We start from the raw sequence: 55,668 nt of genomic DNA on the forward strand, positions 1-55,668 counted from the left end.
TGTTGCCCGGCAGCGTTACGTCTGCCGGGCGCATCAAGAGCGCACAAAGCGCCATGCAGTCCTTCTGAAGCAAGCAATACTTTATCCTGGCTGGCATGTGAGCAATGCCCCTGACTTTATTGTTATCAAGGAGAAAGTAATGACAACGTTACGCCGCGAAAAAGATTCCATGGGCGCGATTGACGTCCCGGCAGATAAACTGTGGGGCGCGCAAACTCAGCGTTCGCTGGAGCATTTTCGTATCTCAACGGAGAAGATGCCGACCGCATTAATCCATGCGCTGGCGCTGACTAAACGCGCGGCGGCAAAAGTGAATCAGGATTTGCACCTGCTGGCCGATGAAAAAGCCGGGGCGATTATCGCTGCCGCGGATGAAGTGCTGGCAGGTAAACATGCCGACGAATTTCCGCTGGCTATCTGGCAGACCGGCTCAGGCACCCAGAGCAACATGAACATGAACGAGGTGCTGGCAAACCGCGCCAGTGAGTTGCTCGGTGGCATTCGTGGTATGGAGCGGAAAATCCACCCTAATGACGACGTCAACAAGAGCCAGAGCTCTAACGACGTTTTCCCGACGGCCATGCACGTGGCAGCGGTGATTGCGCTCAACGAGCAATTGCTGCCTCAACTGAAGGTGCTGAAAAAAACGTTGAGCGAAAAATCCGCCGCGTTTGCTGATATCGTCAAAATTGGCCGTACGCACCTGCAGGATGCCACGCCGCTGACCCTCGGACAGGAGTTTTCCGGCTGGGTGGCGATGCTTGAGCATAATCTGAAACATATCGAACTCAGTCTGCCGCATCTGAGCGAACTGGCGCTGGGCGGCACGGCAGTCGGTACCGGTCTGAATACCCACCCGGAATATGCCGTGCGCGTGGCCGAGGAGCTGGCATCCCTCAGCGGGCAGCCGTTCGTCACTGCGCCGAATAAGTTCGAAGCGCTGGCGACCTGCGATGCGCTGGTGCATGCCCACGGTGCACTGAAAGGGCTGGCGGCATCGCTAATGAAAATCGCCAACGATGTGCGCTGGCTGGCGTCAGGCCCGCGTTGTGGCATCGGGGAAATTGCCATCCCGGAAAATGAGCCAGGTTCGTCAATCATGCCCGGTAAAGTTAACCCGACGCAGTGTGAGGCCATGACAATGCTGTGCTGCCAGGTGATGGGGAACGATGTGGCGGTGAACATGGGCGGCGCGTCCGGTAACTTCGAGCTTAACGTCTACCGCCCGATGATTATCCATAATTTCCTGCAATCTGTCCGTTTGCTGGCCGACGGCATGGAGAGCTTCAACGAGCACTGTGCGGTGGGTATCGAGCCGAACCGTGAGCGCATCAGTCAGTTGCTGAATGAATCACTGATGCTGGTGACGGCACTTAATACCCATATCGGTTACGACAAAGCGGCGGAGATCGCCAAGAAAGCGCATAAAGAGGGGCTGACTCTGAAAGCGTCTGCGCTGGCGCTCGGCTACCTCAGCGCCGACGAATTCGACAGTTGGGTGCGTCCGGAAGAGATGGTTGGCAGCATGGATATTAATCGTTAGCCAGATACAGGTGCAGACGCGGGATCATCAGCGTCAGTGGTTGCGCCTGCGGTTTATAGCGATACTGAATATTCTCTGCATCATAATTCAGCAGTTCACCGATATCCGGCACGCTGACGCCACGCGTGCCGGTCATCAGGGCAATCATCGGGCTCGGGCAGGCATACTGCACCTGCTTTTGCTCGCCTGCATACCAGACGCGGGCGACAGGCTGCACTTTTACCGGCCGCTTAATTTTCAGTTTTTGCGCGCTGCGGCAGGGCGGCGATATCTTTATACTCTTTCTCCAGCTTCGCCTGCCATTGCTCGCGCGTCCACGGCGCCACAGCGCGCGGCGCGCTCAGGCTTTTCTCCAGCTGTTTCAGCACCTCGTCACGGGTCAGATTTTTGATGAAATGTTTATTCGCCCAGCCGAAACGCAGCGTGCTCGGGTCGTTCAATAGCGTTAGCGAGCGATAGGCGCTGAGGGTGAGCAGACCGGGCAAATAACGGTGTACCCACTCGAAACGAGCGGCGGAGGGCAGACCAGATTCCACCGTCACGATTTTTTCAAAGTCTGCTTTCAGCGTATTGATATGCGTGATGCGTGCCGTCAGCTGTTCACGCTGAGCTTCTGTAGTCTGAATACAGAGCACGCCTGGCAGGCGAACGGCGGCCTTGCTGCTGCGCCGCTCTGACTGCTGCTGGATAAACAGATGGCCGAAATGGGTAAGCGCCACGTCACGCGCTTCCTGGCCAATCAGTTGCGTCACCTGAATCTGCGACAGCGGGGCATGCTCGTCTTCTTTACTGATTTCCGGCAACACAAATACCCGCGCCGCCAGCAACCGGCAGTCGGTGAGATCGTCACGGAAGGTCGCCAGTTCGCGTTCTAACTGGCGGAAGGTATCGGTCAGCCGTTCAACAAGATCATATTGCATTGCCACACCTTTTATTAGTTACAACATACTAATTATTGACTGAGTATATGCAAGCAGCAGCATTTGTGCAAACCCTCGTCAGGCAAGGGCGGAAAGGGGAATATGGTGGTAAACCGGCCAGCTAAAACTAAATCGCGCGCCGCCAAGGTGGCTCGCGTCGCAGGCCACATCGCCAGACATCGCCTGGGCAATGGAATGCACAATCGCCAGCCCAAGGCCGCAGCCGCCTGTCGCCCGGTCACGGCTCGGATCAAGACGAACAAACGGTTCGAACACGCGTTCGCGTTCATTTGGCGCAATGCCCGGACCATCGTCTTCAACGCACAGCGTGGCGCGGGAGCCCTGCAATATCAGGCTTACTTCAACGCGTTGATTACTGTAACGCAGCGCATTGTTCACCAGGTTATCAAGCACGCGCTCCATCAGGCGCATATCCAGGGCGCCGTAATCGCCGCGATTCAGTTGCGACAGCGCGACGGCGCGTTGCGGATTTACCGACTGAATATCTTCGATATGCGCGCCGATCCACAGTGGTAAATCGGGGGTGGTTAGCGTCAGCTCGTTCTGCGGGCGATCGAGGCGGGCATACGTCAGCAGCTCTTCAATGAGTCCTTCAAGCTGACTGATATCGCGGTTGAGCGCCAGGGATTCGGCTTCATCCAGATTTTCACTCATTTCAAGGCGATAGCGCAGCCGAACCAGCGGCGTGCGCAGCTCATGGGCAATGCCGTCAATCAGCTGCTTTTTACTGGCGATCAGCGTGTTGATGTTGTCAGCCATCTGGTTAAAGGTCACGCCGAGCCGCTGAAAGCTGGACATATTGTCGAAATGAATGCGTTCGGCGAGATGCCCTTCGCCGAAACGCTGGGCGGCGGCCTCCAGCCGTAGCATGTCCTGCCAGTGCGGACGCATCCAGATGAAAACCGGGAAAGCCAACGACACGGCAATCAGCGCCATCAATGCCATGTCCAGCAGGCGCATTTCATGCAGAAAATAGAGATAGGGCACCGGGCCGACCGCCAGCACATAATGGCTGCGGGGGATGCGCTGAATAAAGGTGTACTGATCATCAAGTGCGACAATATCGCCGCCGCGCAAATGTTTCATGGCGACGTCATTCAACTGAAATTTATTAAGTGGCTCCACGCGTAAATCAAAAGAGAGGTTAAAATCCATCTCCTTCAGGGTCTTGCTCCACTCATGTGGTGGGATTTCGCGTAATTCACTGCGCATCAGGTACAGCGAGCTTTTCATCAGATCGTCCAGCGACTGGCGCCCGGCCCGTTCGGCGGTAAATTTGTAGACCAGCCCGACCAGCATGGTCATCACCAGAAAGCAGACAAACAGCAGAAGGTAAAACTGAACGAACAGTTTTTTCATCGTGCGACCTGCAGAGTTAATGGATCAGTTATCCCAGGCGTGGGGCGCGAAAAGATAGCCTTTGTTGCGAACGGTTTTAATTCGGTACGGCTCCGTTGCGCTGTCGAGCAGTTTCTTACGTAAACGGGAAATCGCCACGTCGACGCTGCGGTCCAGTCCGTCATAGGTGACGCCACGCAAGTTTTTCAGCAACGCGTCACGATCCATAATTTGCCCGGCATGGGTCGCCAGCTCCCAGAGCAGGTCGAAATCGGCGGTCGAAAGCGCGATGTTTTCTCCGCTCAGGATCACCTGCCGGTTCACCGGGTCAATCGACAGTGTACCAAAGCGCAGGGTTTTATGCGGCGTTAACGAGGATGCTGTCGTGGCTGTCGCAGGGGCGACACGTTGACGTAAATGCAACCGCAGACGCGCCAGCAGAACGGCTGGCGGCGTGGTTTTCAAAATATAATCGCTGGCACCCATTTCCAGTGACAGAATATGGTTCATATCACTGTCGAGAGAGGTCAGCAGGACGATCGGCCCTTGCCATTGATTGCGCAGATCGCGGCATAACGTCATGCCATCTTTCCCCGGCAACATGATGTCCAGCAACACGAGGTCGGGCTTCTCGCGGGCGATAATCTCTTCTGCGCGATCCCCGCGCGGCTCAACGATGACATCCATATCATGTTTGCCCAGATAGGCGGCGATCAGCGCGCCAACGTCGGGATCATCTTCGACATAAACGATCTTGTTCATAATCTACATGCGCAACTAAAAAACGTAACATACACCCGCGGACAACCCGCTTCCATTAATCTTTTATAAACACAATGAATTCCGTTATGCTGCCGGTTCTTGTTATTTGAATGTTAAGGCAAAATGATGGGGCTGGTGATTAAGGCGGCGTTGGGTGCGCTGGTGGTGTTATTGATTGGCATCCTGGCGAAAACCAAAAATTATTACATTGCCGGGCTGATCCCGCTGTTCCCGACTTTTGCGCTGATCGCACACTACATTGTCGCCAGTGAGCGGGGCATTGAAGCGCTGCGAGCAACGATTGTCTTTGGCATGTGGTCAATCATTCCGTACTTTCTCTACCTGTTGTCGCTGTGGTATTTCACTGGCTTCTGGCGGCTTTCATGGGCACTGACCGGCGCTGTCGCCTGTTGGGGGCTCAGCGCCTGGGTGTTAATTGCCCTGTGGAGCCGTTTTCATTAACGCAGATGGCGACCGCCATCTACCGCAAAAGCACGTCCGGTGACAAAGCAGCTGACCAGCAGATAATCGACCAGCTCGATGATCTCTTTCTCACCTGGCGCAGTTTTCATCAGTGATTTATTCAATGCCTGTTGCCGGTATTCCGCATCGTCTCCTTCGTTAAACAGAATCAACGAGGGGGCAATGGCGTTCACTTTCACTTCCGGGGCCATTTTACGGGCAAACGAGCGGGTCATGTTATCCAGCGCCGCTTTGCTGGCGGCGTAGGCGATATGTTTGTCGCTGCCACGTTCCACCACGTAATCCGTGAAATGAATAATATCACTGGCAGCGTGACCGTGGCCGCGCAGCAATCCTTCCAGCGCATGATTGAGCAGATAGGGCGCATGAACGTGAATATGCAGCATCGCGCTCAGTACGTCGCTCAGCGGGCCGCCGCTCTTTTCTGCCATCCAGCCGCTGGCGTTGTGCAGGATCGCCCGTAAACCATGAGGGGCGTGACTTTTTACTTCTTCAGCAAACGCCAGAATGCCGTCATCAGTGGAAAAATCTGCCTGAATACAGGTCGCTCCGGCTTCGCATAAGCCCTCTATCGCCGGGTATTCGCTACGGTAGCTGATGATAACGGGCTGTTTTTGATTAAGAAAATGGTGGGCAAGGGCGAGGCCGATACGTCGGCCTCCACCAGTGATGAGGATTGGGCGCTGTCGGGTGGTACCCATCAGTGTCTCCTTAGCGTTCAGCGACGGGGAAACACCGTTACCCCACCAGCATCCACGTTGCCGGGAAGGCGGCAACCAGTATAAAACCAATTAATGCCATTTCACGGCGTCTCAGTACCTGATCGTGCTGATGTGTACGGCGCGCGTAAAGAAAGACCAGTAACCCCGGTGCATACAAAACTACGGACAACAGCAGATGCATCGGGCCGGAAGCATATAATAACCATAAGCCATAAATGCAGGCGCCGATACCTACCGCTTTATGCAGTGGACGGGTGGCAATTTTCAACAGGAATGCACCAACGAGGAAATAGGGCACGAGGATCATCTCTGAGGCGATGGTCAGCAGCGTATTGTAGTCGGAACCAGTCAGCCAGATCAGCACCAGGCAGACCTGCACGCTGATATTGGTCAGCCACAACGAAGCGGACGGCGCGCTGTTGTTGTTCTGACGGGCAAAGACGCGCGGGAACGCTTTATGCGTTGCAGCCAGATAAGGCACTTCGGCTGCCATAATCGTCCAGCTCAGATAGGCGCCACATACGGAGACGATAAGCCCGGCGGCGATAATCACTTCACCCCAGGAGCCCATCATGTTCACCATCAGTCCGGCCATTGACGGATTGCGCATCCCGGCCAGTTCCGGGCGGGCGACCACACCCAGCGACAGCAGCGTTACCAGCAAATAAACGGCAAGCGCAGAAAGTACGGCCAGCAGGGTCGCACGCCCGACATCGTTCTTATTACGCGCACGGGCGGACACCACCACGGCGCCTTCCACGCCGATGAACACCCACAGGGTAATCAGCATGGTGTTTTTCACCTGTTCCCAGACTGGCACGCCGAGCGCGATACCGCTGAAATCCAGGCTAAAAACATCAAGACGAAATGCCATCGCCGCCAGCACCACAAACAGCCCGAGCGGCAACAGTTTCGCCAGTGTCGCGACCAGGTTGATGCCTGCCGCTGTCTGCACGCCGCGCAACACGAGAAAGTGAACGAACCACAGCAGCACGGACGCGCCAACGATCGACTGCCAGGTATTGCCGTCGCCAAAGAGCCGCAGTTGCGGTGTGTCGGTGAAAAAGCTCAGCGCGGAAAAAACGATGACCAGATAGGACACATTGGCGATCACCGCGCACAGCCAGTACCCCCAGGCCGAGCAAAAACCGATCAGTTCGCCAAAACCTTCGCGGGCATAAGTAAAAATGCCGCCATCGAGGTCAGGGCGAATTCGCGTCAGCACCAGCATGGCAAAGGCGAGAAACAGGATCCCGATGCCAGTGATGGCCCAGCCGATGAGCAGCGCTGCCGGGCTGGCAACAGCGGCCATATTCTGAGGCAGACTGAACACGCCAGCGCCCAGCATTGAGCTTAATACCAGAGCGGTCAGCGCGCTTAGACCTAGTTTCTTTTCCATGGGCATCCTGTGGCAGAAAATCGGGATGAAAGAATATTTATCATGTGTAATCGCATAAACATGGTGGATTACGCTAAGGCGCGGGATTTTACGAAGTGTCCAGGCTGCATGCAATGACGTATGCATAAAAAAATGAAAAAAGGCGGTAAAAACCGCCTTTTCGTGAAGGGTATTCGCTTATTTATACAGATCGGCACTGATAGTCATGTTGCCGCCACGCTCCTGCCACTGACGCGTGATGTGATAGTACTTCGCGCCTTTCTTCGCCGCACGTTTGGCGACCTGATAGGAGATTTCGGTCATGTTGCCGTAATTGCCGGTAAATTTGACGCTATCGAAGGGAACCATCTGCGCAGCAGTGATTTTATTCACTTCTTCGATTTTGGTGCCGTCCGGCAGAGTGACAGTGTAACGGCCACCTTTAGAGGATTGTGTTTCGAAGAAGCGACCCACGCCGGTTCCCATGCCGACGGAGGCGGTGCTCGCTACGCCCGGGATTTCCACTTTCTTCGCTTCTTCACCGCCTTTTGCCAGCGCGGCGCGGCCTGCTTCGGAATCCGCCGGGATCGCATCCGGACTTTGCAGAACACGTTTCTTCGCATCGGCTTTATAGATAAACGCCGTTACGCGCTGGTTGCCGCCGTCGTTCGCATCAACCTGGCGAACAATAAAGAAGGACGCGGCACCTTTTGCTTTCGCGGCTTTGGTGATGGCATCGTTCACGTCCGGCTGGCTGCGGAAGAAACCCTGAACAGTGACCGTATCAAAAGGTTCAAGCTCAACAGCCTGGTCTTTCGGTAATTCAGTCACGCCGTTAATGACGCGATTTACCGGTTCGTCAGCTTTGCCTGCATCGCTCTTATAAAGGTCGGCAGTGACGCGCCAGTTGCCGCTGTTGCCAAAATCTGAGGTATCTACAACATAAAAAGAGGCGGCGCCTTCTTTATCCGCTTTGCGGGAAACGGCCTGTACCGCTTCGCCAATAGCATTAAAGCGGCCGGTGATCACGACGCGGTCGTAGGGCTTCAGTGCTGCCGCTTGCTCCGGAGTCAACTCGGTGGCTGCATTGGCTGACAGGGCAGTTGCAGACAGGAGTGCTGACGCCAGGAGTGTATACTTAAGCTTCATAAAAATAATCCTTCGCCTTGCGCAAACCAGATACTGGTAGTGTTGTTGAATAGAAACGTGGCTGATTATTGCATTTAATTCTGCTTGCTGTCTGCGGCATTTTTCATTTCCAGTGCGAAGTCGATAGAAGAGTAAGATAACTTTCATCGATATGTTGAAAAAACAGGCGCTTGAACACTCAAACCGGTTATCGATACCACTTTTATAAGTTAATGTATTGTTAAAACCGCTTATACCCTCAGGCGATTGATCACGTTTTACCGCTTCGTTAGAGCGAATTATCAGGCCTCGTCTTAAAATAAAGGTAAATATTGCTGCTGCGCAGTGCAGCGATGCCTTTTCCGCAATAAATTCACAAATACTTTTTTCAGGATGTAGATCGCAGCCGTTATTTTCAGTAGGTTATAGAAAGTTTGTTACTGTTTTATTTTTCAGGCTGATGAGGGGCTTGCATTGCGATCCGCTTTAGCCGACGACTCAACAAACCATCATTACATACCGATGGAAGGGAAAATTATGCGTATTGGTGTACCAAAAGAGAGGTGGGCCCAGGAAACCCGGGTAGCTGCGACGCCAAAAACGGTGGAACAGTTGCTCAAACTCGGTTTCGAGGTCGCCGTTGAGAGCAGCGCGGGGCATCTGGCCAGTTTCGACGACAGCGCCTTTGCTGCGGCAGGTGCGGAAATCGTTACCGGCAATGCCATCTGGCACTCGGACGTCATTCTTAAGGTGAATGCGCCGACGGACAAAGAGATCGCACTGCTTAATCCTGGGACGACCTTAATCAGCTTTATCTGGCCTGCGCAGAACCCTGAACTGATGGAAAAGCTGGCAGCGCGCAACATTAACGTGATGGCGATGGACTCCGTACCGCGTATTTCACGTGCGCAGTCGCTGGATGCCCTGAGCTCAATGGCGAACATTGCGGGCTATCGTGCGATTGTCGAAGCGGCCCATGAGTTTGGCCGCTTCTTTACCGGTCAGATCACCGCTGCCGGCAAAGTTCCGCCAGCCAAAGTCATGGTGATCGGTGCCGGGGTGGCTGGTCTTGCAGCCATCGGTGCGGCAAACAGCCTCGGCGCGATTGTCCGTGCTTTCGATACCCGCCCGGAAGTTAAAGAGCAAGTACAGAGTATGGGCGCTGAGTTCCTCGAACTGGATTTCGAAGAGGAAGCCGGCAGTGGCGACGGTTACGCCAAAGTAATGTCGGAAGCCTTTATTAAGGCAGAAATGGCGCTTTTCGCCGCTCAGGCGAAAGAGGTGGACATCATCGTCACCACGGCGTTGATCCCCGGCAAACCGGCACCGACGCTCATCACCCGTGAAATGGTCGATTCCATGAATCCGGGCAGCGTGATCGTTGACCTGGCGGCGCAAAACGGCGGTAACTGTGAATATACCGTCGCCAACGAAGTGGTCACCACACCCGGTGGCGTGAAGGTGATTGGCTATACCGATCTACCGGGGCGCCTGCCGACGCAGTCTTCGCAACTGTATGGCACCAACCTGGTTAACCTGATGAAGCTGCTGTGCAAAGAGAAAGACGGCACGGTAACTATCGATTTTGACGATGTCGTGGTGCGCGGTGTGACCGTCGTGCGTGAAGGTGAAGTCACCTGGCCTGCACCGCCGATTCAGGTTTCTGCACAACCGCAGGCGATAAAAGTTGATACCGCGCCGAAAGCGCCGGAAAAACCGGCCTCACCGTGGCGTAAATACGCGCTGATGGCGCTGGTGATCATCCTGTTCGGCTGGCTGGCGGATGTAGCGCCGAAAGAGTTTCTCGGTCACTTCACCGTTTTCGCGCTCTCCTGCGTGGTCGGATATTACGTGGTGTGGAACGTGTCTCATGCACTGCATACGCCATTGATGTCCGTGACCAACGCCATTTCGGGGATTATTGTTGTGGGCGCGCTGTTACAGATTGGGCAGGGTGGCTGGGTCAGCTTCCTCAGTTTTATCGCGGTACTGATCGCCAGTATTAACATTTTTGGTGGTTTCACCGTCACTCAGCGCATGCTGAAAATGTTCCGCAAAGGGTAAGGGGTAACAAATGTCTGGTGGATTAGTTACAGCTGCATACATTGTTGCCGCGATCCTGTTTATTTTCAGTCTGGCGGGGCTTTCTAAGCACGAAACCTCCCAACAGGGCAACTATTACGGTATCGCCGGGATGGCGATTGCTCTGGTCGCAACCATCTTCGGGCCGGATACCGGCAACGTGGCGTGGATCCTCGTCGCGATGATCATCGGTGGCGCTATCGGTATTCGTCTGGCGAAGAAAGTCGAAATGACGGAAATGCCGGAACTGGTGGCTATCCTGCACAGCTTCGTCGGTCTGGCGGCGGTGCTGGTCGGCTTCAACAGCTACCTTTACCACGAACCCGGCCTCGAACCGATTCTGGTGAACATTCACCTCACCGAAGTGTTCCTCGGCATCTTCATCGGTGCGGTCACCTTTACCGGTTCGGTGGTGGCGTTTGGCAAGCTGCGCGGCAAAATCTCCTCTAAACCGCTGATGCTGCCGAACCGTCACAAAATGAACCTGGCGGCGCTGGTTGTTTCATTCCTGCTGCTGATCGTCTTTGTTCGTACCGAAAGCGTCGGGCTGCAGGTGCTGGCGTTGCTGGTGATGACCATTATTGCACTGGCGTTTGGCTGGCATCTGGTGGCTTCCATCGGTGGCGCGGATATGCCGGTGGTGGTTTCCATGCTGAACTCCTACTCCGGTTGGGCGGCGGCGGCGGCAGGCTTTATGCTGAGCAACGACCTGCTGATCGTGACCGGTGCGCTGGTCGGTTCGTCGGGTGCAATCCTCTCCTACATCATGTGTAAGGCGATGAACCGCTCGTTTATCAGTGTGATTGCCGGTGGCTTTGGTACCGATGGCTCGTCAACAGGCAGCGATGAAGAAGCAGGCGAGCACCGCGAAATCAGCGCTGAAGAGACGGCGGATTTACTGAAGAACTCACACTCTGTCATCATCACCCCAGGCTACGGCATGGCGGTGGCGCAGGCGCAATATCCGGTGGCGGAAATCACTGAGAAACTGCGTGCGCGCGGTGTGAAAGTGCGTTTCGGCATCCACCCGGTGGCGGGGCGTCTGCCTGGGCACATGAACGTGCTGCTGGCAGAAGCGAAAGTGCCGTATGACATCGTGCTGGAAATGGACGAAATTAACGACGACTTTGCGGATACCGACACTGTGCTGGTGATCGGCGCTAACGACACCGTGAACCCGGCGGCGCAGGACGATCCGAAGAGTCCGATCGCCGGCATGCCGGTGCTGGAAGTATGGAAAGCGCAAAACGTTATCGTCTTTAAGCGTTCGATGAACACCGGTTATGCCGGGGTACAGAACCCGCTGTTCTTTAAAGAGAACACATCGATGCTGTTTGGCGATGCAAAAGCCAGCGTGGATGCGATTCTGAAAGAACTCTGATCGCCATTCCTGTTGTTAAAGCCGCTTCTCATGAGGCGGCTTTTTTATTCACATAATAATTGCAAATGGTCAAAAAACATCCAGCCTGATGTGTTATACTGGTCAGGATTTAAACACGAATGAGGATGTTATGGATACCGAAATAACCCCGGCGCAGTTGGCCATTGAATACCTTCGTCGCGACACCAGCCTGTTGACGCCCGCGCAGTACCTGAAAAAGCTGAAACAACTGGAACTGGAATTTGCAGACCTGATGGCGTTATCTTCCAGTGAGCTGAAAGAAGAGATTTATTTTGCCTGGCGTTTGGGTATCCATTGATGTGATTCACGATGAGAAAGCCGCTCTGAGAGCGGCTTTTTTTTGTGGTTAATCGTCTTCGTCGTCGTCGAGCTCGACCGGGGTCTGATACTGCTCTGGTTTGAGCGCCAGCAGATCACAGCGCAGATGGTCTATCACCTGTTCTGCGGTATTACCGAGGAACGCCGCCGACAGTCCGGTTCTCCCCACAGTACCCAGCACCACAATCCCCGCCTGCAGATGTTCTGCCAGATCCGGAATAACCTCTTCCGGCAACCCTTTTTCCACGTGCGTCTGCTCTTCGGCAATGGAAAACTTCTGCCGTAGCGCTTTCATCGCCAGCAGATGCTGACCGCGAATCGCGTCGTTATACACACTGGGGTCAAAATCGGGCAGTTCGATAGCAATGTTGATCGGCGTGACCGGGTAGGCGCCCACCAGATGGACTTCGGTATGGTTGATCTGCTCGGCCAACTGTAACGTCTCTTTGATAAGTTTAACGTTCAGTTCATCGTGATACGCTTCTTCGCTGGCGAGGTTAACAGCAACCAGCGCTTTACCGCCTTCCGGCCAGGGCTGATCTTTCACCATCCAGACTGGGCAAGGGCATTTACGCAGCAGGTGCCAGTCGGTCGGCGTAAAGATCACGGCTTCCAGGCGGTCATGCTGGTGCGTCATTTTCAGCAACAGATCATGACCACCGCTGATGACTTCCTGGATAATGGCTTCAAACGGACGATTGTGCCAGACCACTTTGATATCAATCGGAATACCGGCTTCAAGATAATACTTCGCCTGCTCGCGGATCCATGCGGTACGCTGGCTGATCACGCCCTGACGCATTGCAGTGCGTTCGTCGGGCGAAAGCAGGGTCGTCATTTCATACGAAAAGTCGTAGATCGGTAAGAAGGCCTTGATACGGCCTCCAATCCGCTGATGCAGATAAACAGCACGCCGTAACGCCGGTTGGTCGTCCTGGTTCGGATCAATCGCCACCAGCATGTTTTGATACATTGCCATACAGGGTCTCCTTACAGCTGTAACTACATTCATTAACTAAAATGATAACCCATACGCGTAAAATGAAACAGCAAAGAGACGCTGTCAGATCAACAAATCAGAAAAAAGGATGAAATGTTGATGTTCACGCATCTGTCTGTGAAAGAAGACGTTATTCCGGCTCGCAACGCCGATGACATAAAGGAACGCCATACGGACAGTATTCAAACTGGCAATGATCTGTATCGTTGCAGTGACTAAGAAGTTCGTTATTATTACCCGGACAGGCAGTTCTGACTTTATAATATAACCATAAAGAGCGGGTATAGGGAAAACAACTGATAAGTTTAATATCGCGTGGCCGCCCATTCACAAATAAGCCTAAGTCACTGGTGGTCAACGTGTTACCAGGCCGTAAGAAATAAGAACCTTTATACCATACGATGATATCCATGTCCCCTGGCGTCGTGGCGACGGCATATGCTGTGCCGCTTCCTGGGCATACAAGCATTTTTTTTATCTCCCAATGCATCTCACCTCCTTTATTCAAATAAGCCTCCCGTCTCTATTTATAACGATAGAACATCTTTCCTGGAATCGACAACTCATATTGAGACTATCATCCATGACATATACGAGCCATAAGACATTACGCATAGGGATTGATTAATGATAAAAAAGCGGGAGGTTATTTTTGGCGAGTCAATGCATGATAATATTAATTACGTATTTCTACTCTTTCGAAGCGCAGAAATAAAAAAAGCCGGAACAGGGATGTTCCGGCTATCGTATGAGGTAGAGCGTTGTCAGGCGACGTTACGCGCCTGACCTGCCAGCGCGGCCAGCGCATCACTGTTTTCGATAGTGATGTATTTGCCTTTCACCGCCAGCATGCCGCTTTTCTGGAAGCGACCTAACAGACGGCTGATCGTTTCGACGGTCAGACCTAGATAGTTGCCAATGTCGCCACGAGTCATGGTCAGACGGAATTCGCGAGGGGAGAAACCGCGCTGCGCGAAACGGCGGGAGAGGTTGTAAATAAATGCGGCCAGACGCTCTTCGGCATTTTTCTTGGAGAGCAACAGGATCATGTCCTGATCGCCTTTAATCTCACCGCTCATCAGACGCATCATCTGCTGACGCAGGTTTGGCATTTTGCCTGACAGGTCATCCAGCGTTTCGAACGGGATTTCGCAGACCATGGAGGTTTCCAGCGCCTGGGCGAAACTTGGATGATGACCAGTACCAATAGCGTCAAAACCGACTAAGTCACCCGCCAGATGAAAACCGGTGATCTGCTCGTCGCCTTGTTCGGTAATGGTGTAGCTCTTGATAGTGCCAGAACGAATGGCATACAGCGATTTTAGCTCATCACCCGCTTTGAACAGCGTCTGTCCTTTCTGGATCGGCTTCTTACGCTCGATGATATTATCCAGCTGATCAAGCTCATGCTCATTCAGTGTGAACGGGATACAGAGCTGGCTGATGCTGCAGTCCTGACAGTGGATTGCACAACCGCCAGACTGAATGCGTCGTATAATTCGCTTTTCCGGGATCATAAGTCTGCTCAAGCCGTAATTGATATTGGTCAATTTTAACATCTTTTTATGAGGCAAGTAAGTCTGGAGATCCCGTTTCACGCAATATTAGAAAGTGAAAAAGTCTCAAATCCGCAACTTTTTGAAAAAATGGCGTTTATTTTAACGGCTTTGAGTTCTTAACTTACCGAACGGTTCCGAAAAGCACAGAACGCTAAAGCAACAGGTAACCTTCGTGGCGCAACAACCACTCTTTACGCTGCACACCGCCCGCATAGCCGGTCATTGTTCCGTTGCGGCCGATGACGCGGTGGCAGGGAACCACCACGCTGACCGGATTAGAGCCGTTCGCTGCCCCGACAGCGCGTGCGGCACCGGGGCGACCCAGCATGTCAGCCAGTTGGCCGTAATGCATAACCTGCCCACAGGGAATGGTGCGCAGCGCTTGCCAGACTTCACGCTGGAACGGCGTTCCCGCCGTCGCGGAGGGCAGCGTGTCGATAATGGCCAGATCACCGTCAAAATAGTCGCGCAATTTCTGGCTAAGACCGCCGGGATTACTGGCTGCGATGCGTTGATAGCCCTCAGCACGATAATGAATATCGAGCAGTTGCTCCATGCGATCACTGTATTCTTCCCATTCCACGGCGCGCAGGTTAAATAGTTCATCGCACAGGATCCACAATGGCCCCAGCGGGGTCGCGATCTTATCCTCAAGTAATTTCAGCATCGGTATCCCTTTATATCGACGAAAGGGGAAAAAAGGCTGCCGACACGATATCATGTCCTTTGTATCAACAACATACCCCGAATAGAGCAGCAACTGGCGTGGCACAACGGTTATTTAGCGGGCGTCGGACAGGTTAAAAAACCAGGGCCTGCCGACATCCGCCAGGCCCCGAAGTACACACAGCAATTCATCCTTCATTTATACTCGCCCGTTTTTCCGTGTGCGAGTTAATAAAAGTTATAGCGTTTCGAGAAAATATTGCCATCCCTATCTTCATCTTATTTCACACAAAATTAACAAAACTGATAAATATTAATCTGAATACCATTATATTAAGTGCGGTTTAACTGTTAACAAATACCATATTGTGACAGTACGGTAGCACGGCTATAGTACTTCTTCAGACGTTGCTGGAGGATTGATGATGAACCCTGACGACAAATCGCTGTTTCTTGACGCCATGGAGGATGTCCAGCCCCTGAAGCGATGTAATGATGTGCACTGGCAGCCAAACAGAAATACGCGTAAGCCGTACACCCTTGACACCCTGCAGCTCGACAATTTTCTGACGACGGGTTTTCTGGACGTGATCCCGTTGAGTACACCGCTGGAGTTTAAACGCGAAGGGCTACAGACCGGTGTGCTGGACAAACTACGACAGGGGAAATACACCCAGCAGGCCAGCCTGAATCTGCTGCGTCAGCCGGTGGAGCAATGTCGCCAGCAGTTGTTTGCTTTTATCCGTCATGCCTGTGAAAAAGGCTTGCGCAACGTGCTGATTGTTCATGGAAAAGGGCGCGAGGATAAGTCTCACGCCAATATCATCCGCAGCTATCTCGCGCGCTGGCTGACGGAGTTCGACGATGTTCAGGCGTTCTGCTGTGCGTTACCGCATCACGGTGGAAACGGTGCCTGCTATGTGGCGCTGCGCAAATCAGCTGAAGCGCGTCAGGAAAACTGGGAGCGTCATGCCAAGCGCAGTCGCTAGGTCATTTCGCGACCGGAAAACTTTCATAGCGCGTGGTCCAGGCGGGAGAGAGCATCTCCCGCTTCATGGCCCAGGGCTGCTGAATACCCTGACCGGCAAACCAGATCGTTCCCCGGCCTGATTTATTCAGCGAATCAATCACCCCCATCAATGCCGCGCTGTTTGCCTGCGGCTGAACCACATCGAACAGGTTTAACTGCACCACACCCTGACTGTAAAAATCGCTGAGCATCACACCGGCTTTCATGTAGCGACAGCCGTCGCGCCAGATACGACTAAGATTTTCCGTTGCGACACGGACGATGTCCCGCGTGTCGTTAGTGGGGGTGTTTAAACGACCGGAGGTCTGGTTGGCATAGTACACTTCGTTTTCTGCGTGGGGACTGGTGCGCATAAACAGACTGATGATGCAACAATACTGCTTTTCTTCGCGTAGCTTTTCTGCCGCGCGCTCTGCATAAGCGCACACCGCCTGATGCATCTCTTCATATTGCGTAATGCGATGGCTGAAAGAGCGGCTGTTGATGATCTGCTGCTTCGCAGGAGCAAACTCCTCCAGTACCAGACAGGGCTCACCGCGGAGTTCGCGCACGGTACGCTCCAGCACTACATTAAAGTGCTTACGGATCACCCAGGTCGAACAGTTCGCCAGATCCAGCGCGGTTTGAATACCCATCAGGTTTAGTTTTTTCGTGATTCGACGCCCGACACCCCAGACTTCATCTGCAGGAATTTTCGCCATCAGTTTCCGTTGCCGATCGACATTTGATAAATCCACCACGCCGCCGGTCTGTGGCTGCCATCGTTTGGCGGCATAGTTCGCCAGTTTGGCGAGCGTTTTTGTCTGCGCGATGCCGACGCCGACCCAAAGCCCGGTGTGTTTGTAGACGGTCTCCCGTACCTGTCGGCCAAATGTCTCCAGACTGAGGCAATTCTCAATGCCGGAGACATTCAGAAACGCTTCATCGATAGAATAGATTTCCATGGACGGCGCCATTGCATCCAGCGTCAACATGACGCGGTGGCTCATGTCGGCATACAGTTCGTAATTCGAGCTGAACACGCTGACACCAAGGCGCTGCAGATCATTTTTGAGCTTAAAGTACGGCTGCCCCATTTTCAGCCCAAGCCGTCTGGCTTCCGGCGAAAGGGAGATCAGACAGCCGTCGTTATTGGAAACCACGGCAATGGGCTTATCCTTCAGATCCGGGCGAAATACCCGTTCGCAGGAGGCGTAAAAGCTGTTCACATCAACCAGGGCAAACATTAGCGGTTCGCTTTCAGGGTGAAGGTGACGACGCCAAAAATCTCCAGTGTCTCTTCTCGGTGGATGATGATAGGGGAGAAAAGCGGATTGCGCGGCATCAGTTGCAACCGTGGGCGCGTACGCAGCTCTTTCACCGTGAATTCACCGTCGACGGCGGCAATGACAATATCGCCATCCACGGCCGTGAGGGCGCGATCAACAATCAGTAAATCACCGTCGTGGATCCCAGCGTCGATCATCGAATCACCGGTGGCGCGAATAAAATAGGTGGAGGAGGGGTGTCTGATGACAAACTTATTCAGATCAAAGCTGCTTTCAATGTAATCCTGCGCAGGGCTCGGGAAACCACAGGGAACGCGCTCAAGAAAAAGCGGTAACGCGTTGATATTTCCGGTTTCAGACTGGCTGGCTGTTCGCATGATGGTGATCCTTACTACATACTGTATTTATATACAGTATTGCGAATTAACGGAACGAATCAAGCGACTTATCGGGTCTTCAGCCAAAGGTATTGAAGTATGAGGAAATTTAATCTGGCAGAAAAACAAACGGCAGGTTTCCCTGCCGTTGTGGTCTCGTGCGCTTTACAGTGTGCCGGTGCCGCCGTCAGAGCACCACACCTGGCCGGACGCGTAAGAGCAGGCGTCGGAGGCGAGGGTAACATACAGCGGCGCGATTTCAACCGGCTGGCCAGGTCGGCCCAGCGGCGCGTCGGCACCAAATTGCTGCACTTTTTCCTCAGGCTGACCGCCGCTGGACTGCAGTACGGTCCAGTAGGGGCCAGGTGCGACCGCATTCACCCGAATGCCTTTCGGCCCAAGCTGCTTAGCCAGCGCTTTGGTGAAAGCCACCAGACAGGCTTTAGTCTGGGCGTAATCCAGCAGAATGGCGCTGGGTTTAAACGCCTGCACGGAAGAGGTATTGATGATCACGGCATTGGCTTTCAGGTGCCGCAGTGCCGCTTTAGTGATCCAGAACGTCGCATAGACGTTGGTTTTAAAGGTTGCATCAAACGCCTCTGTCGTCAGATCCTCAATGGATTCGCAATATTGCTGACGCCCCGCGTTATTCACCAGAATATCCAGCCCACCCAGTTTCTGCACCGCATTCTCTACCAGCGAACCGCAGAAGGCCTCATCACGAATATCCCCCGGGATCGGGATCGCTTTGCCGCCCTCAGCCTTGATGAGTTCAATAACGGTTTCCGCATCGCTCTCTTCTTCGGGCAGGTAGTTGATGGCGACGTCGGCGCCTTCACGGGCAAACGCGATAGCCACAGCGCGTCCTATCCCGGAGTCACCACCGGTGATCAGCGCTTTTTTACCGAGAAGTCGTCCTGACCCCTTGTAGCTGGTTTCACCATGATCGGGGATCGGTTTCATTTCCGATGCCAGTCCCGGCGGATTCTGTGGCTGTTTGACAAAGGGTGGACGGGGATAGTGCTGCGAGTGGTTTGCGTTGTCACTCATAATTGGCCTCCTTGAACACGTGAGTTTTAAGAATAGACGCTGTTTCGCGGTTCGTGGGATAAATCAGAATAATTAGAGAAGAAGTCTTAAAAATAATTTTACGGCAAAGATTGAATACCTTCTACTCCATTATTTTTAGGGTGTTATTAATATTTTTCCGCCTCGTTTGCAACAACAGTGGATGCTTTTTTATATTTGACTATACGGTAACAGCGACTAGTGTTAAATATCCACGGCGATGATATGCAAATGCATGTCATTACTTTTTCAACAACACAGAAAGGTAACGTTATGGCAGAGCATAGAGGCGGTTCAGGTAATTTCGCAGAAGACCGTGAAAAAGCGTCTGAAGCAGGACGTAAAGGCGGACAGCACAGCGGCGGGAATTTTAAAAATGACCCGGAACGTGCTTCCGAAGCCGGGAAGAAAGGCGGCCAAAGTAGCCACGGCGGTGGCCGTAAATCTGGCGACAAATAAGTTTTATGACTAGTCTTTCATTGCAATTGTGAATGAAATGAGCACGCTGCGGGTCTACGGGCTCGCAGTTTCCGGAAATAATACAGGAGTATACAGCATGAAACTTCAGAGCGTAGAAGATATCTTTATCCATCTATTATCTGATACTTATAGTGCAGAGAAGCAACTCACCCGTGCGTTGTCTAAACTGGCAAGAGAAGCCTCCAGTGAACAATTGAAAACTGCATTCAGCAGCCACCTTGAAGAAACTCAGGGGCAAATTGAGCGTATTGACCAACTCGTTGAGCAGGAAGCCAATGTTCGTATTAAACGAATGAAATGTATTGCGATGGAAGGGCTTATCGAAGAGGCCAATGAAGTCATTGAGTCTACAGAGAAAAATGAAGTCCGCGACGCTGCGTTAATTGCCGCTGCGCAGAAAGTCGAGCACTACGAAATTGCCGCTTACGGTACCCTCTGCACCCTCGCGGAACAGCTCGGTTATAAGAAAGCGGTAAAACTTCTGGCAGAAACGCTGGAAGAGGAAAAAAGCGCCGATTTGAAACTCACCGATATAGCAGTAGGGAAAGTCAATCAGGGCGCGAAAAAAACGGCATAATCGCGTTAACTATTAAAGGCTAACAGGAATGAGTCTGGCGCCTCACATTATTAAACGATGTCATCTCGCAGCCGCTGTTACATGGTGTGCCCTTGCCATACCCTCCGTAATTTGGTGGAAAGACAGCGTGCTGTGGGTAATTATCATCAGTATTTATGCAAATATTGTTGGCCATTTATCTGGTTATAGCGCTGCCAGAGCCGATCAGGCTGCAGAGGATGAGAAATCCAAATCTGAATAGCTGATAAATATCGCGAGGAAGAATGATGACGCATATAGAAAATTATCATGACTGGTTACGTGACGCCCATGCAATGGAAAAACAAGCAGAATCAATGCTTGAATCAATGGCCAGCAGGATAGAAAATTATCCGGATTTAAAAGCCAGAATTGAACAGCATCTTTTTGAAACAAAACGCCAGTTGACCGTTCTTGAAGGTATTATTGATCAGAACGGTATTTCCCGCTCCGTAATTAAAGATTCCATGAGTAAACTGGCGGCACTGGGGCAATCTATTGGCGGCATGCTTCCGTCAGACGAAATTGTCAAAGGCGCTATTAGCGGGTATGTCTTTGAGCAATTTGAAATTGCCTGCTATACCGCGCTACTGATCGCCGCTGAAAAAGCAGGGGACACCGCCTCCATTCCGGCGATTCAGACTATCCTTGCAGAAGAACGCAACATGGCCGACTGGTTGTTGCAACATCTTCCTGAAGTCACGGAACAATTTATTCTGCGCTCAGAAGCAGAAGGCGTTGAAGCCAAAAAATAAATCGTCCGGGTAAATTCAGGAGATAATAATGGCTGAGTTAGATGCCTTTCATCTTGCCAGACTACAATTTGCGTTTACGGTCTCCTTTCATATCATTTTTCCAGCCCTGACCATCGGACTCGCCAGTTATCTGGTGGTTCTCGAAGGCATGTGGCTGAAAACCCGTAACGCGCTCTGGCGCTCGCTTTACCATTTCTGGCTCAGCATTTTCGCCGTCAACTTCGGAATGGGGGTGGTATCGGGTCTGGTGATGGCCTATCAGTTCGGGACCAACTGGAGCGGCTTTTCGCAGTTTGCAGGAAGCATTACCGGGCCATTGCTGACCTACGAAGTGCTCACCGCCTTCTTTCTGGAGGCGGGTTTTCTTGGTGTCATGTTGTTTGGCTGGAATAAGGTCGGTCCGGGACTGCATTTTTTCGCCACCTGCATGGTCGCGCTGGGCACGCTGATGTCCACCTTCTGGATCCTCGCCTCGAACAGTTGGATGCACACCCCGCAAGGCTTTCATATTGCCGACGGGCAGGTGGTGCCGGACAGCTGGATGGCAGTCATCTTTAACCCCTCATTTCCCTGGCGGCTGGTGCATATGTCTACCGCCGCTTTCCTGAGCAGCGCACTGTTTGTGGGCGCGTCGGCCGCGTGGCATCTGCTGCGAGGCAACGATACTCCGGCGATTCGTAAAATGTTTTCTATGGCGCTGTGGATGGCGTTGCTGGTCGCTCCAGTCCAGGCCGTGATTGGCGATATGCACGGACTGAACACGCTTGAACATCAACCCGCCAAAATCGCCGCCATAGAAGGGCACTGGGAAAACAAACCGGGAGAAGCGACGCCACTGCTGCTGTTTGGTCTGCCAGATATGGACGAAGAGCGGACCCGTTATCCGCTGGCCATCCCCGGGTTGGGCAGCTTGATTCTGACCCATAGCCTGGACAAGCAGGTGCCTGCCCTGAAAGATTTCCCCGCCGAAAACAGACCCAACTCGACAATTGTTTTCTGGTCGTTCCGCGTGATGGTCGGTGCCGGTCTGCTAATGATTACGATGGGGCTGGCGGGTCTCTGGCTGCGCTATAAAAAACGCCTTTATCAGTCGCGGCCCTTTTTGTGGTTCGCATTGGGCATGGGGCCGATGGGACTGGTGGCGATCCTCGCCGGGTGGATAACCACGGAAGTGGGCCGTCAGCCGTGGGTGGTGTATGGCCTGTTACGCACCCGGGATGCGGTTTCCGCTCACAGTACCTTGCAGATGAGCATCAGTTTGCTCGCCTTCATTGTGGTCTACTTTGCGGTATTCGGCGTTGGCTATCTGTATCTGATTCGGCTTATCAAAAAAGGCCCGAAACCGGAGCAGGATCTGACCCTGCATACTGACGGTACCCCGGCACGCCCACTCTCTGCGGCGGAAAAATTACCACCACAGGAGAAATTCTGATGGGTATCGATGTTGCGGTGATTTGGTTTGCCATCATTGTCTTTGCCACGCTGATGTACATCATCATGGATGGGTTCGATCTGGGCATCGGCCTCCTGTTCCTGTTTGTCCGCGGAAAAGAAGAACGGGACGCGATGGTGAACAGCGTGGCGCCCGTGTGGGATGGCAACGAAACCTGGCTGGTGCTTGGCGGGGCCGGGTTGTTTGGCGCCTTTCCTCTGGCTTACGCGGTGATCATTGATGCGCTGACCATTCCCCTGACCGCAATGCTGATTGGGCTAATCTTCCGCGGCGTGGCGTTTGAGTTTCGCTTCAAAGCGACGGAAGAACACCGGTCGTTCTGGGACTATGCTTTTATGGGCGGTTCGCTGCTGGCGACCTTCAGCCAGGGCGTGGTGGTGGGTGCCATTATTCACGGTTTTCCGGTTGTTGACCGCCAGTTCGCCGGCGGGGCGCTGGACTGGATCACTCCGTTTAATTTGTTCTGCGGTATCGGACTGATGGTGGCGTATAGCCTGCTGGGCTCGACGTGGCTGATCCTCAAAAGCAGTGATGCGTTACAGGAGCAGATGCGAGCGTTGACGCGGGGATTTCTGCTGGCACTCCTGGTCGCTATCGCTATTGTCAGCCTGTGGACACCGCTGGCGCTACCAAAAATTGCTGAACGCTGGTTCTCATTTCCGAATGTTTTCTACTTTATGCCGGTACCGGCGCTGGTTGTCGTCTTCAGCCTGTGGCTGTGGCGGCAGACCCGGCGCGTCAGCAGCCACGCCTGGCCGTTTGTCCTGACATTAGGGCTCGTTTTTCTCGGTTTCAGTGGGCTGGGTATCAGTGTATGGCCGCATATTATTCCACCGGATATTACCATCTGGCAGGCCGCGGCGCCGCTGGCCAGCCAACTCTTTATGCTGGTCGGCACATTGTTGATCGTGCCGGTGATCCTGGTGTACACCGCATGGAGCTACTACGTCTTTCGCGGCAAAGTGCAGAGCGACGAAGGGTATCACTAATGGTACGAAAAATAGCAACCAGAGCCGGGTGGATGATACTGATATGGCTGGGAAGCGTCCTGGCCTTGCTGGCGGTCAGTTCGTTGTTGCGTTGGTTGATGACGCTGGCCGGTCTGCATACGTAAATCATCAGAAAGGCGCAATCACAGAATGAAAGCAAAAAAGAGCTGGTATAGCCAGGCGGTTATTTACCAGATAGATACTTCGCTTTTTTATGATGCAAATGGTGACGGGTGTGGCGACATAACAGGGATCACCGAAAAGCTGCAGTATATTCGTCGCCTCGGGGCGACCGCAATCTGGATAACACCGTTTTACCTGACGCCGTTTCTGGATGAAGGCTATGACGTGACGGATCACCTGCGACCGGATCCGCGCTTTGGCTCCATTTCGGCGTTTATTGAATTTGTCGGGCAGGCGAAAGCGCTGGGATTGCGCGTCATCATTGAACTGGTTATTCAGCATACCTCGTCGCAGCATCCCTGGTTTCAGCAGGCGAGGCGCGACAAAAATTCGCCCTACAGAGACTATTACCTCTGGGCCGACGAGCCCGATCCTGACGATGATCCGCCGATGTTTCCTGGCGTGGAGAAAAGCGTCTGGAGCTGGGATGACGAGGCAAAGCAGTATTACCGGCATATGTTCTACCACCATGAGCCTGATCTGAATCTGGCCTTACCGGCGGTGCTTGAGGAGATCGACAACATCGTGTTGTTCTGGCTCAGGCTCGGCGTATCGGGATTCCGGCTGGATGCGGCGTCACATCTGACGAAGCAGGCCGGAAAAGGGGATGAAAAAGAGGGATACTGGATCCTCAACCATCTGCGCAAGCTGGTTGCCAGCACGAATCCACAGGCGATTATTCTCGGTGAAGTGGACGTACCGGTAAAAGAGTATCGTCATTATTTTGGCGATGGCGATCGTCTGCATATCACGCTCAATTTCTGGCTGAACAAATATTTCTATGTCAGTCTGGCGCGGAAAAACGCGCGGCCAGTGATCGACGCGCTGGATAAAATGATCACCCCGCCTGACGGGTGCTGTTTTGCCAACTGGTTACGCAACCATGATGAACTGGACCTGGAAGGCATCGGGGAGGCTGACAAAAAAGCGGTGCTAAAGGCGTTCGCGCCGGATAAGACAATGTATGTCTATCAGCGTGGCATCCGGCGGCGGCTGGCACCCATGCTGTCGGGGAATCTTCAGCACCTGGCGGTGGCGCATGCAATCTTGTTGTCGTTGCCTGGCGTGCCGGTGATGCGTTACGGCGATGAAATTGGCATGGGGGACGATCTGCGTCTTGAAGAACGCTATGCAGTACGAACACCCATGCAGTGGTCATCCCGTGAGGCAGCCGGGTTTTCCAGGGCGGCCCCGGAGAAACTAATTCGCGCGCCCATTGCATCCGGCCCCTGGCGCTATCAACAGGTCAACGTTGAAAAGGCGCTACTGAGCCGAAACTCGTTGCTGCACCGGATTATCGATATGGTCAATGCGCGGGCAGTGCTGCCGGAAATCGGTAATGCGCCATTTACCATCATCCGCGTTGAACAGGCCTCGGTGCTGGTGATCCTCTATCAAAGCGAAACCAAAAAGGTACTGACGCTGGCTAATTTCAGTGATCGTCCCGCCAGTGTCATCCTCGAACCACTGGCGGACGGGTATTGGGAAGCTTGCCTCGAAGACAAGCGCTATTCAGCGCCCGACGCTGAAGCGGGCGTTGAACTTGGCGGCTATGGTTACCGGTGGTTCAGTCAACAACGCGACTAGCGCTTTCGCTGCAGCCACCGCGCCAGTACCACCACGCCGGTCACCACTGCGGCGCAGGAAAGCGCTTTGCCGGGCAGATCGGAAGGGATGTTCAGCGCCTGGTTTCTGGCGCCATCGCCGTAACGGCCGTGAGTGTGGTGGTGACACTGTAACGGCGTGAACAGGTTGTCTGGCTGGTTGTCGAAATGTGGTTCGCTGGTCAACTGGCCTGCCCAGGCTTTCTTTACCATGAGCCGGTCGAGAAAGCGCGGGAACAGAAACTGTCCGACAATCGACTGCAATGTACTCTTGCCCACCCATAGTTCACGAACCGGACGCAGGGTAACAGAATAGATCGCCTTGGCGGCGACTTCTGGCTGGTAGACCGGTGGCACCGGTTGCATCGCAAAGCCCATTTTGTTGCGCGCCCAGGCGAACTGCGGCGTGTTCATGCCCGGTAGCTGCACCATAATGAGTTGTATGCCGCTTTGCTCATGCATCAGTTCCGTACGCACCGCATCAGTAAAACCACGAATTGCCGCTTTCGCGCCGCAATAAGCTGACTGCAGCGGAATGGAACGGTAGGCGAGCGCGGAACCCACCTGGATGATAACGCCACGATTGCGCGGTCTCATTACCGCAAGCGCCGCCCGAGTGCCGTTGACGAAACCATAATAGGTCACCTCCGTGACACGCTGAAATTCGTCGTGGCTCATGGTGGTAAAAGGCGAGAGTACCGCGCACATGGCGTTATTGACCCAGACTGCGATCTCACCGAGCTGTTCTTCTATCTGATGTGCCGCCTGCATTACGGCGGCAGCATCGGCAACGTCTGCGCTGATAACCTGCACCCTGACGCCACGACGCTCACAGTCGATGCGGGTGGCTTCCAGTCCCGCGTCGCCTCTGGCGATAACGGCAATATCGTACCCTGCATCGGCGAAACGCAGCGCGGTGGCTTTTCCTGCTCCCGCGCTACCACCGGTAATCACAACGACAGACATACAGACCTCGCTATTTTTTCAGTGAAAAAAGTATGGCAGCCAACCGCCTGTTCAATTTTAAGATGAATCTTAATCCCGGAATGCATTGAAACAGGCGACATTTTTAATAAGGCTATCTGCATTGCTTGTTAACCGCTCACAATGTTCCTACGCTTAAATATCATTGGTAAAAAAGTACTGGTCAGGAGGTAATATGGAAAACAAACTCATCATTGAAAAAGAACAGGATGATCCGGCAAGCGCACCGGAGTCAGGAGATAAACAACCCGAGCGTGATAAATAACCATAACCGGCAGGCGACTATCCGTCTGCCGGAATAATGGAAATTTGCCCGTTACGTTCAAGAATGGCAAATTTAATTTTTTCGATTTGGTAAATGCCATGATTCTGTCTGGCAACCAGCATAATATCATCCGTGGAAACGTTAACCTTTTTTATCTTGTTATCAATGGGAGTGCCATTTTCAATCAGCACAACAGGCGCGCCATCGAGTAATTGTTCGGCACGAGAAAACCGTTTTTTCATAAAACCGAACAGGATATCAACCACAATCAAAGTGACGATGGTCAGCATCGCGCCTGTCACGGAATAATCGGTTCTCAGTAGCGCCTGCTGTGTTGCCTCACTGATAATCAATAATAATATCAGGTCAAAGCTGGTCATCTGCAACAGCGTTCTTCTCCCGGCTATTTTGAATACAATCAACAGGATAAGGTATATCGCTATCGCTCTGAATACCATTTCCATAGCATCTCCTAGGGATAGACAAACTGGCTGAAGGTGATTTCGGGTTCACTGTTGACTTTAACCGTATTGGCGATGTTGCCTGGTTTTTTGGGCGTAACGGAAATCCACAGTGAAAGTGGAGACTGAACGTCGGCGGCGTTATAAATTAAATACAGAGTATTACCTTTACTGTACATACTGTCAGGTTCTGGTCGAATATCACCCAACTGATAATTATTCAGCAAAGAATTACCAATACTGACAATATAACGACTGGCGTGCAAACTCTGAAGGGTGATATTTATTTCAGATTCGCTGGTCAACCTTTCGAAACGGTCATAGTTAATGTCCAGTGTATGCGTGCTATTTTGTTTACTGGCAGAACTCAGCAGACCGTTAGAAAAAAGACCGGCCACAGCAGAAAAAATGATGGCTAACAGAAACAGCACGCCAAAGCGATTAACGTTATATTCAAAGTTGAGGGCGCTGGGGCTTTCCTCAACCCGTGGGTCTTCCTTATCTTGTTGTTTCATACATAAATATCTCGCTGACGGTTATTTATAAAAATTCTTTAATGCCAGTAATACTATTCTGATAGAGACAATTATGTGAATTTACGTTTGTAAAAATTAAAAATAGCAACCAGGCTTAATAAGTCAAGGTAACGGACAACGTGGAGGAATACGTGAAAAAACTATTACTGTTGGGATACTGTTTTCTCATGCTGCAAAACGGCTATGCTGCGCAAGAAGCAGGGGGCTTAAAGAAAGATGCGGCACCGCCTCCACCTCATAAGATAGAAGACGGCTATCGTGGCACCGAAGACGAGCACGTTATGACCGTCAAGTTCGCCAAAACGATGCATGACGGGGCGACGATTTCGCTGCGCGGTAATCTGATTGAGCATCTGGGTGATGATCGCTACGTTTTCCGCGATAAAACCGATCGCATAGAGGCGATTATTCTCGCCGCCGTGTTTGATGGCCGTAAAGTGCAGCCCGATCAGCTGTTAAGCATCAACGGCAGTCTGGATAAAAAAATGTCACCGCCCATCCTGCGCGTCGACCGCCTGCAAAAATAGTCGTTACCTCCTGGCGCATTGCCGTCAGGGGGCATTACGATTTGCAGAAGCAGATTCATGAAGAGGATCACCGTAAGAATAAACTCATTGCGGGTAAATACATTCAGTAAAGAAATGAAAAGGTTTTGAGTAAAATGTGGCGTTATGCTACAAATTAAGCGTGTTTAACTACCGAGGACAATTTTCATCCGCAATGACGAGAAGCAACACCGCGGATAATTGTAATTTTATGGACAATATGTTCAGTACGTTATTTTTTACCCACTCTGTTACGCTTTCCTCCTCCTTTACTCATTCCCTGGGTGAGCAGCACTGGCGCAACGCGCTATAGTCCTTTTTTCTGCCTGAGCTGACGCTTCGCGTCTGCGAAATCCTATAGATTTTTTCGGTTCGCGCTAAATCGCTGGCCGTCAAGGAATATATTCTCAAGCAGGAGAAAAAATATGTTTTACTGGATCTTATTAGCATTAGCTATCATTGCCGAAATTACGGGCACTTTGTCGATGAAATGGGCAAGTGTCAGTGACGGCAATACCGGCTTTATTTTAATGCTGGCAATGATCACCCTTTCCTATATTTTCCTGGCATTTGCGGTGAAAAAAATCGCCCTCGGTGTAGCCTATGCGTTATGGGAAGGGATTGGTATTTTGCTGATCACTTTGTTCAGCGTACTGTTATTTGATGAACCCTTGTCAATGATGAAAATGGCAGGTCTGTCGACACTGGTTGTGGGTATTGTGCTGATTAAATCAGGCACTCGTAAAACGACCGCGCTGAAGAAGGAGCCGACTCATGCCGCAGTTTGAGTGGTTCCACGGCGCCTGGCTGGCACTGGCCATTGTGCTGGAAATTCTGGCTAACGTGTTTTTAAAATTCTCCGACGGTTTTCGTCGCAAAACCTATGGCATCCTGTCGCTGGCCGCTGTGCTGGCGGCGTTCAGCGCACTGTCGCAGGCGGTGAAGGGGATTGATTTGTCTGTCGCCTACGCTCTGTGGGGCGGTTTTGGTATCGCCGCGACGCTGGCTGCTGGTTGGGTGCTGTTTGGTCAGCGTCTGAACGGTAAAGGCTGGGCTGGCGTCATCCTGCTGATCCTTGGCATGGTGATGATAAAACTCGCCTGATGTGATCGCTGTCCGTATTTCCGGGCAGCGAAATTTAATGGCTGTATTACGCTTAACGGAAAGAACAGAAAATTTCTCCGGCCTCTGTCTGTATGAGGGTAGCGAATGCTCAATCCGTTAAAGTGGCGTAATATTCCTACCGCACAGACGCTCTTTGTAATGATCTTGATGGCCGGGACGGGACTTGTCGTTTCTATTGTTGCTGTTACAGGGGTTTTACTTCAGTGAGCCGGTGCCCATCGCCTCGCTAATGCAGTTACGTCAGCAGCAGCACTAAGGCGACTCCTTTGCCAGCGCTTCCAGCTTGTCGTGAAAACCGGTGACGGAGATGGCGCGGTTGTCGGCGCGCCAGCGATCTTTCGCCGCCGGTGCTGAACTTTGTACGCCAATCACCTGCCAGCCGGCATCGGTTTTCAAAAGCAATGGAGAACCACTGTCGCCGGGGAGCGTATCGCACTGGTGGGACATCACGGAAGTTTGCGCCCAGCCCGTCACAATGCAGTCCTGATGGCTGTAGAGATCGTCAATGTGATCAAGAGGATAACCGGACTGCGTCACCTTGCGGTTACTGGCTTTCAGGGCGGCGATCAGCGCCGCTCTGTTGCCTTCAAACAATGGCAGCGGTGTGATGCCTGACGGCGCATAGTTCAGAATAATCAGCCCATAATCCCAGGGGGCGGCGGAAGATGGCACAATCCAGCCTTCACCATCCGCCTTCAGACGGCGACCCAACGAGGGTTCAACGCGTCCTTCAATACCATGAATTTCATAGCGCCAGAGGCCTTTCTGCGACACAAAGCGCAGGGCGATGGCCTTGTCGGGCTTTGCGTCAGGCGGCGTCAACAGACAATGACCGGCAGTGAGCGCGAGACGTGGCGAGATAAGCGTCGCGGTGCAGAGATTGCCACTTTCGGTTTCCAGTTGACCGATGGCGTCCCAGGGGGCGTCTGTTGGATCGGTAACGCGTACTCTGTCATCCTGGCCGAAAAAAAGTGTTTTTACCTCGCTCGCGCTGATGCTGTCATCATCCGGACTGTCGGCGTGGGCGAAAGTACAAAGCAGGCAAAGCGATCCCAGAACAGGTACTACGAATTTGCGCATATCTCACTCTGATGGGGCAATTAGAATTATTAAAAGTGAACCCAATGAAACAACTATAGACGGGACAGCAGAAAAGGGGGAGTAAAATCAGCGTGCTACAATCAGGATAAGAAAAATCTCGTCGCAATAAGCGCGCAAATAATCAGCAGAATAAGGATGAGCTCAAATCGATAGCGCCGCAACATCATTGCTCTCCAGAAAAAAACGGCGCTGAACCAGCGCCGATTTAGTACACAGAAATAGATGACCAGACGAGATTATGCGGCTGGTTTTGCTGCCGGTTTAGTGGCTTCGTGTTTCACATGTTTTTTGTGTTTTTTCGCGGCCTGCGCTTTCTGTTCTACCGGTTTGGTCGCTTCAGCTTTAGCGGCTTTTTTGTGGTGTTTTTTAGCAGCCTGGGCTTTCTGAGCCGGTGCTGCTTTTTTGTGTTTTTTATGATGCATTGTTTTTGCCGGAGCAGCCTGCGTGGTGGTAGAGGCCGTAGCAGCAGGTGCAGCCGGAGCCGCTGTAGAGGTTGCAGTGTCAGCCGCGAATGCAGCGGAAGACAGACCCATAGCAGCGGCAACAACCAGAGCTAATACTTTATTCATTCTGATACCCTCGAAATTAGTTTCTTCATTTCAACCCCACTGCGGGGCCGTTGAAGAAACTATATCCCTGTGTTTAAAGGCTTTCCGTGAGTGATTGGTATCGGCATGTAACCGTATGTACAATGCCGGGAGCAGGCTCCCGGCCGGAAATGTTAATGCAACCGCTTATGCAACGACGCCCCCACCAGCAACGCCACAACCAGCATCAATGCGATAAACCCACCGACGCCATTCCAGCCGTAGTTATGCCAGAAAACGCCGCCGAGGGTACCGGCGATACTGGAGCCCAGATAGTAGCTGAACAGATACAGTGACGATGCCTGCCCACGGGCACGGCGGGCGCGTGGGCCGATCCAGCTGCTGGCGACCGAGTGCGCAGCAAAGAAACCGGCAGAGAACAGCAGCATGCCCGCAAAAATCAGCCACAGGGAGGAAAACAGCGTTACCAGCAAACCGGTAAGCATCACGGCGATACCGAACAGCATCACCGGGCCGCGGCCATAACGCGCGGTCATCGCACCGGCTTTGGGCGAACTCCAGGTACCGGTGAGATAGGCGACCGACAGTAAACCCACCACCGCCTGGCTCAGTGACCACGGTGACATCATCAGGCGATAGCCGATGTAATTAAACAGCGTGACGAATGCCCCCATCAGCAGAAAACCTTCGAGGAACAACAGTGGCAAACCGCGATCACGCCAGTGCAGACGGAGGTTGATAAACAGTGTTTTTGGCCGCAGCGACGTTGGCCTGAAATGGCGCGATTCAGGCAGGATCCGCCAGAACATCAGCGCGGAAGCAAGGGCAAAGCAGCCGATGACGGCCATTGCGATACGCCAGCCCATAAAATCGGTAAACACCCCGGTCAACAGACGTCCGCTCATTCCGCCAATAGAGTTACCGCTGATATACAGCCCCATCGAGAACGCCACAAAGCTGGGGTGGATCTCTTCGCTCAGATAGGTCATCCCGACCGCCGCCACGCCGCTCAGCGACAGGCCAATCAGCGCGCGCATGATCAGAATGCCATGCCAGCTGGTCATCATCGTTGAGAGCAACGTGCAGCAGGAGGCCAGCAGCAGCGCGGTAACCATCACCGGTTTGCGACCAATGGCGTCGGAGAGCGGGCCGGTAAACAACAGGCCAATCGCCAGCATTGCAGTGGAAATCGACAGTGAAATACTGGTACTGGCAGGCGAGATGCCAAATTCATGTGACAGAATCGGCAGGATAGGTTGCACACAATAGAGCAGGGCAAAGGTCGCCAGACCCGCAGAGAAGAGGGCGAGGGTAACGCGCATAAACTGGGGCGTTCCTCGCCGGATAAATTCCGTCGGCTGAGATACAGGTGCTTCGTTGACCTCGCCAGCCGGGGCGGTGTCAACCGTAGTAGTACGACTCACAGTAGATCCTTGCAAAAACGAGCGTTTCATCACACGTCTGGAAGACGCAACACCAGAGTAGGAAATTGTAAATATTCTGTCTAATATATTAATAATCTCAAATGATACATTCTATATATGAATATCGAACTGCGTCATCTCCGTTATTTCGTTGCCGTCGCCGAAGAACTCCATTTCGGCCGTGCCGCGGCGCGTCTGAATATCTCTCAGCCACCACTTAGCCAACAAATTCAGTCGCTTGAACAGCAGATCGGCGCGCGCCTGTTTGCCCGCACCAACCGCAGCGTGAGCCTGACGGCGGCAGGGAAACAGTTTCTGGCGGATAGCCGACAGATCCTGAGCATGGTAGAGGATGCCGCCTCGCGTGCTGAACGGCTTCATCAGGGCGAAACGGGGGAACTGCGGATCGGATTCACGTCTTCAGCGCCGTTTATTAAGGCGGTATCTGACACGCTGTCGATGTTTCGTCAGCATTACCCGGACGTTCATCTGCAGACGCGTGAGATCAACACCCGCGAACAGATAGCACCGCTGAATGAAGGCACGCTGTATTTAGGACTGATGCGTAATACGCAACTACCGGACACCCTGGCATGGCAGATGATCTTGCGCGAACCGCTGCTGGCGATGATTCCGCGCGTCCATCCGTTGGCTCAGCAATCATCAGTGAGTCTGTACGATCTGGCAAAAGAACCCTTTGTTTTTTTCGATCCGCATGTAGGGACCGGGCTGTATGACGACATTCTTGGTTTGATGCGGCGCTTCGGACTGTCGCCAGTGATTACCCAGGAGGTGGGCGAGGCGATGACGATCATCGGACTGGTTGCGGCAGGGCTTGGGGTATCGATTTTACCGGCGTCGTTTAAACGGGTGCAGTTGCATGAAATGTGCTGGTTACCGATTGCCGAAGAAGAAGCGGTGTCGGAAATGTGGCTGGTGTGGTCGAAGCATCGCGAACTCAGTCAGGCTACGGAGCGATTCAGACAACATCTCATTCAGGTTGCGAATACTTAATAATTCTGCTGAATCAGGGGCAAAAAATGTGCGGTTAATCACAAGGCTAAGTAAAAATTTGACGACCACTACTGAAGTGCTTCACCATAGCCCAACGTTTATTTCGAAGCGCGAAAATAAGGAAGACAGTGGTGGTAGCCGATAGTCAGCCAGGGCATATTGATCAAATAAAGCAGACGAACGCAGGAGCGGTATATCGACTGATTGATCAGCTCGGTCCGGTTTCGCGTATCGATCTCTCCCGGCTCGCGCAACTGGCTCCGGCCAGCATCACCAAAATCGTTCGCGAAATGCTCGAAGCGCATCTGGTCCAGGAGACAGAAATCCAGGAGCCGGGCAGCCGTGGCCGACCCGCCGTCGGGCTGATGGTGGAAACGGAAGCCTGGCATTATTTATCGTTGCGTATCAGCCGTGGCGAAATTCATCTGGCGCTTCGCGATCTCAGCAGTAAGCTGGTGGTGGAAGAGCAACTGCCGCTTCCGTTGCAGGATCCCGCGCCGTTTTTGTCCCGTATCATCACCCACATCGACCAGTTTTTTATCCGTCATCAGCACCTTCTGGAACGCCTGACGGCTATTGCAATCACCCTGCCGGGGATCATCGACACGGAAAACGGCATTATCTACCGGATGCCATTTTATGAAGATGTGAAGGAAGTACAGCTCGGCGAAACGCTGTCTGAACATACCGGCGTGCCGGTATATATTCAGCACGATATCAGCGCCTGGACTATGGCCGAATCCCTGTTTGGCGCCTCACGCGGCGCGCGCGACGTGATCCAGGTGGTCATTGACCATAACGTAGGTGCCGGGGTGATCACCGACGGCAGGTTGCTTCACGCCGGCAGCAGCAGCCTGGTGGAGATTGGCCATACGCAGGTCGATCCCTACGGAAAACGCTGCTATTGCGGCAACCATGGCTGTCTGGAAACCATCGCCAGCGTGGAGAGCGTACTGGAACTGGCACAGGTGCGAATGAACCAGTCGATGAGCTCCATGTTGCATCAACAGCCACTAAGTGTGGACTGGCTGTGTCAGGCGGCGCTGAAAGGGGATTTACTGGCGAAAGACATTATCAGCGGTGTCGGTACCAACGTCGGGCGAATCCTCGCGATCATGGTGAATTTGTTTAACCCGCAAAAAATATTGATTGGCTCGCCGTTTAACCAGGCGGCAGATATCCTCTTTCCGGCGATAACCGACTGTATTCGCCAGCAATCCTTACCTGCCTACAGCCGGCATATCGCGGTGGAAAGCACGCAGTTCTCCAACCGCGGCACCATGGCCGGGGCCGCGCTGGTAAAGGACGCCCTCTATAACGGATCTTTGCTTATTCGACTGTTACAGGGTTAACAATTTTTCATAGTTCAAGAAAAATTGCGCTATCTCAATCTGTCCCATTCTGGCATCGCGTAGACTTTCACTACTTGAATAATTACCTTTCTTGATATTTTACCGGCATAACTGTGGAGTTAGTGATGCTTAAGCGTTTCTTTGTAACGGGAACTGATACTGCGGTCGGGAAAACGGTCGTTTCCCGCGCACTGCTGCAGGCGCTGGCTGCCAGTGGCAAAAGCGTCGCAGGGTACAAACCGGTTGCGAAAGGCAGTAAAGAGACGCCAGACGGGCTGCGCAATAAAGATGCGCTGGTGCTGCAAAGCGTATCCACACCGGAGTTGTCTTATGCGGCGGTCAATCCTCTGGCATTTAGTGAAGAGGAAAGCAGTGTTGCGCACAGTTGCCCAATCAATTATTCGCTGCTGTCGAACGGGCTGGCGCAACTGAGCCAGCAGGTCGAACACGTTGTCGTGGAAGGCACCGGCGGCTGGCGCAGTCTGATGAACGATTTGCGACCACTTTCCGAGTGGGTGGTTCAGGAGCAATTGCCGGTTATTCTGGTGGTGGGGATCCAGGAGGGGTGCATCAACCATGCGCTGCTAACGGCGCAGGCGATTGCCAACGATGGTCTGCCGCTGATTGGCTGGGTGGCGAACCGTATCAACCCAGGGTTGGCGCATTACGCTGAAATCATTGACGTATTGAGCAAAAAAACTTCCCGCGCCGCTCATCGGTGAACTGCCATACCTGCCACGCGCGGAACAGCGCGAACTCTCGCACTATGTTGATGTCTCCATTCTTGGCAGCGTGCTGGCGGTAGACCGCGTTTTCGCCTGATGCCGTAACCCACCGGGCAGCGTTCTGCTGACCCGGTAACTTACCTTCGTGTTCAGCTCTCTTATCGCGGAAATGCGTGACGTTGTCACTCTCTATTGTGCGTCACTGGTGCGGGTGTAGAGGATTTTAAAGGTATCGTTAGCGCAGTGTCCTACCACCTGCGAGCCTGCTTTATCAGCCTGGTCGTTGGGGACGATATCAAGGGTGAATCCGGACTCCGGAACGCCATTACTGATGATCTTCTGCGCAATATCCTCTTTCACACGTTCGCAGGAATCGGGGGCTGCCAGCGCAGGCGCGGATGCCGCAACGAGTAAAGCCAGTAACCATTTTGCTGATTTCATGTTCGCCTCCTTGTGTTGGATAGTCTTCAAAGGATAGCAGAGTGAAATCGGCGATCCCAATGCTTCGGCATTCTGAGATGCATCACAGTTACTTCTTTTCAAATTTGTATATATTTTGGCAAATCATCACGGATGTTAATTAAGCAGGAGGCTTTATGCCGTTTTCGCTCAAACCCGCGACCTTACTGGTCTGTGGCCTGACGCTTTTGCTTGCAGGGTGCGCCACACAACCCGCTTCCCATAATGAAACCGCCGCGGCGGCAGAATTATCTGCGCCACAGCCCGCGCCTGCGCAGGAAGAACGGCTGGGCACGGCGTGGGGTGAGAATATCGACTCCAGCGTGGTTTCCGTCGAAGCGAATCGTCAGAGCAGCCGTCCGACGCGTATGGCAACCGTGTATTACCTGGGCGGACGAGTTCCGTCTGATGCCCGAACCTACACCCAGGTGGCATTGGGTGATGTGGAAATGCGCATCCAGGATGACAGCGGCAGGAACATGAAAATCATCCGTAATGCGCGCGGTGATCACCAGCTGTTTGCCTTTGAAGGCGAACGGTATGCCCTGGCCTTCAACAACCACAGCCGCACGGTGACGTATGAAATCGTCTCTACGGTGGATGGTCTGGACGTGCTGACTGGCAAACCGGGTTCCATTGAACAGCGGGGTTATCTGTTGTATCCACGCACATCACTGCGGATTGAAGGATTCCGTAAAAGCGATGACGCCGTCGCCGCGTTTCGTTTTGCTCATCCGGACGCCGCTTATGCCGCAAATTCAGCCTATGGCGATGCCGGTAACGTTGGCGTGATCGGCGTGGCCACTTTTGCCATCGCACCGGAAAAACTGCCGGACTGCAAACCTCAGGCATGGCCGGATAATAACGGGTATGCGCAACCGCCGTGCCGCAAGTAATGGCGCGATGGCTGTTCGGCAGCAGGATTTAATTGCTACTATTGACGGGAAAATTCTCCGAACAGGAAAAAAGCGTGAAGAAATTGCTGATGATGGCGCCAGTGACGCTGATTTTAGCGGGATGTGATAATACCTCGACGCCAGCGGCTTTCACCCCGGAAATGGCGAGCTTTTCCAGCGAGTTTGATTTTGACCCGCTGCGCGGCCCGGTGAAAGATTTCAGCCAGACACTGATGGACGCGCAGGGGAAAGTCGCGAAATACGTGACCGGGAAGATGTCGGAAGAAGGGTGCTTCGACCTGCTGGAGTTTCATGATCTGGAAAACAACACTGGCGCGTCGCTGGTGCTGGATGCCAACTATTATCTCGATGCTATCTCGCAGAAAAAACTGTTGCGATTGCAGGGGAAATGCCAGCTGGCAGCGTTGCCGGCGTCGGGCGTAACGTGGGACACTGATGATAACGGGTTTGTCATTTCTGCGAGGCGGCAAAGATATGCACATCACCTATCGCTACGACAGCGATGGTTATCCGTTGGGCAAAACCACCGAAGCGAAGGACGAGCAATTGTCGGTCATCGCCACGCCGTCAAAAGACAAGCGTAAAAAGATGGATTACACCGCTATCAGCACGTTGAATAACAGGCGGATCGGCAACGTTATGCAGCGTTGCGATTACGATCGTCACGATAACCCCGTCAACTGTGATTTGCAGATTGTTGATGAAAGCGTAAAACCGCCGGTAACGCGGAAGTACACCATCAAAAATAATATTGAATATTACTGAGCCGTCGGTTTCAGCAGCGTGTTACCGGTTTTATGCCCGGCAAGATACTGATGCTGGAAAATACACATCCGAATGGTGTTGCGGTATTCACCATTGATAAAGAACTCATGGATGAGTTCTCCTTCCACCATAAAGCCCAGTTTGCGGTAGATGTGAATGGCTTTCTCGTTTTCTTTATCGACGATTAAATAGAGCTTATAGAGATTCAGAACGGTAAAACCGTAGTCCATCGCCAGCTTCGCCGCTCTCGACGCCAGCCCTTTGCCCTGGTATTCCGGGGAGATGATAATCTGAAATTCGGCGCGGCGGTGAACGTGGTTGATTTCAACCAGTTCAACCAGACCGGCGTTCTCACCATTGCACTCCACCACGAACCGACGTTCGCTCTGATCGTGAATGTGTTTATCGTACAGGTCGGAGAGTTCAACGAAGGCTTCATATGGCTCTTCAAACCAGTAGCGCATGACGCTGGCGTTGTTGTCGAGTTGATGAACAAAGCGCAGGTCTTCGCGCTCAAGCGGGCGTAGCTTGATAGTCCAGGCGTCAGCCATGAAAAATCCTTACTGTGACAACGAGTGAAAAGGGTGCCAGCAAGTGGGCACCCGTCGGGATTATGGGTTGATGGCGCGGCCGGTTGAACGATCAAGGCAGCGAAGGGTATTTGGCTCCCAGTAAGCATTCAGGTTAGCGCTCTGTTCGCATTTGTCGCGGGCGTCAAATGCCACGTCTGCTTTATCAAACTCTTTTTCAGCGCGTTTGTTCACTTTCTGACGTAACGAACGGGTGTCGTTCCACTGTTCTTTTTGCATCGCCGCTTCCTGACGGCTCAGCGCACTGTCACCGGATTCAATAACCAGTTTGCTGGTTTCGGCAAAAGAGGAAGTCGTGTACCCGAGAGCACCCAGCGTCAGCATTGCCGCGAGGCACAGGCGTTTGCTAAGCGTAATTTTCATTGCGGTTTCCTTTGGTGATGAATGCGGTTAATCCCTGTGCAAAGTTTACAACATTCTTGCCAGAAAACGCATTGATTAATGTCAGATGGCGCAGGAGCAGGCGCGGCAGAGAAACTGAAAAATAATCCTGGATGATGTCATTTTTGTGATCAATATACTTGTATGGTAGCAGCCAAATGCATAAAGTTTCGGCATTAACCGCTGAGATGTAAGGATCGAAAAAATGAAAATCGTTGGTGCTGATGTTTTTGTCACCTGCCCGGGGCGTAATTTTGTCACGCTGAAGATCACCACCGAGGATGGCATTGTCGGACTGGGTGATGCCACCCTGAATGGGCGCGAGCTGTCGGTCGCGTCATATCTCAAAGATCACCTCTGCCCGCAACTGATTGGCCGCGATGCGCAGCGCATCGAAGATATCTGGCAGTTCTTTTATAAAGGCGCGTACTGGCGCCGCGGACCGGTCACCATGTCCGCTATCTCGGCAATTGACATGGCGCTATGGGACATCAAAGCGAAAGCTGCCAACATGCCGCTTTACCAGTTGCTGGGCGGGGCTTCGCGCGATGGCGTGATGGTCTATTGCCATACCACTGGTCATACCATCAACGACGTGCTGGAAGATTACGCACGTCATAAGGAAATGGGTTTTAAAGCTATTCGCGTGCAATGCGGCATTCCGGGCATGAAAACCACCTACGGCATGGCGAAAGGGAAAGGGCTGGCATACGAACCGGCAACCAAAGGCGCCTGGCCGGACGAACAACTGTGGTCAACCGAAAAATACCTCGATTTCACGCCGAAACTGTTCGAAGCCGTACGTGAAAAATTTGGCTTCCACGAGCATTTGCTCCATGACATGCATCACCGCCTGACGCCGATTGAAGCGGCCCGTTTTGGTAAGAGCATTGAGGATTACCGCCTGTTCTGGATGGAAGATCCGACCCCGGCGGAAAATCAGGAAAGCTTCCGTTTGATTCGCCAGCATACTGTGACGCCAGTTGCTGTCGGGGAAGTGTTCAACAGCATCTGGGATTGCAAACAGCTTATCGAAGAGCAACTGATTGATTACATTCGCACCACGCTGACTCATGCAGGTGGAATCACCGGTATGCGCCGCATTGCTGATTTTGCCTCACTGTACCAGGTGCGTACAGGCGCGCATGGTCCTTCCGATCTGTCGCCGGTTTGCATGGCCGCTGCGCTCCATTTCGATCTGTGGGTGCCGAACTTTGGCGTCCAGGAATATATGGGCTATTCCGAACAGATGCTGGAAGTCTTCCCGCACAACTGGACTTTCGAAGATGGCTATATGCATCCGGGCAATAAGCCGGGCATCGGCATCGATTTCGATGAAAAACTCGCTGCGAAATATCCCTACGAACCCGCCTGTCTGCCCGTTGCGCGTCTTGAAGACGGCACGTTGTGGAACTGGTAAACCGGAGACGATCATGAGCTTTATTAACGACAGCTTTATGATTAATAACCCGCCAGGTGTGAAACTGTATTGCGATATCGCGCGGACATTGCCGATTATCGATTTCCATTGTCACCTGGATGCGAAAGAGATTTACGAGAATAACGCCTTTGACCATATTACCCGGCTCTGGCTGGCGGGCGATCATTATAAATGGCGCGCGATGCGCGCCAATGGAATCAGTGAAGATTTCATTACCGGCAATGCCAGTGCGGAAGAAAAATTCCGCGCATGGGCGGAAACGGTTGAAGCCTGCTTTGGTAATCCGCTTTATCACTGGACGCATCTGGAACTGAAATTTTATTTCGGCATCGACCAGACGCTGAACCGGAATAACTGGCGCGAGATCATGGCGCAATGTAATCGCCAGTTAGCAGGGGAGGATTTTAAACCAAGAGGCTTAATTACCCGCTCAAATGTAGAAGTGATTTGTACCACCGATTCCCCGCTGGATTCGCTGGAATATCACCGTCTGTTACGTGATGACGCATCATTCCCGGTGAAAGTCCTGCCGACATTCCGCCCGGACGATGTATTCGAAAACGATCCGCAGCGCTTTGGTCAGTTTATTGAAAAATTAAGCGCCATGACCGGGGTAAATATTACTTCACTGGCGGATTTCAGCCAGGCGATAGAAAAACGCATTGACTGGTTTCATGAATCCGGTTGTCGCATTTCCGATCACGGGCCGCTGGCGATGGGCTTTCAGGAGGCTGAACCCGGGGAAGCTGAACGCCTGTTTACCCGCAAACGGTCAGGTGAAGCGCTCGCGCCAGCGGAACAGAATGTCTTCACCAGCGCTGTGTTCCTGATGCTTGCCCGCCATTACAAAGCGCGAAAATGGGCGATGCAAATTCATTTTGGTGCCATTCGTAATAATAACAGCCGGATGCTACAGGCAGTCGGTATTAATAGCGGGTTCGACTCCATTAATGATCAAACAGATCTGGCGGCGAATCTGAATCAATTTATGGATGCACTGGCGAAACGCAACGAGTTACCTAAGACCATTCTGTATAACTTAAACGCCAGCTATAACGATGTGGTTGCCTCGACCATCGCGAATTTTCAGTCTGCGGAAGAGGGCGTGAAATCACCTATTCAGTTTGGCTCGGGGTGGTGGTTTAACGATACGCGTCGTGGAATGGAGAACCAGTTAAATACCCTGGCCGATCAAGGCTTGCTGATGAACTTCATCGGAATGCTGACGGATTCCCGCAGTCTTATTTCCTACACCCGTCATGATTATTTCCGCAGAATATTATGCAACCTGATCGGCGGCTGGGTCGCCCGCGGTGAAATTCCTGACGACCGGGAGATATTAACCCGGATGATAAAAAATATTTGTCACGATAATGCCAGTCATTACTTTAACTTTTAACCTCTTATCCGATGGGGTAGAACAACTATGTCCCGTACAAACAGAAAAATCACCATTCCGGTCAGTATCGGTTATGGGCTGACAGACATAATGGGCGGCGGCGCATTTACGGTCATTGGCGCCTGGCTGTTATATTTTTATACGACCTTTGTTGGTCTTTCTCCGGTTGAAGCGGCATCTATTGTGGCAATTGCACGTATCGTCGATGCCATTGTCAGCCTGTTTATGGGCAGCTTTACCGACCATTTCTATAAAAACTATCTGGGTAAAAAATTCGGCCGCCGTCGTTTCTTTCTGTTGATCGGCGCGCCGTTGATGCTGGTCTACGCTTTGCTGTGGGTGGAAGGGATGAACTATGCCTTTTACCTTGCGGTCTACCTGGCGTTTGAAATCATCGCCGCGATGGTATTGATCCCATGGGAAACGCTGCCGTCAGAGATGACCCGTGATTTCAACTCGCGGACCAAACTTTCCACCTGCCGCATGTTCCTGTCTGCGTCCGGCACTTTTCTGGCGACCTTTATTCCAGGGCTGCTCATTAATTACTTTGGCGAGCACAACGCTAACGCCTATCTGATCAACGGGATCGTGTTTGCCGTGCTGTTCATGCTCTGCGTACTGGTTTCCTGGAAAGTCACCTGGGAGCGCGAATTAACGCCGGAAATGAAAGCGGAGCTGGAAACCACGCGCACCGCCCGTTCGCTGAACGAAAAACTGGTCGCATTTGGCGGATTGTTTAAAGAGTACGCCTCGACGCTGAAAGTCAGAGCGTTCAGGAAACATCTGGCTATCTACCTGTTCTCATTCACCGCAAAAGACGTTTATAACACGGTCTTCGTTTTCTTCTGTGTGTACTGTCTGAACGTCTCGTCGTCGCTTGCCGGTACGCTGCTGTCGATGAGTATCGTTGGTTTACCTGTCACACTCGCGGCAGGGGTCGCCATTATCAAATATGGCCCGTCACGGCTCTACATCTTTGCCTACAGCCTGATGATGCTGTGCCTGGGGGGATTCTTCCTGGTTTACCAGTTCCCGACAGACAATAAAGTCGTGCTGCTGGTGATCCTCGCCGGGGTCTACCAGGTCGGTCGTTGCGTGCTGGAATTTACCCCGTGGAACGTTTTCCCGTTCATTCCTGATATTGATGAAATGATCACCCGCCAGCGCCGTGAAGGGCTGTTCGCGGCTGTGATGACCTTCTCCCGGAAAACCACCGTCGCTATCGCCACGTTCATTGTTGGTCTGCTGTTGCAAAGCGGCGGTTTTGTGAAAGGCAGCCAGGTGCAACCACAGGAAGCCATTAACACCATCGCCATGCTGTTGTTTATTGGTACGGCAGGCCTGTTGTTGATTGCTCTCTGGCAGGCATTGACCTTCCATCTGAACAAACGGACTCACAAGATTTTTGTCGATGAAGTGGAACGTCTTAAAGCGCATGGCCTGAAATCCGACGTTACCGCCGAAACACGCCATATCGTTGAGGATTTAACCGGCTACAACTACGACAAACTGTGGTACAGCGACGCGGTAAAGGCAGGTGCGGAGGTTAAGCAGGCATCCACACTGAGCTGAACCGGTCATTAATTACTGGATTGCCAGATGTACAGGGGGTATTGATGTCACACAACTTTGAAATGATGTTATACCACTTGCCGATAAGTTAACGTAAGTCAAAACACTGACGGCAACACGCGTTAATCTGGTATGGCAACCCGTTTTCTACACTGTGAGTATTAAAATGCAAAACACGTTACTGACGGCTAAGGCAACACTTCCTGGCTACGATCGCAATAAACTGGTGCCGCGCATTGTGCATCTTGGTTTTGGCGCTTTTCATCGCGCGCATCAGGCAGTCTATGCAGATATTCTGGCAGCAGAACATGGCAGTGACTGGGGGTATACCGAAGTGAATCTGATTGGCGGTGAGCAGCAGATTGCCGACCTCAATCATCAGGATAAACTCTATACCGTGGCGGAGATGTCTGCCGATGCCTGGACCGCCCGCGTCGTGGGCGTGGTGAAACAGGCGCTGCATGCTCAAGTTGATGGTCTGGAAACTGTGCTGGAGGCAATGTGCGAGCCGCAGGTGGCGATCATTTCTCTGACCATTACCGAAAAAGGGTACTGCCATTCACCGGCGACCGGGGAACTGATGCTCGACACCCGTTAATTGCTGCCGACCTGCAAAACCCGCATCAGCCAAAATCAGCACCGGGGGTGGTTGTGGAAGCGCTGGCGCGGCGTAAAGCGGCGGGCCTTCCGGCGTTTAGCGTGATGTCCTGCGACAACATGCCGGAAAACGGCCATGTAATGCGTAATGTGGTTTGCGCATATGCCCGCGCCGTTGATAACGATCTCGCGACGTGGATCGAGAAAAACGTCACGTTTCCGTCCACCATGGTTGACCGTATCGTTCCGGCTGTTACCGCCGACACACTCGACAAAATCGAGCATATCACCGGCGTTCGCGATCCGGCCGGTGTGGCCTGTGAACCGTTCCGCCAGTGGGTTATTGAAGATAATTTCGTGGCTGGGCGTCCGGCATGGGAAAAAGCTGGTGCTGAGCTGGTGAAAGATGTTATCCCGTTCGAAGAGATGAAACTGCGCATGCTGAACGGCAGCCACTCTTTCCTCGCGTATCTCGGGTATCTGGCGGGTTATCAACACATCAATGATTGCATGGAAGATGAAAACTACCGTCATGCCGCCCATACCCTGATGCTGAAAGAGCAGGCGCCGACGCTGAAAGTGAAGGGCGTTGATCTCGCGCACTATGCAGATCTCTTGATCGAACGCTACAGCAACCCGGCGCTGCGTCACCGTACCTGGCAGATTGCGATGGACGGCAGCCAGAAATTGCCGCAGCGTATGCTGGATTCCGTACGCTGGCACCTTGCTCATCAGAGCAGTTTTGACTTACTGGCGCTCGGCGTGGCGGGCTGGATGCGTTACGTCGGCGGCGTGGACGAACAAGGGAATGCCATTGAAGTGTGCGATCCGCTACTGCCGGTGATCCAACAAGCGGTGAAACAGAGTCAGGAAGGGGAAGCGCGCGTTCAGACGTTGCTCGGTATCGAGGCTATCTTCGGTAAAGAACTGCCGCTGGAAAGCAACTTCGTCAAAACCGTCACCTCGGCTTATTTGTTGCTGCTGAAAAACGGCGCAAAAGCGACGGTGGCGCAGTTCGCAGGACGCTAAGCGTCAGCCATCAAAAACCCCCTCAACGAGGGGGTTTGTTTTTTTACTCTTCGCTAAACCAGTCGCTGTTTTCTTGTTTTATCAACAACACTGATTCGCTGATTTCATGCAGATGCAATGCCATGGCATTTTCTACGGCGTCAGCATCGCGCTTTTCCAGCGCAGCGAAAATATCATGATGCTGGCGCAGTAGCATTTCCGGCGAGGAGATGTGGTCCAGACTCATGTAGCGCACCCGGTCAATAGTGGCCTTAATGTTTTCGATGGTATCCCACGCCAGCTTGCAGTCGGCAATGGCTGACAGCGTCTGATGAAATTCATCATCGAGCTGGAAAAAATCGTTGATCTGATGGCGATCAATAGCGATGCGCTGCTGCTGCAGGTTTTTCTCCAGTTGGTAACACTGGGCATCGTCAATCATCCCGGCTGCGCGGCGCACGACAGCACGCTCAATCGCCTGACGGACAAAACAGCCGTTACGGACCTGGGAGAGGGAGATTTTATTGACGTAGCTGCCGCGCTGGGGGCGGATCTGAATCAGGCCGTTTTCAGCCAGTTTGATAAACGCTTCCCGCACCGGCTGGCGCGACACATCAAAGCGCACGGAGACGTCCTTTTCTGACAATGGCGTTCCTGGCGGGATCAGACAATGCACAATATCCCGACGCAAAATCCGGTAGATTTGCTGATTCACGGGCTGTGTTGGGTTCAGTTGCGTTTCGACGGCCATCGGCTCTACTTTCTGTAAATAACAGCGCTATTTTACGCTTAATTCATCATCACGCCCATACCCGGCGAGGCACCGGGCAGGGGATTCTATCAGGAACGATGGACGTTCAGACCCGCGAAGGACTGGCTGACAGGCATCATTTCGACCGTGTTGATGTTGACATGTTTCGGCAGCGTCGCTACCCACCAGACGGTTTCCGTGACATCTTCAGCGGAGAGCGCCGTGGTGTTTTCGTAGGTTTTATCCGCTTTCGCGTCGTCGCCTTTGAAGCGTACGTTGGAGAATTCAGTCCCGCCCACGAGGCCCGGTTCAACATCCGTCACGCGGATCGCTGTGCCGTGCAGGTCAGTACGCAGATTCAGGCTGAACTGGCGAACGAACGCTTTCGTCGCGCCATAGACGTTGCCACCCGCGTACGGCCAACTACCGGCGGTCGAACCGATATTAATAATGTGACCGCGATTACGCGCCACCATGCCAGGCAGCACGGCGCGGGTCATATAGACCAGCCCTTTATTGTTGGTGTCGATCATCGTTTCCCAGTCTTCCACGCTGGCCTTATGCGCAGGCTCCATGCCGAGCGCCAGACCAGCGTTATTCACCAGTACGTCGATATCACGCCAGTCGGCGGGAAGGTTAGCGATCATCTCTTCAATGGCGGCGCGGTTGCGCACATCCAGCTGAACGGTCAGCACATTATCGCCCAGCGCCTCTTTTAATTCCTGCAAACGCTCCTGGCGACGGCCCGTGGCAATCACTTTATGCCCGTTAGCGACAAAACGACGAGTAATGCATTCACCAAAACCTGCAGTTGCTCCGGTTACCAGTACAATCATCTCACTGTTCCTCAACGCTTTTTATGTCGTACTACCATAGCACGATCTGGCACTGCGGAAAAAGCGCGCGAGCGGCGAAAGCATTGCGGTTTTTGCAGGTGACGCCTACTCTGGGCAATGTACTGAAATTCCGGGAGAAGATAATGCCTGCAAATAACCCCTTTTTCGAAGCCAGCCTGTTACCGTATCAGGCACCACCATTTGACCGTATTGAGGACAGTCATTATCGTCCTGCCTTTGATGAGGGCGTCCGCCGCAAACGGGCCGAGATTGCGGCGATTGCCAGTAACCCGGAGCCTGCGACCTTTGCCAATACCTTCGAGGCGCTGGAAAAAAGCGGCGAGATGCTGTCCCGCGTGACGCAGGTCTTTTTTGCCATGGCGTCCGCCAATACTAATGACACCCTCCAGCAACTGGATGAAGCGTTTTCGGCAGAGCTTGCCGAACTGGCGAACGATATCTACCTCAATGACGCGCTGTTCAGCCGGGTTGAAACAGTCTGGCGGCAGCGGGACTCACTCGGGCTGGATGCAGAGTCATTACGCCTGACCGAGGTGGTCAGACAGCAGTTTTTACTCGCCGGGGCGACGCTTCCAGCAGAGCAAAAACGCGAGCTGAAAGCGCTTAATACCCAAATCGCCATGCTCAGTAGTCAGTTCAGCCAGCGGCTGTTAGCTGCCGTTAAAGCGGGCGGACTGGTGGTGGATTATGTGCATCAACTTGATGGGCTGTCCGATGACGACATTACCGCTGCCAAAGAGGCCGCGCAGGCGAAAGGGTTGCACGATCGCTGGCTGCTGACGCTGACCAACACCACGCAACAACCGGCGCTGGCGGCACTGACCGACAGGCAGACGCGGGAAAACCTGTTTAATGCCGGAAAAATGCGCAATCTGAAAGGGGATGCCAACGATACGCGCGAACTTGTGCTGAAGATCGTCGCTGTACGCGCCCGTCAGGCGGAACTGCTTGGCTTTGAAGACTATGCGAGCTGGAGTATTGCTGATCAGATGGCGAAAACACCGCAGACGGTGCTGTCCTTTATGCGAAAAATCGCCCCGGCCGCGCGTCAACGCGCCCTGGCGGAACAGGCTGATATACAAAAAGTGATCAACGAGCAGCAGGGCCATTTTACAGTGCAGGCGTGGGACTGGCTGTTTTACAGCGAGCATGTGCGCCGGGCGAAATACGCTCTCGACGAAAGCCAGATTAAACCCTATTTCGAACTCAACCGGGTGTTGCACGACGGCGTATTCTGGGCAGCCTCGCAGTTGTTCGGCCTGCGTTTTGTTGAGCGTGCGGATATTCCGGTCTACCACCCGGACGTCCGGGTCTGGGAAATTTTTGACGCTGACGGTGAAGGTCTGGCACTGTTCTATGGTGATTTCTTTGCCCGCGATTCAAAAGCCGGCGGCGCGTGGATGGATAACTTTGTCCAGCAGTCGACACTGTTCGACGCGCGCCCGGTGATCTACAACGTCTGCAATTATCAGAAGCCCGCCACCGGATGTGCCGCACTGCTCTCATGGGATGACGTCATCACGATGTTTCATGAGTTTGGCCATGCGCTGCACGGACTGTTTGCCGAACAACGTTACCCGGGGTTGTCCGGCACCCGTACGCCGCGTGATTTCGTCGAATTCCCGTCGCAGATCAACGAACACTGGGCCAGCGAACCGCAGGTGTTTGCTCATTACGCCCGTCATTACCAGAACGGGGAGCCAATGCCGGACGCACTGCGCGACAGCATGTTCCGCGCGGCGACCTTCAACAAAGGTTATGACATGACGGAACTGCTGGGCGCGGCACTGCTGGATATGCACTGGCACAGTCTGCAAACACAGGCGTTGCCCACGGATGTGGTGCAGTTTGAAGAGGCGGCGTTGCAGGCGGAAAAACTGTTGCTTGAGGCGGTACCACCGCGTTATCGCAGCAGCTATTTTGCCCATATCTTCGGTGGCGGCTATGCGGCTGGCTATTACGCCTATCTGTGGACGCAGATGCTGGCGGACGATGGCTATCAGTGGTTTGTCGAACAGGGTGGGCTTCGCCGGGAAAACGGACAGCGCTTTCGCGAAGCGATTCTCTCCAGAGGCAACAGTGAAGACCTGGAAAACCTCTATCGTACGTGGCGTGGTCACGATCCCGACATCGAACCGATGCTGAAAAACCGGGGATTAAACGACGGGGCATAATACCGCCGTCGTTTAGACTCTATTGAAGATACGCATGATAGCGTAGTGCTGATAGCGTAAACGCCACACGGAAAAGCGGGTTTGCGCGAAAAGTAAAATACGAATCTATCCATGCAAGCATTTGCCGCCAGTCACTGGCGGTTTTTTTTGCCTGCCTTAATGCGCCAGCGTGTTCGGCGTCGGTCGTTGCATGCGAAATAAAGAGATGGATTGCACCAGCAGCGCAAGCACGACAGCAATGGCGTAGGCCATCAACAGGCTGAAGCGGGGAAGTAATAAACTGAGGGACCAGAAGAAAATCGCGAAACTGAACGAGCCTGCGACCATCCCACGCATCACCTGCTGTGCGGCCTGCGGGCCGTGATTACGCTGGGCAAACACCGCCAGAATGGTCGCCATCAGTGGGAACGCCGCCAGGATACCACTCACCCCCGCGCCGACAAACGGCGCCAGCAGCGTGACGGCCACAACCAGCGCCGCAATTAGCAGCATTCTGACCGGCAGATCCCAACGCGGCGGCCTGAGTTTGTGGCTTTTGAAGATGGTTTTCGGAATGAAAATGAGCGCCAGTGCCATCACCAGAATGTCGATGACAAACAGTGCCGTCTGCGAGAGCGCGCTTCCCTGTAACAGACCAGCGGAAAGCGCAAAAGCAACCGTCGCCGCGAGCAGAGCTTTCCCCCAGCCAGACTGTGCCGTGCGACAATACGCCACAGCAAAACAGGCCTGCGCCGCCGTGGCGCAGAGCGATCCGGCGGTGGCATGGGTGGCAAATTCCGGCCCCTGTTCGAGTGCCAGAAATAGCGATATCGGGCCGGAAGTCAGCGGCAATCCGACGACAAGCCCGCCGACCGTTTCCCCCCAGCGGCGTCCGGCGAGAGTGGCGGCGAGCAGTAAGAGCGGTGTGGCAACCAGCTTAAAAAACAGCAATTCCATATCGGACAAACAATCCTTCGTCAGGCGCGTTCGCGCTTCGTTTCTGCCACTATACGCTCGCGTATTGTCTGTTTATTGATGATGCCCCCGTTTTTGCGTTGTTAAGGGAAGTGCATGAATAACGATGTGTGACGCTGTCACTTCCTTAACAAACGCTGTAAGCGGGTTTTCTTCCAGCGCTCAATAGCACCGGCAAACATAAACAGGCGCAGCCCGCGGATCACCAACAGTGTGCCCCAGATGGCCATTACCCACAATGACCACAGATAACCTGGCCCCGTCATGCGATTGAGTACATACAGCAACGCGCAAACCACCACAGCAGTCAATACGGCACGCCAGAAATGCGACTCCTGCTCAACCTGTTGCCGGGCGTCGCTGATGCGTTGATCGAGCGGCGCTTCACCGTCGACAGGCGTTACTGAGAGTTCCGCCACGCTGACTTCAAATACCGCTGCCAGTGCGCTCAATGTTTCAAGGCTCGGCCGCTCGCCATTTTCAATGCGCTGAATGGTTCGCACGCTGACGTCGGTCATTTCGGCCAGTTGCTCCTGTGACCATGCTCTTTTCAGACGTAATGCTTTTACCTGGTTAGTGCTGTTCATAACACTTTCTCCGAATGAAAAATTCCGCATTGAGTGTCCGCCAGGGTATGAGAAAGCAACACGACCCCAACACGACAGCAGGGCGACAACGACCCGACAGCCGTCAGACCGTGCTGAACAGCCCCTCGCGCGGGCTGACGCGCATGCCGCGCAGGATCATCATCCATGCAATCACTATCGCTGCCATCAGAATGGCAAACAGCGACCATGGCGGCAGCGTGGTCAGAATCGCACCGGTGATCATCGGGTTAAACGCCGCGCCGAGCCAGCCTAACGCCTGCGCGGAGAAATAGCTGGCTTTCAGGCCCGGCGGCGCGATGTTGTCGATCAACATATATTCACCAGGCGCATAAATTACTTCGCCGATGGTAAAGACGGCGGCGGAAATGCCCCAGAAAATGAGGCTGGATCCGGACAACATAAAACCCACCAGCCCGAGCAGAAAAAAGAGCGTGCCAATGGTCATTAGTGGGCGAATGTTAGTTGCCGTCAGCTTACGCCCAATGGCGTACTGCAACGTGACGACCACCGCCGCGTTTACCGGCAGGATCACGGCAATCACTTTTTCGGCAAAATCGCTGTTGGCCACCGCCAGCACATACTGTGACAGGCACGAGGCGAACGATCCGCCAACAAATGAGGCCAGTAGCCCTGACAGGGTGAACCAGAACAGTGCGCGGTCGCGCAGCAGCACTGACGGCGACCAGGCACTGGCGCTGTCTTCTGATGCGGTCACAGCAATGCGTTGCACCCACAACTGTATAAACACCATCGGGAACGCGGCGCAGATGGCGGCCAGCCAGAACGGCAGATGGATGCTAATCATGACAAGCCAGGTGCCGAGCGGTGGTCCGACAGTCCAGCCCATATTCAGAAAGGTATAGTTGAGCGAGAAAATACGCGCTTTGGCAGCGGATTCCAGCGTATCAGCAAAATAGGCCTTCAGTACTGTTGCAAAAACGGAATAGGCACAGTTGATCACGGCGAAGAAGAACACCACCAGAATGACGTTATTCACCAGCGGAATAGCGACAAAGCCGCTAATAAACGCGGCGATGGAAATCAGCATGTAGCGTTTCTTATCAAACTTATCGGCGAGAATGCCGAATGCCAGACTGAAGACCACGCCAATGGTTAACGCAACCGTCATCGCGTAACCGATCTGATCGACGCCGAGCGCAAACTGCCGCGTCAGATAGATGGTCATAAACGGTAATGTTGCGCCACGACCAATGGTTAACAGCAACGACGACGCCAGCAGCGCTGCGGTTGAGCGCCGTGTAGTAGAGTTCATTTTCCTGCCCGAGTATTTTTTCTGTCATGATGATGTGTCATATCAGGAGTAACACGGCTTGCGGGGTGTTGTATAGCTGAACACATGTCGGCAAGTGCTTTTTGACCCTCCTGGATTTAATGATCTATCAGTGCATTGATTTTTTCGTTACTTTAATTCTGTTTACACAAATTGAACAAACAGGGGCGAGCTATGACGCGGAAAGATGGGCTACTGGCGTTGCTGGTGGTAGTGGTTTGGGGGCTCAACTTTGTCGTCATCAAAGTGGGTTTACACAATATGCCGCCACTGATGCTGGCAGGGTTACGCTTTCTGCTGGTGGCGTTCCCGGCGTTTCTGTTTGTCGCACGACCGAAGATCCCGTTTCGCCTGTTGCTGGGTTACGGGCTGACAATAAGCTTCGGCCAGTTCGCCTTTCTGTTCAGCGCCATTAAGTTCGGCATGCCCGCCGGGCTCGCCTCGCTGGTGCTGCAGGCACAGGCCTTCTTTTCGATTATTCTCGGCGCCTTTGTGTTTGGCGAACGCCTGCAGGGCAAACAACTTGCCGGGATCACCCTTGCTGTGTTTGGCGTGCTGGTGCTGATTGAAGGCAGTCTGAACGGGCAGGATGTCACCATGCTGGGCTTTTTCCTGACCCTGGCGGCGGCGCTGTGCTGGGCCAGCGGCAATATCTTCAACAAAATCATCATGCAACACGAGAGCCGTCCGGCAGTGATGTCGCTGGTGGTGTGGAGCGCGTTTATCCCAATCGTCCCGTTTATGCTGGCCTCGTTACTGCTGGACGGCCCGGCGGTGATGCTGCACAGCGTGGTGGAGATCGACATGACGACGATTTTATCGCTGGTCTACCTGGCGTTTATCGCCACCATCGTGGGATACGGCATCTGGGGCTCGTTGCTCGGGCGCTATGAAACCTGGCGAGTGGCGCCATTGTCGTTGCTGGTACCGGTAGTCGGGCTGGCGAGCGCCGCGGTTTTACTGGGCGAAAGGTTGACAGGGCTGCAGATGGTGGGTGCGGTGCTGATTATGGCGGGGCTGTTTATCAACGTGTTCGGGCTGCGGTTCCGGCGACGGATGAAGGCGGTGAGAGGCTAAAAAAGCCCCGCAAAGCGGGGCAAGACGAATTACCGGTTGTACTTATTGTAATAAGGCACACCCAGTTCGTCGGATTTGTCACTGCCAGCCGCCATATGATTGAAATCGAACGGCGACTGGTTTTGGGCGGTCGGCATCATCATTGCCTCACGCGAGGGGTGACTGGTATGGGTTGTGGATTGCTCCGCAAAACTCTGGCCAGAAGCCAGCGCCAGTAAGGCGAGGGCGGCGGAGACGAACAGTTTCATGATTTCCTCAATACGTCTGATGCAGGCGATTAACAATTACAGTTATTAATAGGGTAGAGATAACGCGATTCACCGGGCATATTAGTCACGCGGTACTTATGCGGCGGCACATCGAAATAGTTCTTGAATGTCCGCGTCAGCGTCTGCTGTGACTCAAAGCCGTAGCGCTCAGCCAGATAAAGGATCGGCTCGTCGCTCTGCTTGAGCTGCTGCGCGATCTCTGTCAGCTTGCGGCTGCGAATATATTGACCAAGTGAATGGCCGGTCTCTTTTTTAAACATCCGTTGCAGGTGCCATTTCGAATAACCGGAACGCTCTGACACTTTTTCCAGCGACAGGGGGGATTCCAGGTTGTCTTCGATCCAGTCCAAAATGCTATGAATGGTAATGGCGTCGGTATTTCGTCTGGACATCGTCTGACCTCTTTCTGCTTATAACAGAATTTTTTTGAGCAGCAGTTCGAGTTGAGTAAGTTCGTCTGCCGTTAGGTTTTTAATTAATTCCTGGTGCAGGTCCTGGCCCACGCGTTGGTGGCATTGCTCACATATTGCAGCGCCTTCTGGTGTCAATTGCACCAGCACGCCACGCTTATCATTCGGGTTAGGCAGGCGCTCGATCCATCCTTTGCTAATCAGCCGATCGAGCATTCTGGTCAGGGCACCCAGATCAACGGACAATACCTTTTTCAGCTCAACAGGCGGGAGACACACCTGGCAACGAATAGAGCACAGCACTTTGAACTGAGTGGCGGTAATGTCCAGCGGCGACAGATACTCATTGAGTAAACGATCTTTTTTCTGGTTGACCATATGGATTAAGCGTCCAAGTGGGATAATTTCGTTAAACAGATCACTTGTGCTTTTCACAATGGTTGCCCTGGCAAGTAGTTTAATTGCGAAGGATATTATTGCCCAGGCAAGCATATGTCAACTGAATGAATTATCCGATGCCACAATTTGCTAAATCGTTTACAACAGGCCATCAGAGGTAAGAATTACCGACGTATACCGTAACCTTTGTTACAGGGAGAAAAGGTCACAAAACCGCCTTAAGCCGATATAATTCAGTATCAATTCTCAGGATACAGGTCACTTATGATGGAACTGTTGAAAGCGATTGGCCTCGGGCTGGTCGTGCTGCTGCCGTTGGCAAACCCGCTCACCACGGTGGCGCTGTTTCTCGGTCTCGCCGGAAATATGAACAGTGCGGAGCGTAATCGCCAGTCGATGATGGCATCGATTTATGTCTTTGCGATTATGATGGTGGCGTATTATGCCGGGCAGCTGGTGATGAACACGTTCGGTATTTCGATTCCCGGTCTGCGTATCGCCGGGGGGCTTATCGTCGCGTTCATTGGTTTTCGGATGCTTTTCCCGCAGCAGAAAGCGCATGAATCCCCGGAGGCAGAGAGCAAATCCGAAGAGTTGCGGGATGAACCTGATGCCAATATCGCCTTTGTGCCCCTCGCCATGCCGAGCACGGCCGGGCCAGGGACGATTGCGATGATCATCAGTTCCGCCTCCACGGTGAAAGAGGGGGTGAATTTTTCCGCCTGGGTAGTGCTGGTTGCACCGCCGTTGATTTTTGCTGCAGTCGCGCTGATCCTGTGGGGCAGTTTACGCAGTTCAGGCGCTATCATGCGAATGGTGGGGAAAGGGGGCATCGAAGCGATTTCCCGTCTGATGGGCTTCCTGCTGGTCTGCATGGGTGTACAGTTTATTATTAACGGTGTGCTGGAAATTATTACCAGCTATCACGCATAAAAAAGGGCGCAGCGCGCCCTTTTCATATCAGGAATGATGCTGGGGTTCCAGCATCGCCACCGGCCAGCGGCGAAAGATGATCATCGCCCAGATGAAGGCCGCCAGCGCTGGTACCGCGCCGACATACCCTATCGACGACATCGACAACCATAGACTGACCTGACTGCCAACCAGCGCGCCCGCACCAATCCCGATGTTAAAAATGCCGGAGAACAGCGACATCGCCACGTCAGTAGCGTCCGGTGCCAGCGCCAGCACTTTCACCTGCATGCCGAGACCAATAATCATGATCGCAATGCCCCAGAAAATGCTGAGCACGGCCAGATACATTTCGTTCTGCGCTGCAGGCAACAGCAGCAACAGGCAGGCCAGCAGCAGGGCAATCGCGCTGCTAATCAATACCGAAGAATGATTGTTACCCAACCGGCCAAACAGAATACTGCCAACGATCCCGGCACCGCCGAGGATCAGCAGCAGCACCGTGGCAAACTGACCGCTCAGACCCGCCACGTTCTGCACAAACGGCTCGATGTAACTGTAGGCTGTGTAGTGCGCCGTAACGACCACGACGGTCAGTACGTAGATGCTGACCAGCGCCGGACGGCGGAACAGCACCGGCAGGCTTTTCAGCGATCCGGAATGCTCGCTTGGCAGCGTCGGTAACAGTTTAATCAGCGCCAGCAGGGTGAGAAGCGCACCCACGCCAATGGCAAAGAAGGTGATACGCCAGCCGAAGAGTTGCCCCACCACACGGCCGACAGGAATGCCTAACACCATCGCCAGCGCGGTGCCGGTCGCAATCAGGCTCAGAGCCTGCGCACGTTTCCCGGCAGGCGCCATGCGGATCGCCAGTGAAGCCGTTATCGACCAGAACACTGCATGAGCGAACGCGATACCGATGCGGCTAATGACCAGCACCGGGAAATTCCACGCCAGAAATGACAACACATGGCTGGCAATAAACAGGATGAACAATGCAATGAGGAGTTTTCGCCGCTCCACCTGACGTGTCAGCAGCATAAACGGCAGCGACATCAGCGCCACCACCCAGGCATAGATGGTCAGCATAATGCCGACCTGTGCGGTCTCCATCTGGAAACTTTCGGCGATATCAGACAGTAACCCAACCGGCACAAACTCGGTGGTGTTAAAGATAAAAGCGGCAATCGCCAGCGTGACCACCCGAAGCCACGCAAGCCTGCGTGAAACTGTGCTCGTTGTCATAACAATGTTCTGGATTGGTTACAAAAAGAAGAGAAGGGGATCTTAAAGCGATTGCTGGTGAAAAGACAATCGTTTTGTGACTTACCTCTCATTTTCTTTTGCTATGACGCCTTCATCGGCAACGGTTCGTTCAACAGTTCGATAAACGCTTCCAGTTGTCGGGTCATCGCCCCGCGCCGCCAGATAAGCCATGTGGTCAGCCAGCGCCACTTTTCCGCCAGCGGCCAGGCATCGACCTGATGATGACCGGGCATACTTTCCAGCATACTACGGGGGATCAGCGCCAGCCCTGCACCGGCAATCACGCAGGCCAGCATGCCGTGGTAAGACTCCATCTCATGGATACGCCCTGGCGAGGCGCGGTCAGCGTGAAACCAGCTCTCAAAAT

General features: G+C 53.2%; 59 protein-coding genes and 4 pseudogenes. 30 read left to right on the forward strand and 33 right to left on the reverse strand.

Going from position 1 to position 55,668, the window contains the following annotated elements; genetic code table 11:
• Positions 1-139 precede the first annotated feature (139 nt).
• On the forward strand, positions 140-1,543 hold the full coding sequence (gene fumC, locus GTGU_RS02500; RefSeq protein WP_038154022.1) for a class II fumarate hydratase: 1,404 nt from the start codon (positions 140-142) through the stop codon (positions 1,541-1,543).
• Here fumC and tus read toward each other — a convergent pair.
• From tus to rstA, 3 genes and pseudogenes are all read right to left on the reverse strand, one after another.
• Positions 1,533-2,463, reverse strand: a pseudogene (tus, locus tag GTGU_RS02505) (DNA replication terminus site-binding protein). The gene fumC and the pseudogene tus overlap by 11 nt on opposite strands.
• 78 nt (positions 2,464-2,541) lie before the next feature.
• Positions 2,542-3,843: a two-component system sensor histidine kinase RstB gene (rstB, locus tag GTGU_RS02510; protein ID WP_038154023.1), complete on the reverse strand. Its 1,302-nt coding sequence runs from the start codon at positions 3,841-3,843 to the stop codon at positions 2,542-2,544.
• A gap of 24 nt (positions 3,844-3,867) precedes the next feature.
• Entirely contained in the window at positions 3,868-4,584 is a 717-nt protein-coding gene (gene rstA, locus GTGU_RS02515; protein ID WP_038154027.1) for a two-component system response regulator RstA, read from the reverse strand.
• 126 nt (positions 4,585-4,710) lie between these two features.
• On the opposite strand from rstA, the gene GTGU_RS02520 reads away from it, so the two are divergent.
• Positions 4,711-5,046 carry a GlpM family protein gene (locus GTGU_RS02520; RefSeq protein WP_038154028.1) on the forward strand — a complete coding sequence of 112 codons (336 nt, stop codon included), beginning with the start codon at positions 4,711-4,713 and terminating at the stop codon, positions 5,044-5,046.
• Here GTGU_RS02520 and folM read toward each other — a convergent pair.
• The 3 genes from folM to ydgH all read right to left on the reverse strand — a co-directional run bounded on the left by folM (position 5,043) and on the right by ydgH (position 8,316).
• Entirely contained in the window at positions 5,043-5,768 is a 726-nt protein-coding gene (gene folM, locus GTGU_RS02525; RefSeq protein WP_038154029.1) for a dihydromonapterin reductase, read from the reverse strand. The two genes, GTGU_RS02520 and folM, sit on opposite strands and share 4 nt — an antisense overlap.
• 37 nt (positions 5,769-5,805) lie before the next feature.
• Positions 5,806-7,188, reverse strand: a complete 1,383-nt coding sequence (locus GTGU_RS02530; protein WP_038154030.1) for an amino acid permease — start codon at positions 7,186-7,188, stop codon at positions 5,806-5,808.
• 177 nt (positions 7,189-7,365) lie between these two features.
• Positions 7,366-8,316 carry a DUF1471 family protein YdgH gene (gene ydgH / locus GTGU_RS02535; RefSeq protein ID WP_038154031.1) on the reverse strand — a complete coding sequence of 317 codons (951 nt, stop codon included), beginning with the start codon at positions 8,314-8,316 and terminating at the stop codon, positions 7,366-7,368.
• 516 nt (positions 8,317-8,832) lie between these two features.
• Here ydgH and pntA point away from each other — a divergent pair.
• The 3 genes from pntA to GTGU_RS02550 all read left to right on the forward strand — a co-directional run bounded on the left by pntA (position 8,833) and on the right by GTGU_RS02550 (position 12,077).
• Positions 8,833-10,359, forward strand: a complete 1,527-nt coding sequence (gene pntA / locus GTGU_RS02540; RefSeq protein ID WP_038154032.1) for a Re/Si-specific NAD(P)(+) transhydrogenase subunit alpha — start codon at positions 8,833-8,835, stop codon at positions 10,357-10,359.
• A 10-nt stretch (positions 10,360-10,369) separates the two neighbouring features.
• The gene (gene pntB / locus GTGU_RS02545; RefSeq protein WP_038154033.1) at positions 10,370-11,758 is read left to right on the forward strand and encodes a Re/Si-specific NAD(P)(+) transhydrogenase subunit beta; all 1,389 of its coding nucleotides are present in this window, start codon (positions 10,370-10,372) and stop codon (positions 11,756-11,758) included.
• A 130-nt stretch (positions 11,759-11,888) separates the two neighbouring features.
• Positions 11,889-12,077, forward strand: a complete 189-nt coding sequence (locus GTGU_RS02550; RefSeq protein ID WP_038154034.1) for a YdiH family protein — start codon at positions 11,889-11,891, stop codon at positions 12,075-12,077.
• A gap of 48 nt (positions 12,078-12,125) precedes the next feature.
• On the opposite strand, the gene uspE is transcribed toward GTGU_RS02550, so the two are convergent.
• From uspE to ogt, 4 genes are all read right to left on the reverse strand, one after another.
• Entirely contained in the window at positions 12,126-13,076 is a 951-nt protein-coding gene (gene uspE / locus GTGU_RS02555; protein WP_038154035.1) for a universal stress protein UspE, read from the reverse strand.
• 151 nt (positions 13,077-13,227) lie between these two features.
• Positions 13,228-13,587 (reverse strand): hypothetical protein, encoded by a 360-nt coding sequence (locus tag GTGU_RS27150; protein ID WP_072011891.1) that lies wholly within the window; start codon positions 13,585-13,587, stop codon positions 13,228-13,230.
• 274 nt (positions 13,588-13,861) lie between these two features.
• On the reverse strand, positions 13,862-14,614 hold the full coding sequence (fnr, locus tag GTGU_RS02560) for a fumarate/nitrate reduction transcriptional regulator Fnr (protein ID WP_156964023.1): 753 nt from the start codon (positions 14,612-14,614) through the stop codon (positions 13,862-13,864).
• 193 nt (positions 14,615-14,807) lie between these two features.
• Entirely contained in the window at positions 14,808-15,323 is a 516-nt protein-coding gene (ogt, locus tag GTGU_RS02565) for a methylated-DNA--[protein]-cysteine S-methyltransferase (protein WP_038154040.1), read from the reverse strand.
• Between the two features lie 424 nt (positions 15,324-15,747).
• On the opposite strand from ogt, the gene smrA reads away from it, so the two are divergent.
• A complete protein-coding gene (gene smrA / locus GTGU_RS02570) occupies positions 15,748-16,311 on the forward strand; it encodes a DNA endonuclease SmrA (RefSeq protein ID WP_038154088.1) in 564 nt (187 codons plus the stop codon).
• A gap of 1 nt (position 16,312) precedes the next feature.
• Here smrA and umuC read toward each other — a convergent pair whose 3' ends face one another.
• The 3 genes from umuC to GTGU_RS02585 all read right to left on the reverse strand — a co-directional run bounded on the left by umuC (position 16,313) and on the right by GTGU_RS02585 (position 19,047).
• Positions 16,313-17,578, reverse strand: a complete 1,266-nt coding sequence (gene umuC / locus GTGU_RS02575; protein ID WP_038154044.1) for a translesion error-prone DNA polymerase V subunit UmuC — start codon at positions 17,576-17,578, stop codon at positions 16,313-16,315.
• Positions 17,578-17,997, reverse strand: a complete 420-nt coding sequence (umuD, locus tag GTGU_RS02580; protein WP_051857281.1) for a translesion error-prone DNA polymerase V autoproteolytic subunit — start codon at positions 17,995-17,997, stop codon at positions 17,578-17,580. Before umuD ends, umuC begins: the two co-directional genes overlap by 1 nt.
• 165 nt (positions 17,998-18,162) lie before the next feature.
• Positions 18,163-19,047 carry an SDR family oxidoreductase gene (locus GTGU_RS02585; RefSeq protein ID WP_038154045.1) on the reverse strand — a complete coding sequence of 295 codons (885 nt, stop codon included), beginning with the start codon at positions 19,045-19,047 and terminating at the stop codon, positions 18,163-18,165.
• Positions 19,048-19,338: 291 nt separating this feature from the next.
• On the opposite strand from GTGU_RS02585, the gene GTGU_RS02590 reads away from it, so the two are divergent.
• The 8 genes from GTGU_RS02590 (at position 19,339) to GTGU_RS02620 (ending at position 25,107) form a co-directional block, all read left to right on the forward strand.
• Positions 19,339-19,524, forward strand: coding sequence for a con-10 family general stress protein (locus tag GTGU_RS02590; RefSeq protein WP_038154090.1), 186 nt, complete (start codon positions 19,339-19,341; stop codon positions 19,522-19,524).
• 97 nt (positions 19,525-19,621) lie between these two features.
• Entirely contained in the window at positions 19,622-20,122 is a 501-nt protein-coding gene (locus GTGU_RS02595) for a YciE/YciF ferroxidase family protein (RefSeq protein ID WP_038154046.1), read from the forward strand.
• Positions 20,123-20,150: 28 nt separating this feature from the next.
• Entirely contained in the window at positions 20,151-20,363 is a 213-nt protein-coding gene (locus tag GTGU_RS02600; RefSeq protein ID WP_038154047.1) for a hypothetical protein, read from the forward strand.
• Between the two features lie 25 nt (positions 20,364-20,388).
• A complete protein-coding gene (locus GTGU_RS02605) occupies positions 20,389-20,895 on the forward strand; it encodes a ferritin-like domain-containing protein (RefSeq protein WP_038154048.1) in 507 nt (168 codons plus the stop codon).
• Positions 20,896-20,923: 28 nt separating this feature from the next.
• Positions 20,924-22,327: a cytochrome ubiquinol oxidase subunit I gene (locus GTGU_RS02610; RefSeq protein WP_038154050.1), complete on the forward strand. Its 1,404-nt coding sequence runs from the start codon at positions 20,924-20,926 to the stop codon at positions 22,325-22,327.
• On the forward strand, positions 22,327-23,337 hold the full coding sequence (gene cydB / locus GTGU_RS02615; RefSeq protein ID WP_038154051.1) for a cytochrome d ubiquinol oxidase subunit II: 1,011 nt from the start codon (positions 22,327-22,329) through the stop codon (positions 23,335-23,337). The genes GTGU_RS02610 and cydB overlap by 1 nt, the downstream gene beginning before the upstream one ends.
• Positions 23,337-23,462 (forward strand): DUF2474 family protein, encoded by a 126-nt coding sequence (locus GTGU_RS25285; protein ID WP_156964025.1) that lies wholly within the window; start codon positions 23,337-23,339, stop codon positions 23,460-23,462. The genes cydB and GTGU_RS25285 overlap by 1 nt, the downstream gene beginning before the upstream one ends.
• Before the next feature lie 25 nt (positions 23,463-23,487).
• On the forward strand, positions 23,488-25,107 hold the full coding sequence (locus tag GTGU_RS02620; RefSeq protein ID WP_038154052.1) for an alpha-amylase family protein: 1,620 nt from the start codon (positions 23,488-23,490) through the stop codon (positions 25,105-25,107).
• Here the strand turns inward: GTGU_RS02620 and GTGU_RS02625 are convergent.
• From GTGU_RS02625 to GTGU_RS02635, 3 genes are all read right to left on the reverse strand, one after another.
• The gene (locus GTGU_RS02625) at positions 25,104-26,090 is read right to left on the reverse strand and encodes an SDR family oxidoreductase (RefSeq protein WP_038154053.1); all 987 of its coding nucleotides are present in this window, start codon (positions 26,088-26,090) and stop codon (positions 25,104-25,106) included. The two genes, GTGU_RS02620 and GTGU_RS02625, sit on opposite strands and share 4 nt — an antisense overlap.
• Positions 26,091-26,390: 300 nt before the next feature.
• A complete protein-coding gene (locus GTGU_RS02630; protein WP_038154054.1) occupies positions 26,391-26,837 on the reverse strand; it encodes a DUF421 domain-containing protein in 447 nt (148 codons plus the stop codon).
• Positions 26,838-26,845: 8 nt separating this feature from the next.
• On the reverse strand, positions 26,846-27,349 hold the full coding sequence (locus tag GTGU_RS02635; RefSeq protein WP_038154055.1) for a hypothetical protein: 504 nt from the start codon (positions 27,347-27,349) through the stop codon (positions 26,846-26,848).
• A 152-nt stretch (positions 27,350-27,501) separates the two neighbouring features.
• Between GTGU_RS02635 and GTGU_RS02640 the strand changes: the two genes are divergently transcribed.
• From GTGU_RS02640 to mdtI, 4 genes are all read left to right on the forward strand, one after another.
• Positions 27,502-27,897, forward strand: coding sequence for a YdeI family stress tolerance OB fold protein (locus GTGU_RS02640; RefSeq protein ID WP_038154092.1), 396 nt, complete (start codon positions 27,502-27,504; stop codon positions 27,895-27,897).
• A gap of 160 nt (positions 27,898-28,057) precedes the next feature.
• Entirely contained in the window at positions 28,058-28,228 is a 171-nt protein-coding gene (locus GTGU_RS26980; protein WP_425427395.1) for a protein YdgV, read from the forward strand.
• A 112-nt stretch (positions 28,229-28,340) separates the two neighbouring features.
• Positions 28,341-28,703, forward strand: coding sequence for a multidrug/spermidine efflux SMR transporter subunit MdtJ (mdtJ, locus tag GTGU_RS02645; protein WP_038154056.1), 363 nt, complete (start codon positions 28,341-28,343; stop codon positions 28,701-28,703).
• On the forward strand, positions 28,690-29,019 hold the full coding sequence (gene mdtI, locus GTGU_RS02650; RefSeq protein WP_038154057.1) for a multidrug/spermidine efflux SMR transporter subunit MdtI: 330 nt from the start codon (positions 28,690-28,692) through the stop codon (positions 29,017-29,019). The genes mdtJ and mdtI overlap by 14 nt, the downstream gene beginning before the upstream one ends.
• A gap of 273 nt (positions 29,020-29,292) precedes the next feature.
• On the opposite strand, the gene GTGU_RS02655 is transcribed toward mdtI, so the two are convergent.
• The 4 genes from GTGU_RS02655 to GTGU_RS02665 all read right to left on the reverse strand — a co-directional run bounded on the left by GTGU_RS02655 (position 29,293) and on the right by GTGU_RS02665 (position 32,113).
• Positions 29,293-30,120 carry a trypsin-like serine peptidase gene (locus GTGU_RS02655; RefSeq protein ID WP_038154058.1) on the reverse strand — a complete coding sequence of 276 codons (828 nt, stop codon included), beginning with the start codon at positions 30,118-30,120 and terminating at the stop codon, positions 29,293-29,295.
• Positions 30,121-30,221: 101 nt separating this feature from the next.
• A complete protein-coding gene (gene ydgU, locus GTGU_RS27155; RefSeq protein ID WP_472926876.1) occupies positions 30,222-30,305 on the reverse strand; it encodes a small membrane protein YdgU in 84 nt (27 codons plus the stop codon).
• A gap of 72 nt (positions 30,306-30,377) precedes the next feature.
• Positions 30,378-30,710 (reverse strand): acid resistance repetitive basic protein Asr, encoded by a 333-nt coding sequence (gene asr / locus GTGU_RS02660; protein WP_038154059.1) that lies wholly within the window; start codon positions 30,708-30,710, stop codon positions 30,378-30,380.
• A gap of 152 nt (positions 30,711-30,862) precedes the next feature.
• Positions 30,863-32,113, reverse strand: a complete 1,251-nt coding sequence (locus GTGU_RS02665; protein WP_038154060.1) for an MFS transporter — start codon at positions 32,111-32,113, stop codon at positions 30,863-30,865.
• A gap of 117 nt (positions 32,114-32,230) precedes the next feature.
• Here GTGU_RS02665 and GTGU_RS02670 point away from each other — a divergent pair, with 117 nt between their 5' ends.
• From GTGU_RS02670 to bioD, 3 genes and pseudogenes are all read left to right on the forward strand, one after another.
• Positions 32,231-33,127, forward strand: coding sequence for a LysR family transcriptional regulator (locus GTGU_RS02670; RefSeq protein WP_038154062.1), 897 nt, complete (start codon positions 32,231-32,233; stop codon positions 33,125-33,127).
• Positions 33,128-33,258: 131 nt separating this feature from the next.
• On the forward strand, positions 33,259-34,479 hold the full coding sequence (gene mlc, locus GTGU_RS02675) for a sugar metabolism global transcriptional regulator Mlc (RefSeq protein ID WP_038154064.1): 1,221 nt from the start codon (positions 33,259-33,261) through the stop codon (positions 34,477-34,479).
• A 125-nt stretch (positions 34,480-34,604) separates the two neighbouring features.
• A pseudogene (bioD, locus tag GTGU_RS02680) lies at positions 34,605-35,301 on the forward strand (dethiobiotin synthase).
• Between the two features lie 92 nt (positions 35,302-35,393).
• On the opposite strand, the gene GTGU_RS02685 reads toward bioD, so the two are convergent.
• On the reverse strand, positions 35,394-35,645 hold the full coding sequence (locus GTGU_RS02685) for a DUF1161 domain-containing protein (protein WP_038154065.1): 252 nt from the start codon (positions 35,643-35,645) through the stop codon (positions 35,394-35,396).
• Positions 35,646-35,800: 155 nt separating this feature from the next.
• Between GTGU_RS02685 and GTGU_RS02690 the strand changes: the two genes are divergently transcribed.
• The gene (locus GTGU_RS02690) at positions 35,801-36,559 is read left to right on the forward strand and encodes a hypothetical protein (RefSeq protein ID WP_038154066.1); all 759 of its coding nucleotides are present in this window, start codon (positions 35,801-35,803) and stop codon (positions 36,557-36,559) included.
• 74 nt (positions 36,560-36,633) lie between these two features.
• A pseudogene (locus GTGU_RS02695) lies at positions 36,634-37,345 on the forward strand (YnfC family lipoprotein).
• On the opposite strand, the gene speG reads toward GTGU_RS02695, so the two are convergent.
• Positions 37,339-37,896 (reverse strand): spermidine N1-acetyltransferase, encoded by a 558-nt coding sequence (gene speG, locus GTGU_RS02700; RefSeq protein WP_038154067.1) that lies wholly within the window; start codon positions 37,894-37,896, stop codon positions 37,339-37,341. The pseudogene GTGU_RS02695 and the gene speG sit on opposite strands and share 7 nt — an antisense overlap.
• A 60-nt stretch (positions 37,897-37,956) precedes the next feature.
• Positions 37,957-38,298, reverse strand: coding sequence for a DUF1283 family protein (locus tag GTGU_RS02705; protein WP_038154068.1), 342 nt, complete (start codon positions 38,296-38,298; stop codon positions 37,957-37,959).
• A gap of 223 nt (positions 38,299-38,521) precedes the next feature.
• Here GTGU_RS02705 and manD point away from each other — a divergent pair, with 223 nt between their 5' ends.
• From manD to GTGU_RS02725, 4 genes and pseudogenes are all read left to right on the forward strand, one after another.
• Complete coding sequence (manD, locus tag GTGU_RS02710; RefSeq protein ID WP_038154069.1) at positions 38,522-39,736, forward strand: D-mannonate dehydratase ManD; 1,215 nt, start codon at positions 38,522-38,524, stop codon at positions 39,734-39,736.
• Positions 39,737-39,749: 13 nt separating this feature from the next.
• Entirely contained in the window at positions 39,750-41,156 is a 1,407-nt protein-coding gene (gene uxaC, locus GTGU_RS02715; protein ID WP_038154070.1) for a glucuronate isomerase, read from the forward strand.
• 27 nt (positions 41,157-41,183) lie between these two features.
• Positions 41,184-42,728 (forward strand): MFS transporter, encoded by a 1,545-nt coding sequence (locus tag GTGU_RS02720; protein WP_038154072.1) that lies wholly within the window; start codon positions 41,184-41,186, stop codon positions 42,726-42,728.
• 166 nt (positions 42,729-42,894) lie between these two features.
• Positions 42,895-44,354 (forward strand): annotated as a pseudogene (locus tag GTGU_RS02725) (mannitol dehydrogenase family protein).
• 43 nt (positions 44,355-44,397) lie between these two features.
• Here GTGU_RS02725 and GTGU_RS02730 read toward each other — a convergent pair.
• Both GTGU_RS02730 and ydfG read right to left on the reverse strand, forming a co-directional pair.
• Entirely contained in the window at positions 44,398-45,084 is a 687-nt protein-coding gene (locus GTGU_RS02730; protein WP_038154073.1) for a GntR family transcriptional regulator, read from the reverse strand.
• An 89-nt stretch (positions 45,085-45,173) separates the two neighbouring features.
• Positions 45,174-45,920 (reverse strand): bifunctional NADP-dependent 3-hydroxy acid dehydrogenase/3-hydroxypropionate dehydrogenase YdfG, encoded by a 747-nt coding sequence (gene ydfG / locus GTGU_RS02735; protein ID WP_038154074.1) that lies wholly within the window; start codon positions 45,918-45,920, stop codon positions 45,174-45,176.
• A 143-nt stretch (positions 45,921-46,063) separates the two neighbouring features.
• Here ydfG and dcp point away from each other — a divergent pair, with 143 nt between their 5' ends.
• The gene (gene dcp / locus GTGU_RS02740) at positions 46,064-48,115 is read left to right on the forward strand and encodes a peptidyl-dipeptidase Dcp (RefSeq protein ID WP_038154075.1); all 2,052 of its coding nucleotides are present in this window, start codon (positions 46,064-46,066) and stop codon (positions 48,113-48,115) included.
• A 156-nt stretch (positions 48,116-48,271) separates the two neighbouring features.
• Here dcp and GTGU_RS02745 read toward each other — a convergent pair whose 3' ends face one another.
• From GTGU_RS02745 to ydeE, 3 genes are all read right to left on the reverse strand, one after another.
• The gene (locus tag GTGU_RS02745; RefSeq protein WP_051857282.1) at positions 48,272-49,051 is read right to left on the reverse strand and encodes a hypothetical protein; all 780 of its coding nucleotides are present in this window, start codon (positions 49,049-49,051) and stop codon (positions 48,272-48,274) included.
• Positions 49,052-49,188: 137 nt separating this feature from the next.
• Positions 49,189-49,656: a helix-turn-helix domain-containing protein gene (locus GTGU_RS02750; RefSeq protein ID WP_038154077.1), complete on the reverse strand. Its 468-nt coding sequence runs from the start codon at positions 49,654-49,656 to the stop codon at positions 49,189-49,191.
• Between the two features lie 103 nt (positions 49,657-49,759).
• Positions 49,760-50,950 carry an efflux MFS transporter YdeE gene (gene ydeE, locus GTGU_RS02755; RefSeq protein WP_038154078.1) on the reverse strand — a complete coding sequence of 397 codons (1,191 nt, stop codon included), beginning with the start codon at positions 50,948-50,950 and terminating at the stop codon, positions 49,760-49,762.
• A gap of 192 nt (positions 50,951-51,142) precedes the next feature.
• On the opposite strand from ydeE, the gene eamA reads away from it, so the two are divergent.
• Positions 51,143-52,045, forward strand: coding sequence for an O-acetylserine/cysteine exporter (gene eamA / locus GTGU_RS02760; protein WP_038154079.1), 903 nt, complete (start codon positions 51,143-51,145; stop codon positions 52,043-52,045).
• 29 nt (positions 52,046-52,074) lie between these two features.
• Here eamA and marB read toward each other — a convergent pair whose 3' ends face one another.
• The 3 genes from marB to marR are packed head-to-tail and all read right to left on the reverse strand — an operon-like array spanning position 52,075 to position 53,159.
• The gene (gene marB, locus GTGU_RS02765) at positions 52,075-52,293 is read right to left on the reverse strand and encodes a multiple antibiotic resistance protein MarB (RefSeq protein WP_038154080.1); all 219 of its coding nucleotides are present in this window, start codon (positions 52,291-52,293) and stop codon (positions 52,075-52,077) included.
• Between the two features lie 29 nt (positions 52,294-52,322).
• Entirely contained in the window at positions 52,323-52,706 is a 384-nt protein-coding gene (gene marA, locus GTGU_RS02770; protein ID WP_038154081.1) for an MDR efflux pump AcrAB transcriptional activator MarA, read from the reverse strand.
• A gap of 18 nt (positions 52,707-52,724) precedes the next feature.
• Complete coding sequence (gene marR / locus GTGU_RS02775) at positions 52,725-53,159, reverse strand: multiple antibiotic resistance transcriptional regulator MarR (RefSeq protein WP_038154082.1); 435 nt, start codon at positions 53,157-53,159, stop codon at positions 52,725-52,727.
• A gap of 228 nt (positions 53,160-53,387) precedes the next feature.
• On the opposite strand from marR, the gene GTGU_RS02780 reads away from it, so the two are divergent.
• Positions 53,388-54,056, forward strand: a complete 669-nt coding sequence (locus tag GTGU_RS02780) for a MarC family NAAT transporter (protein ID WP_038154083.1) — start codon at positions 53,388-53,390, stop codon at positions 54,054-54,056.
• 27 nt (positions 54,057-54,083) lie between these two features.
• Here the strand turns inward: GTGU_RS02780 and GTGU_RS02785 are convergent, their stop codons facing one another.
• Both GTGU_RS02785 and GTGU_RS02790 read right to left on the reverse strand, forming a co-directional pair.
• Positions 54,084-55,280, reverse strand: coding sequence for a sugar transporter (locus GTGU_RS02785; RefSeq protein WP_038154084.1), 1,197 nt, complete (start codon positions 55,278-55,280; stop codon positions 54,084-54,086).
• A 101-nt stretch (positions 55,281-55,381) separates the two neighbouring features.
• The coding region (locus GTGU_RS02790) for a LysR substrate-binding domain-containing protein (RefSeq protein ID WP_038154085.1) at positions 55,382-55,668 on the reverse strand (287 nt) is incomplete at its 5' end.

The sequence above is a fragment of the Trabulsiella guamensis ATCC 49490 genome, from assembly GCF_000734965.1.
In the GTDB taxonomy this organism is placed as follows: Bacteria; Pseudomonadota; Gammaproteobacteria; order Enterobacterales; family Enterobacteriaceae; genus Trabulsiella; species Trabulsiella guamensis.

Bases quoted from the DNA above. Each gene is read 5' to 3' on its own strand.
- umuD (WP_051857281.1), bottom strand. From the start codon at position 17,997: ATGCGAACAGCCAGCCAGTCTGAAACCGGAAATATCAACGCGTTACCG.
- GTGU_RS02655 (WP_038154058.1), bottom strand. From the start codon at position 30,120: ATGCGCAAATTCGTAGTACCTGTTCTGGGATCGCTTTGCCTGCTTTGT.
- GTGU_RS02600 (WP_038154047.1), top strand. From the start codon at position 20,151: ATGAGTCTGGCGCCTCACATTATTAAACGATGTCATCTCGCAGCCGCT.
- rstA (WP_038154027.1), bottom strand. From the start codon at position 4,584: ATGAACAAGATCGTTTATGTCGAAGATGATCCCGACGTTGGCGCGCTG.
- GTGU_RS02550 (WP_038154034.1), top strand. From the start codon at position 11,889: ATGGATACCGAAATAACCCCGGCGCAGTTGGCCATTGAATACCTTCGT.
- uxaC (WP_038154070.1), top strand. From the start codon at position 39,750: ATGAGCTTTATTAACGACAGCTTTATGATTAATAACCCGCCAGGTGTG.
- dcp (WP_038154075.1), top strand. From the start codon at position 46,064: ATGCCTGCAAATAACCCCTTTTTCGAAGCCAGCCTGTTACCGTATCAG.
- GTGU_RS27150 (WP_072011891.1), bottom strand. From the start codon at position 13,587: ATGCATTGGGAGATAAAAAAAATGCTTGTATGCCCAGGAAGCGGCACA.
- GTGU_RS02730 (WP_038154073.1), bottom strand. From the start codon at position 45,084: ATGGCCGTCGAAACGCAACTGAACCCAACACAGCCCGTGAATCAGCAA.
- GTGU_RS02720 (WP_038154072.1), top strand. From the start codon at position 41,184: ATGTCCCGTACAAACAGAAAAATCACCATTCCGGTCAGTATCGGTTAT.
- mdtI (WP_038154057.1), top strand. From the start codon at position 28,690: ATGCCGCAGTTTGAGTGGTTCCACGGCGCCTGGCTGGCACTGGCCATT.
- asr (WP_038154059.1), bottom strand. From the start codon at position 30,710: ATGAATAAAGTATTAGCTCTGGTTGTTGCCGCTGCTATGGGTCTGTCT.
- smrA (WP_038154088.1), top strand. From the start codon at position 15,748: ATGAACCCTGACGACAAATCGCTGTTTCTTGACGCCATGGAGGATGTC.
- GTGU_RS02520 (WP_038154028.1), top strand. From the start codon at position 4,711: ATGGGGCTGGTGATTAAGGCGGCGTTGGGTGCGCTGGTGGTGTTATTG.
- speG (WP_038154067.1), bottom strand. From the start codon at position 37,896: ATGGCTGACGCCTGGACTATCAAGCTACGCCCGCTTGAGCGCGAAGAC.
- GTGU_RS02705 (WP_038154068.1), bottom strand. From the start codon at position 38,298: ATGAAAATTACGCTTAGCAAACGCCTGTGCCTCGCGGCAATGCTGACG.
- ydeE (WP_038154078.1), bottom strand. From the start codon at position 50,950: ATGAACTCTACTACACGGCGCTCAACCGCAGCGCTGCTGGCGTCGTCG.
- ogt (WP_038154040.1), bottom strand. From the start codon at position 15,323: ATGCTGAAATTACTTGAGGATAAGATCGCGACCCCGCTGGGGCCATTG.
- uspE (WP_038154035.1), bottom strand. From the start codon at position 13,076: ATGGCAATGTATCAAAACATGCTGGTGGCGATTGATCCGAACCAGGAC.
- GTGU_RS02585 (WP_038154045.1), bottom strand. From the start codon at position 19,047: ATGAGTGACAACGCAAACCACTCGCAGCACTATCCCCGTCCACCCTTT.
- GTGU_RS02745 (WP_051857282.1), bottom strand. From the start codon at position 49,051: ATGGAATTGCTGTTTTTTAAGCTGGTTGCCACACCGCTCTTACTGCTC.
- GTGU_RS02595 (WP_038154046.1), top strand. From the start codon at position 19,622: ATGAAACTTCAGAGCGTAGAAGATATCTTTATCCATCTATTATCTGAT.
- cydB (WP_038154051.1), top strand. From the start codon at position 22,327: ATGGGTATCGATGTTGCGGTGATTTGGTTTGCCATCATTGTCTTTGCC.
- GTGU_RS25285 (WP_156964025.1), top strand. From the start codon at position 23,337: ATGGTACGAAAAATAGCAACCAGAGCCGGGTGGATGATACTGATATGG.
- pntA (WP_038154032.1), top strand. From the start codon at position 8,833: ATGCGTATTGGTGTACCAAAAGAGAGGTGGGCCCAGGAAACCCGGGTA.
- GTGU_RS02750 (WP_038154077.1), bottom strand. From the start codon at position 49,656: ATGAACAGCACTAACCAGGTAAAAGCATTACGTCTGAAAAGAGCATGG.
- marA (WP_038154081.1), bottom strand. From the start codon at position 52,706: ATGTCCAGACGAAATACCGACGCCATTACCATTCATAGCATTTTGGAC.
- GTGU_RS02625 (WP_038154053.1), bottom strand. From the start codon at position 26,090: ATGTCTGTCGTTGTGATTACCGGTGGTAGCGCGGGAGCAGGAAAAGCC.
- GTGU_RS02690 (WP_038154066.1), top strand. From the start codon at position 35,801: ATGCCGTTTTCGCTCAAACCCGCGACCTTACTGGTCTGTGGCCTGACG.
- GTGU_RS02630 (WP_038154054.1), bottom strand. From the start codon at position 26,837: ATGGAAATGGTATTCAGAGCGATAGCGATATACCTTATCCTGTTGATT.
- marB (WP_038154080.1), bottom strand. From the start codon at position 52,293: ATGAAACTGTTCGTCTCCGCCGCCCTCGCCTTACTGGCGCTGGCTTCT.
- umuC (WP_038154044.1), bottom strand. From the start codon at position 17,578: ATGTTTGCCCTGGTTGATGTGAACAGCTTTTACGCCTCCTGCGAACGG.
- GTGU_RS02605 (WP_038154048.1), top strand. From the start codon at position 20,389: ATGACGCATATAGAAAATTATCATGACTGGTTACGTGACGCCCATGCA.
- GTGU_RS02620 (WP_038154052.1), top strand. From the start codon at position 23,488: ATGAAAGCAAAAAAGAGCTGGTATAGCCAGGCGGTTATTTACCAGATA.
- GTGU_RS02610 (WP_038154050.1), top strand. From the start codon at position 20,924: ATGGCTGAGTTAGATGCCTTTCATCTTGCCAGACTACAATTTGCGTTT.
- GTGU_RS02785 (WP_038154084.1), bottom strand. From the start codon at position 55,280: ATGACAACGAGCACAGTTTCACGCAGGCTTGCGTGGCTTCGGGTGGTC.
- eamA (WP_038154079.1), top strand. From the start codon at position 51,143: ATGACGCGGAAAGATGGGCTACTGGCGTTGCTGGTGGTAGTGGTTTGG.
- rstB (WP_038154023.1), bottom strand. From the start codon at position 3,843: ATGAAAAAACTGTTCGTTCAGTTTTACCTTCTGCTGTTTGTCTGCTTT.
- pntB (WP_038154033.1), top strand. From the start codon at position 10,370: ATGTCTGGTGGATTAGTTACAGCTGCATACATTGTTGCCGCGATCCTG.
- manD (WP_038154069.1), top strand. From the start codon at position 38,522: ATGAAAATCGTTGGTGCTGATGTTTTTGTCACCTGCCCGGGGCGTAAT.
- GTGU_RS02685 (WP_038154065.1), bottom strand. From the start codon at position 35,645: ATGAAATCAGCAAAATGGTTACTGGCTTTACTCGTTGCGGCATCCGCG.
- fnr (WP_156964023.1), bottom strand. From the start codon at position 14,614: ATGATCCCGGAAAAGCGAATTATACGACGCATTCAGTCTGGCGGTTGT.
- fumC (WP_038154022.1), top strand. From the start codon at position 140: ATGACAACGTTACGCCGCGAAAAAGATTCCATGGGCGCGATTGACGTC.
- GTGU_RS02780 (WP_038154083.1), top strand. From the start codon at position 53,388: ATGATGGAACTGTTGAAAGCGATTGGCCTCGGGCTGGTCGTGCTGCTG.
- mdtJ (WP_038154056.1), top strand. From the start codon at position 28,341: ATGTTTTACTGGATCTTATTAGCATTAGCTATCATTGCCGAAATTACG.
- GTGU_RS02670 (WP_038154062.1), top strand. From the start codon at position 32,231: ATGAATATCGAACTGCGTCATCTCCGTTATTTCGTTGCCGTCGCCGAA.
- ydfG (WP_038154074.1), bottom strand. From the start codon at position 45,920: ATGATTGTACTGGTAACCGGAGCAACTGCAGGTTTTGGTGAATGCATT.
- GTGU_RS02635 (WP_038154055.1), bottom strand. From the start codon at position 27,349: ATGAAACAACAAGATAAGGAAGACCCACGGGTTGAGGAAAGCCCCAGC.
- GTGU_RS02590 (WP_038154090.1), top strand. From the start codon at position 19,339: ATGGCAGAGCATAGAGGCGGTTCAGGTAATTTCGCAGAAGACCGTGAA.
- folM (WP_038154029.1), bottom strand. From the start codon at position 5,768: ATGGGTACCACCCGACAGCGCCCAATCCTCATCACTGGTGGAGGCCGA.
- ydgU (WP_472926876.1), bottom strand. From the start codon at position 30,305: ATGTTGCGGCGCTATCGATTTGAGCTCATCCTTATTCTGCTGATTATT.
- ydgH (WP_038154031.1), bottom strand. From the start codon at position 8,316: ATGAAGCTTAAGTATACACTCCTGGCGTCAGCACTCCTGTCTGCAACT.
- GTGU_RS02530 (WP_038154030.1), bottom strand. From the start codon at position 7,188: ATGGAAAAGAAACTAGGTCTAAGCGCGCTGACCGCTCTGGTATTAAGC.